53 protein-coding genes and 4 pseudogenes (1 of these 57 running past the window's edge) are annotated in these 56,042 nt (G+C 71.6%); 42 read left to right on the plus strand and 15 right to left on the minus strand.

Features of this window, described 5'->3' with window-relative positions; all coding sequences use genetic code 11:
* Positions 1-115: 115 nt before the first annotated feature.
* The 4 genes from ACFC02_RS11905 to ACFC02_RS11920 all read right to left on the minus strand — a co-directional run bounded on the left by ACFC02_RS11905 (position 116) and on the right by ACFC02_RS11920 (position 5,626).
* Positions 116-2,293 (minus strand): protein kinase, encoded by a 2,178-nt coding sequence (locus ACFC02_RS11905; RefSeq protein ID WP_376355539.1) that lies wholly within the window; start codon positions 2,291-2,293, stop codon positions 116-118.
* A gap of 32 nt (positions 2,294-2,325) precedes the next feature.
* A complete protein-coding gene (locus ACFC02_RS11910) occupies positions 2,326-4,146 on the minus strand; it encodes a phosphatidylglycerol lysyltransferase domain-containing protein (RefSeq protein ID WP_376355540.1) in 1,821 nt (606 codons plus the stop codon).
* 154 nt (positions 4,147-4,300) lie between these two features.
* Positions 4,301-4,774, minus strand: coding sequence for a hypothetical protein (locus ACFC02_RS11915; protein ID WP_376355541.1), 474 nt, complete (start codon positions 4,772-4,774; stop codon positions 4,301-4,303).
* 195 nt (positions 4,775-4,969) lie between these two features.
* Positions 4,970-5,626, minus strand: a complete 657-nt coding sequence (locus tag ACFC02_RS11920) for a hypothetical protein (RefSeq protein WP_376355543.1) — start codon at positions 5,624-5,626, stop codon at positions 4,970-4,972.
* Positions 5,627-5,927: 301 nt separating this feature from the next.
* Between ACFC02_RS11920 and ACFC02_RS11925 the strand changes: the two genes are divergently transcribed.
* Positions 5,928-6,527: a hypothetical protein gene (locus ACFC02_RS11925; protein ID WP_376355667.1), complete on the plus strand. Its 600-nt coding sequence runs from the start codon at positions 5,928-5,930 to the stop codon at positions 6,525-6,527.
* On the opposite strand, the pseudogene ACFC02_RS11930 reads toward ACFC02_RS11925, so the two are convergent.
* Positions 6,466-6,639: pseudogene (locus ACFC02_RS11930) on the minus strand (DNA mismatch repair protein MutT); the annotation flags it as partial. The gene ACFC02_RS11925 and the pseudogene ACFC02_RS11930 overlap by 62 nt on opposite strands.
* 41 nt (positions 6,640-6,680) lie before the next feature.
* Here ACFC02_RS11930 and ACFC02_RS11935 point away from each other — a divergent pair.
* From ACFC02_RS11935 to ACFC02_RS11950, 4 genes and pseudogenes are all read left to right on the plus strand, one after another.
* A pseudogene (locus ACFC02_RS11935) lies at positions 6,681-6,836 on the plus strand (aminoglycoside phosphotransferase family protein); the annotation flags it as partial.
* A gap of 95 nt (positions 6,837-6,931) precedes the next feature.
* A pseudogene (locus ACFC02_RS11940) lies at positions 6,932-7,126 on the plus strand (SAM-dependent methyltransferase); the annotation flags it as partial.
* 25 nt (positions 7,127-7,151) lie between these two features.
* Positions 7,152-7,718, plus strand: coding sequence for a hypothetical protein (locus ACFC02_RS11945; RefSeq protein ID WP_376355545.1), 567 nt, complete (start codon positions 7,152-7,154; stop codon positions 7,716-7,718).
* Between the two features lie 335 nt (positions 7,719-8,053).
* Positions 8,054-8,254, plus strand: a pseudogene (locus ACFC02_RS11950) (site-specific integrase); the annotation flags it as partial.
* Positions 8,255-8,321: 67 nt separating this feature from the next.
* On the opposite strand, the gene ACFC02_RS11955 reads toward ACFC02_RS11950, so the two are convergent.
* Positions 8,322-8,936, minus strand: coding sequence for a hypothetical protein (locus tag ACFC02_RS11955; protein ID WP_360978827.1), 615 nt, complete (start codon positions 8,934-8,936; stop codon positions 8,322-8,324).
* Positions 8,937-9,471: 535 nt separating this feature from the next.
* Between ACFC02_RS11955 and hemL the strand changes: the two genes are divergently transcribed.
* From hemL to ACFC02_RS11995, 8 genes are all read left to right on the plus strand, one after another.
* Positions 9,472-10,788, plus strand: a complete 1,317-nt coding sequence (gene hemL / locus ACFC02_RS11960) for a glutamate-1-semialdehyde 2,1-aminomutase (protein ID WP_376355547.1) — start codon at positions 9,472-9,474, stop codon at positions 10,786-10,788.
* Positions 10,785-11,495, plus strand: a complete 711-nt coding sequence (locus ACFC02_RS11965) for a histidine phosphatase family protein (protein ID WP_376355549.1) — start codon at positions 10,785-10,787, stop codon at positions 11,493-11,495. The genes hemL and ACFC02_RS11965 overlap by 4 nt, the downstream gene beginning before the upstream one ends.
* Positions 11,496-11,671: 176 nt before the next feature.
* The gene (locus ACFC02_RS11970; protein WP_376355551.1) at positions 11,672-12,985 is read left to right on the plus strand and encodes a hypothetical protein; all 1,314 of its coding nucleotides are present in this window, start codon (positions 11,672-11,674) and stop codon (positions 12,983-12,985) included.
* A 66-nt stretch (positions 12,986-13,051) separates the two neighbouring features.
* Positions 13,052-13,717 (plus strand): TlpA family protein disulfide reductase, encoded by a 666-nt coding sequence (locus ACFC02_RS11975; protein WP_376355553.1) that lies wholly within the window; start codon positions 13,052-13,054, stop codon positions 13,715-13,717.
* 6 nt (positions 13,718-13,723) lie between these two features.
* On the plus strand, positions 13,724-14,485 hold the full coding sequence (locus tag ACFC02_RS11980) for a cytochrome c biogenesis CcdA family protein (RefSeq protein WP_376355555.1): 762 nt from the start codon (positions 13,724-13,726) through the stop codon (positions 14,483-14,485).
* Positions 14,486-14,488: 3 nt separating this feature from the next.
* Positions 14,489-16,282 carry a cytochrome c biogenesis protein ResB gene (locus tag ACFC02_RS11985; protein ID WP_376355557.1) on the plus strand — a complete coding sequence of 598 codons (1,794 nt, stop codon included), beginning with the start codon at positions 14,489-14,491 and terminating at the stop codon, positions 16,280-16,282.
* Positions 16,279-17,382, plus strand: a complete 1,104-nt coding sequence (gene ccsB / locus ACFC02_RS11990; protein ID WP_376355559.1) for a c-type cytochrome biogenesis protein CcsB — start codon at positions 16,279-16,281, stop codon at positions 17,380-17,382. The genes ACFC02_RS11985 and ccsB overlap by 4 nt, the downstream gene beginning before the upstream one ends.
* 27 nt (positions 17,383-17,409) lie before the next feature.
* Positions 17,410-17,814 (plus strand): SRPBCC domain-containing protein, encoded by a 405-nt coding sequence (locus ACFC02_RS11995; protein ID WP_376355561.1) that lies wholly within the window; start codon positions 17,410-17,412, stop codon positions 17,812-17,814.
* A gap of 66 nt (positions 17,815-17,880) precedes the next feature.
* Here the strand turns inward: ACFC02_RS11995 and ACFC02_RS12000 are convergent, their stop codons facing one another.
* Both ACFC02_RS12000 and ACFC02_RS12005 read right to left on the minus strand, forming a co-directional pair.
* Positions 17,881-18,330 (minus strand): nucleoside deaminase, encoded by a 450-nt coding sequence (locus ACFC02_RS12000; protein ID WP_376355563.1) that lies wholly within the window; start codon positions 18,328-18,330, stop codon positions 17,881-17,883.
* A 53-nt stretch (positions 18,331-18,383) separates the two neighbouring features.
* A complete protein-coding gene (locus ACFC02_RS12005) occupies positions 18,384-18,977 on the minus strand; it encodes a TetR/AcrR family transcriptional regulator (protein WP_376355565.1) in 594 nt (197 codons plus the stop codon).
* 211 nt (positions 18,978-19,188) lie between these two features.
* On the opposite strand from ACFC02_RS12005, the gene ACFC02_RS12010 reads away from it, so the two are divergent.
* The 9 genes from ACFC02_RS12010 to ACFC02_RS12050 all read left to right on the plus strand — a co-directional run bounded on the left by ACFC02_RS12010 (position 19,189) and on the right by ACFC02_RS12050 (position 26,663).
* Positions 19,189-20,640, plus strand: a complete 1,452-nt coding sequence (locus tag ACFC02_RS12010) for a menaquinone biosynthesis decarboxylase (protein ID WP_376355566.1) — start codon at positions 19,189-19,191, stop codon at positions 20,638-20,640.
* Between the two features lie 79 nt (positions 20,641-20,719).
* Positions 20,720-21,622 carry a menaquinone biosynthesis prenyltransferase MqnP gene (gene mqnP / locus ACFC02_RS12015; protein ID WP_376355568.1) on the plus strand — a complete coding sequence of 301 codons (903 nt, stop codon included), beginning with the start codon at positions 20,720-20,722 and terminating at the stop codon, positions 21,620-21,622.
* An 80-nt stretch (positions 21,623-21,702) separates the two neighbouring features.
* Positions 21,703-22,377, plus strand: coding sequence for a UbiX family flavin prenyltransferase (locus ACFC02_RS12020; protein ID WP_376355570.1), 675 nt, complete (start codon positions 21,703-21,705; stop codon positions 22,375-22,377).
* Between the two features lie 112 nt (positions 22,378-22,489).
* A complete protein-coding gene (locus ACFC02_RS12025; protein WP_376355572.1) occupies positions 22,490-22,945 on the plus strand; it encodes an Lrp/AsnC family transcriptional regulator in 456 nt (151 codons plus the stop codon).
* A gap of 49 nt (positions 22,946-22,994) precedes the next feature.
* Positions 22,995-24,158, plus strand: a complete 1,164-nt coding sequence (mqnE, locus tag ACFC02_RS12030) for an aminofutalosine synthase MqnE (protein WP_376355574.1) — start codon at positions 22,995-22,997, stop codon at positions 24,156-24,158.
* A gap of 46 nt (positions 24,159-24,204) precedes the next feature.
* The gene (locus tag ACFC02_RS12035) at positions 24,205-24,873 is read left to right on the plus strand and encodes a UdgX family uracil-DNA binding protein (protein WP_376355575.1); all 669 of its coding nucleotides are present in this window, start codon (positions 24,205-24,207) and stop codon (positions 24,871-24,873) included.
* 16 nt (positions 24,874-24,889) lie between these two features.
* Positions 24,890-25,414, plus strand: coding sequence for a GNAT family N-acetyltransferase (locus tag ACFC02_RS12040; protein WP_376355577.1), 525 nt, complete (start codon positions 24,890-24,892; stop codon positions 25,412-25,414).
* 101 nt (positions 25,415-25,515) lie between these two features.
* A complete protein-coding gene (locus ACFC02_RS12045) occupies positions 25,516-25,824 on the plus strand; it encodes a DUF4229 domain-containing protein (RefSeq protein WP_376355579.1) in 309 nt (102 codons plus the stop codon).
* A 134-nt stretch (positions 25,825-25,958) separates the two neighbouring features.
* Entirely contained in the window at positions 25,959-26,663 is a 705-nt protein-coding gene (locus ACFC02_RS12050; RefSeq protein ID WP_376355581.1) for a TetR/AcrR family transcriptional regulator, read from the plus strand.
* A gap of 9 nt (positions 26,664-26,672) precedes the next feature.
* Here ACFC02_RS12050 and ACFC02_RS12055 read toward each other — a convergent pair whose 3' ends face one another.
* Positions 26,673-27,608 (minus strand): MaoC/PaaZ C-terminal domain-containing protein, encoded by a 936-nt coding sequence (locus tag ACFC02_RS12055; RefSeq protein ID WP_376355658.1) that lies wholly within the window; start codon positions 27,606-27,608, stop codon positions 26,673-26,675.
* A 2-nt stretch (positions 27,609-27,610) separates the two neighbouring features.
* On the minus strand, positions 27,611-28,930 hold the full coding sequence (locus ACFC02_RS12060; protein WP_376355583.1) for a 3-oxoacyl-ACP reductase: 1,320 nt from the start codon (positions 28,928-28,930) through the stop codon (positions 27,611-27,613).
* 86 nt (positions 28,931-29,016) lie between these two features.
* On the opposite strand from ACFC02_RS12060, the gene ACFC02_RS12065 reads away from it, so the two are divergent.
* Both ACFC02_RS12065 and ACFC02_RS12070 read left to right on the plus strand, forming a co-directional pair.
* Positions 29,017-30,324 carry an acetyl-CoA C-acetyltransferase gene (locus ACFC02_RS12065; RefSeq protein ID WP_376355585.1) on the plus strand — a complete coding sequence of 436 codons (1,308 nt, stop codon included), beginning with the start codon at positions 29,017-29,019 and terminating at the stop codon, positions 30,322-30,324.
* 368 nt (positions 30,325-30,692) lie between these two features.
* Positions 30,693-32,741, plus strand: coding sequence for an AMP-dependent synthetase/ligase (locus tag ACFC02_RS12070; RefSeq protein ID WP_376355587.1), 2,049 nt, complete (start codon positions 30,693-30,695; stop codon positions 32,739-32,741).
* Here ACFC02_RS12070 and ACFC02_RS12075 read toward each other — a convergent pair.
* Together ACFC02_RS12075 and ACFC02_RS12080 are read right to left on the minus strand one after the other, a co-directional pair.
* Complete coding sequence (locus ACFC02_RS12075) at positions 32,695-33,759, minus strand: LysR family transcriptional regulator (protein WP_376355589.1); 1,065 nt, start codon at positions 33,757-33,759, stop codon at positions 32,695-32,697. The two genes, ACFC02_RS12070 and ACFC02_RS12075, sit on opposite strands and share 47 nt — an antisense overlap.
* Before the next feature lie 302 nt (positions 33,760-34,061).
* Complete coding sequence (locus ACFC02_RS12080; protein WP_004984723.1) at positions 34,062-34,265, minus strand: cold-shock protein; 204 nt, start codon at positions 34,263-34,265, stop codon at positions 34,062-34,064.
* A gap of 381 nt (positions 34,266-34,646) precedes the next feature.
* On the opposite strand from ACFC02_RS12080, the gene ACFC02_RS12085 reads away from it, so the two are divergent.
* The 4 genes from ACFC02_RS12085 (at position 34,647) to ACFC02_RS12100 (ending at position 38,368) form a co-directional block, all read left to right on the plus strand.
* Positions 34,647-35,495: a menaquinone biosynthetic enzyme MqnA/MqnD family protein gene (locus ACFC02_RS12085; protein WP_376355591.1), complete on the plus strand. Its 849-nt coding sequence runs from the start codon at positions 34,647-34,649 to the stop codon at positions 35,493-35,495.
* A gap of 231 nt (positions 35,496-35,726) precedes the next feature.
* Positions 35,727-36,926, plus strand: coding sequence for a cyclic dehypoxanthinyl futalosine synthase (gene mqnC, locus ACFC02_RS12090; protein ID WP_376355593.1), 1,200 nt, complete (start codon positions 35,727-35,729; stop codon positions 36,924-36,926).
* A 26-nt stretch (positions 36,927-36,952) separates the two neighbouring features.
* Complete coding sequence (locus ACFC02_RS12095; protein ID WP_376355595.1) at positions 36,953-37,462, plus strand: hypothetical protein; 510 nt, start codon at positions 36,953-36,955, stop codon at positions 37,460-37,462.
* 213 nt (positions 37,463-37,675) lie between these two features.
* A complete protein-coding gene (locus tag ACFC02_RS12100) occupies positions 37,676-38,368 on the plus strand; it encodes a demethylmenaquinone methyltransferase (protein WP_376355597.1) in 693 nt (230 codons plus the stop codon).
* A gap of 11 nt (positions 38,369-38,379) precedes the next feature.
* On the opposite strand, the gene ACFC02_RS12105 is transcribed toward ACFC02_RS12100, so the two are convergent.
* Both ACFC02_RS12105 and ACFC02_RS12110 read right to left on the minus strand, forming a co-directional pair.
* On the minus strand, positions 38,380-38,712 hold the full coding sequence (locus ACFC02_RS12105; protein ID WP_376355599.1) for a PASTA domain-containing protein: 333 nt from the start codon (positions 38,710-38,712) through the stop codon (positions 38,380-38,382).
* A gap of 110 nt (positions 38,713-38,822) precedes the next feature.
* The gene (locus tag ACFC02_RS12110; protein ID WP_376355601.1) at positions 38,823-39,356 is read right to left on the minus strand and encodes a GNAT family N-acetyltransferase; all 534 of its coding nucleotides are present in this window, start codon (positions 39,354-39,356) and stop codon (positions 38,823-38,825) included.
* A gap of 97 nt (positions 39,357-39,453) precedes the next feature.
* On the opposite strand from ACFC02_RS12110, the gene ACFC02_RS12115 reads away from it, so the two are divergent.
* Positions 39,454-40,758, plus strand: a complete 1,305-nt coding sequence (locus tag ACFC02_RS12115) for a geranylgeranyl reductase family protein (protein ID WP_376355603.1) — start codon at positions 39,454-39,456, stop codon at positions 40,756-40,758.
* Positions 40,759-40,927: 169 nt separating this feature from the next.
* Here ACFC02_RS12115 and ACFC02_RS12120 read toward each other — a convergent pair whose 3' ends face one another.
* Positions 40,928-41,779 (minus strand): C40 family peptidase, encoded by an 852-nt coding sequence (locus ACFC02_RS12120; RefSeq protein WP_376355605.1) that lies wholly within the window; start codon positions 41,777-41,779, stop codon positions 40,928-40,930.
* 840 nt (positions 41,780-42,619) lie between these two features.
* Here ACFC02_RS12120 and ACFC02_RS12125 point away from each other — a divergent pair.
* The 13 genes in view from ACFC02_RS12125 to ACFC02_RS12185 are tightly spaced (at most 15 nt apart) and all read left to right on the plus strand, a layout consistent with a single transcriptional unit that may run on beyond the window.
* Positions 42,620-42,979 carry an NADH-quinone oxidoreductase subunit A gene (locus ACFC02_RS12125; protein ID WP_007383963.1) on the plus strand — a complete coding sequence of 120 codons (360 nt, stop codon included), beginning with the start codon at positions 42,620-42,622 and terminating at the stop codon, positions 42,977-42,979.
* Positions 42,980-42,994: 15 nt separating this feature from the next.
* Positions 42,995-43,549 (plus strand): NADH-quinone oxidoreductase subunit B family protein, encoded by a 555-nt coding sequence (locus ACFC02_RS12130; protein ID WP_009190037.1) that lies wholly within the window; start codon positions 42,995-42,997, stop codon positions 43,547-43,549.
* The gene (locus ACFC02_RS12135; RefSeq protein ID WP_376355608.1) at positions 43,546-44,319 is read left to right on the plus strand and encodes an NADH-quinone oxidoreductase subunit C; all 774 of its coding nucleotides are present in this window, start codon (positions 43,546-43,548) and stop codon (positions 44,317-44,319) included. The genes ACFC02_RS12130 and ACFC02_RS12135 overlap by 4 nt, the downstream gene beginning before the upstream one ends.
* Complete coding sequence (locus ACFC02_RS12140) at positions 44,316-45,647, plus strand: NADH-quinone oxidoreductase subunit D (RefSeq protein ID WP_376355610.1); 1,332 nt, start codon at positions 44,316-44,318, stop codon at positions 45,645-45,647. The genes ACFC02_RS12135 and ACFC02_RS12140 overlap by 4 nt, the downstream gene beginning before the upstream one ends.
* The gene (gene nuoE / locus ACFC02_RS12145) at positions 45,644-46,516 is read left to right on the plus strand and encodes an NADH-quinone oxidoreductase subunit NuoE (RefSeq protein WP_376355612.1); all 873 of its coding nucleotides are present in this window, start codon (positions 45,644-45,646) and stop codon (positions 46,514-46,516) included. Before ACFC02_RS12140 ends, nuoE begins: the two co-directional genes overlap by 4 nt.
* Entirely contained in the window at positions 46,513-47,865 is a 1,353-nt protein-coding gene (gene nuoF, locus ACFC02_RS12150; protein ID WP_360978933.1) for an NADH-quinone oxidoreductase subunit NuoF, read from the plus strand. The genes nuoE and nuoF overlap by 4 nt, the downstream gene beginning before the upstream one ends.
* Entirely contained in the window at positions 47,862-50,366 is a 2,505-nt protein-coding gene (locus tag ACFC02_RS12155) for an NADH-quinone oxidoreductase subunit G (protein WP_376355614.1), read from the plus strand. The genes nuoF and ACFC02_RS12155 overlap by 4 nt, the downstream gene beginning before the upstream one ends.
* Complete coding sequence (gene nuoH / locus ACFC02_RS12160) at positions 50,363-51,730, plus strand: NADH-quinone oxidoreductase subunit NuoH (protein WP_376355616.1); 1,368 nt, start codon at positions 50,363-50,365, stop codon at positions 51,728-51,730. The genes ACFC02_RS12155 and nuoH overlap by 4 nt, the downstream gene beginning before the upstream one ends.
* Positions 51,723-52,325, plus strand: a complete 603-nt coding sequence (gene nuoI / locus ACFC02_RS12165; protein WP_376355618.1) for an NADH-quinone oxidoreductase subunit NuoI — start codon at positions 51,723-51,725, stop codon at positions 52,323-52,325. The genes nuoH and nuoI overlap by 8 nt, the downstream gene beginning before the upstream one ends.
* Positions 52,322-53,164 (plus strand): NADH-quinone oxidoreductase subunit J, encoded by an 843-nt coding sequence (locus ACFC02_RS12170; protein WP_376355620.1) that lies wholly within the window; start codon positions 52,322-52,324, stop codon positions 53,162-53,164. Before nuoI ends, ACFC02_RS12170 begins: the two co-directional genes overlap by 4 nt.
* Positions 53,161-53,460 (plus strand): NADH-quinone oxidoreductase subunit NuoK, encoded by a 300-nt coding sequence (gene nuoK / locus ACFC02_RS12175; RefSeq protein ID WP_003974374.1) that lies wholly within the window; start codon positions 53,161-53,163, stop codon positions 53,458-53,460. Before ACFC02_RS12170 ends, nuoK begins: the two co-directional genes overlap by 4 nt.
* A gap of 15 nt (positions 53,461-53,475) precedes the next feature.
* Positions 53,476-55,449: an NADH-quinone oxidoreductase subunit L gene (gene nuoL / locus ACFC02_RS12180; RefSeq protein WP_376355622.1), complete on the plus strand. Its 1,974-nt coding sequence runs from the start codon at positions 53,476-53,478 to the stop codon at positions 55,447-55,449.
* A gap of 5 nt (positions 55,450-55,454) precedes the next feature.
* Positions 55,455-56,042, plus strand: partial view of an NADH-quinone oxidoreductase subunit M gene (locus ACFC02_RS12185; protein WP_376355624.1) — the beginning only. The gene runs 984 nt beyond the window's last position; the window shows 588 of its 1,572 coding nt (coding positions 1-588); the start codon lies at positions 55,455-55,457; its stop codon lies off the right edge, out of view.

Genomic DNA, 56,042 nt, shown 5'->3' on the forward strand with positions numbered 1-56,042 from the left:
CGGCGGGCCCGCGCGGGCGGGCCTGAGGGTCAACGGGGGCTGAGGGCCAGCGGAGGCTGAGGGCCAGCGGGACCTGGGGTCCGACCGGCCAGCGCGGTCGGACCGGTGTCGTCGGCTAGTGCCTCGCCCAGCGCTGGGAGGCCTTCCCGGACGTGCAGGGCGTGGCCGACACGTTGCCGCCGAAGCCGATGTCCAGGCAGCCGCCGTTGAAGACGCTGACCAGGGTGTTCCCGGTCCCCGCGCGCCACAGCCGCGGGCTTTGGCCGTCGCAGGCGCCCACGAACACGCTCTGCCCGCTGAAGTTCGCGCTCAGACACTGACCGCTCTGCCTGCCGACCAACTGGAAGGCGCCGCCGGAGGCGCTGCGGACGGTCCAGGCCGCGGTCGAGTCCGCGCAGTCACCGGTGGACGCCGCCGAGTACTGGCTGGTCAGGCACTTTCCGGTGTCGCCGTTCTGGTAGAGGTGGGCGCCGCCGGACGAGGGCGTGCCGCCGGATCCACCGCCGGCCGAGCCACCCGAGCCGCTGCCGGAACCGGAGCCGCTGCCGGAACCGGAGCCGCTGCCGGAGCCGCTGCCCGAACCCGAACCGGACCCCGAGCCGGATCCTGACCCGTTCCGGCCGCCGTTGCCGTCGTCGTTCCCGCTTCCGGACCCCGACCCGGACCCCGATCCGCCGCCGTGGTCCGCGCCACCGCCACCGCCACCGCCACCGCCTGCGTCGCGGCTGCCCGAGCCCGCCGGGGCGTTGCCGTCCTTCTCGTCCTTGCCGCCTTTCCCGTTCCCTCCGTTCTTGTCGTTCCTGTCGTTCTTGCCGGGTGTGGCGGAACCGGACTTCGCGGGTTCGGCCGTACCCGGGCCCGGCGTGGACGCGGTCGGTACGGCCCCGGCGCTCACGGAGGACCGGCCGGACGGGCTGCCGCCGGCCCGGGGCGCGCCGGACGAGTGCGGGAGGAACTGGACGGCGGTGGTGGCGCCGGCCGCGACGACGACGGGGATCACGGCGAGCAGGATCCGGTTGCGGCGGCGGTGCTCCTTCCGCGGGCCGGACCGCACGGGCTCCCCGGCCCCGGGTTCCACGGCCCCGGGTTCCCCGGCCCCGGGTTCCCCGGCCCCGGGCTCCCCGGCCCCGGGTTCCTTCGCGGCCCCGGGGCCCTCCGGTGTCCCGGGCTTCCCCGGAGCCCCGGGTCCCTGCTGAGCACCGGATTGCGGGGGCGTGTGCGGCGCGGTCCGCAGCGCCTCGGCCGCCGGGACCCGAGCCGAGAACGCCGCCCGCTCGGAGAGCACCGCCGTGACCGCCTCGGGCCACAGCGGCTCCGTGAACGGGCCCTCGGCATCGGCGAGCCGCACCAGTTCGGCGGCGGTGGGACGGCCTTCGGGGTCCTTGTCCAGACAGGAGACGACGACGTCGGCGAGAGCCGGGTCGCGCTCGCGGAGCCGCTGGAGGTCGGGCTCGTCGTGGACGATGCGGTAGAGGAGGTCGAGGCCCGCGCCCTCGCCGAAGGGCGAACTCCCGCTCACCGCGTACGCGATCAGCGCGCCCAGGGCGAACACGTCGGCCGCACCGGTCAGCGTCCGCGCGCCCGAGGCCTGTTCGGGCGACATGTAGGCGGGGGTGCCGACCACCATCCCGGTCTTGGTCAGGCGGCTCTGGTCGGCGGCGCGGGCGACGCCGAAGTCGATGAGGGTGCAGCCGTCGAGGGTCAGCATCACGTTCGACGGCTTGAGGTCCCGGTGCACCATGTCCAGCTCGTGCACCGTGCGCAGCGCCGAGGCGGCCTCGCGCAGCAGCAGCCACGGCGCATCGCCGGGCAGCCCCTCCGGGTGCAGCCCGACGGCCTCGTTCAGGGTGAGGCCGGGGACGTAGGCGGTGGCGAGCCAGGGCGGCTTCGCCTCCCGGTCGCTGGCCAGCAGCGGCGCGGTGGCGTGCTCGGGCAGCCGGGAGAGGTTGTCGAGTTCGTGTCCGAAGTGCCGTAGGAACCCCTGGTCCTCGGCGAGCAGGGGGAGGACCTGTTTGACGGCGGCGTACCGTCCCTCGTGCACCCCGAGGTAGACCCGGCCCATGCCGCCCGCGCCGAGCTTGCCCACCAGCGGGATCCCGCCGATGCGGAGGGGGTCCTCCGCCTGGAGCGGTTCGGCGCCGCTGCCGAGCAGATCGACGCCGCCTCCGCGGGCCTCTCCGCCTCCCCGCGCCGCTCCGCTCCCCGCGCGCTCCTCGTCGTTCGCGGCGCTGTGCGCGGCGTTGTCCGCGTCGCCGTCGGCCGTACTGTTCCCGTGTCCCCCGGACCCCGTCATGGGCCGAAGGCTACCGAAAGTCAAACCATGCGTCAGCGTGAGGACTTGGCCGTGGTGCCGGCGGAAGCGTCCGGGGTGGAGCGCCGGGTGCGGCGGGTGAAGGACGGCAGCTCGGGCGGCGTGAGGAAGCCCTCGGCGCGGGCGCTGGCGATGCCGATGCGCGGGATGTCGGCGCTCTTGGCGAACAGCAGGAACCGCGGCTCCCACACCGGCCGGTACTTGGCGTTGGCGCGGTACAGGGACTCGATCTGCCACCAGCGGGAGAAGAAGGTGAGCACCGAACGCCACAGCCGCAGCACCGGGCCCGCCCCGAGCCGCGCCCCGCGTTCGAAGACCGAGCGGAACATCGCGAAGTTGAGCGAGACCCGCTGTACGCCGATCTCGCCTGCGCGCAGCAGGAGTTCGACGACCATGAACTCCATCAGGCCGTTCTCGCTGTCGCGGTCGCGGCGCATCAGGTCCAGCGACAGGCCCTGCTCGCCCCACGGTACGAAGCTCAGCAGCGCGCGTGGTTCGCCGTCCCCGTCCCGGCACTCCAGCATCACGCAGCGGCCGTCGCCCGGGTCGCCGAGGCGGCCGAGCGCCATGGAGAAGCCGCGCTCGGTGGCGCCGTCGCGCCACTGGTCGGCACGCTCGACGAGCAGCGCCATCTCGTCGTCCGGGATGTCCTCGTGGCGGCGGATGGTGACCGTGTAGCCGGCCCGGCGGACCCGGTTGTGGGCCTGCCGCACGACGCGCATCGCCCGTCCGTCGAGGCTGAAGTCGGCGACGTCGACGATGGCCTCGTCGCCCAGTTCGAGGGCGTCCAGGCCGTGCCGCGCGTAGATGGTTCCGGCCTCCTCGCTCGCGCCCATGACGGCGGGCGTCCAGGCGTGCAGGCGGGCCTCGGACAGCCAGGCGTCGATGGCGCCGGGCCAGGCCTCCGGGTCGCCGATCGGGTCGCCGGAGGCGAGGCTGACCTCGCCGACGACGCGGTAGGTGACGGCGGCCTTGCCGGTGGGGGAGAAGATGGCGGCCTTGTCGCGGCGCAGCGCGAAGTAGCCGAGGGAGTCGCGGTCGCCGTGCCGGTCGAGCAGGTCGCGCAGCCGAGCCTCGTCCTCCTCGCCGAGCAGGGCAAGGCCCCGGGGCGAGCGGAAGCAGACGTACAGGACCAGCAGGAAGGTCGCCGCCATCAGGACGTTGATGATGATGTCCACCCAGCGGGGCGCGTGCACGGCGGGCACGCGGTCGGCGAGCGGGCCGACGCTGACGCTGCGCAGCAGGGCGTAGGTGACCTTGTCGGCGAGGGGAGCGCCGGACACCTTGTTGGTGGCGTCGACGAGCCAGGTGCCGATGCCGCCGCTGAAGACGATGCCGACCGCGCCGACGGCCAGGGCGAGCCGCGGGTTGGAGCGGTCGCCGATGGCGTTGAACTCGGAGCGGCCGAGCAGCAGCGCGGCCACGAACAGCCCGGTGAGGGCGGCGGAGAGCCAGTTGAACAGGTGGTCCTGGTAGCGGTCCTGGGTGAGCGCGAGCACGTACAGCGCGAACAGCGGTCCGGCGAACAGCAGGTTGAGCAGCCAGGCCGCCCGCTTCCGGCGCCGCATCACCATGGCCAGGAACAGCGCGAGCACCGCCGAGACCAGGCCGGCGGTGGCCAGGTACGGGGTGAAGAACTCGCCGCCGTTGTGCTCGTGCACCTCCTCGCGGAACGGCAGCGAGAGCACCGCGACGATGTTGAGGACCGCGAGCGCCCGCAGGTACCAGACGGTGGCCGCGGCGGCCCCCGCCCGTAGCCGGGGGCCGGGGGACAGGCGCGGGGACGGGCGGGAATCGCGCTGCGCGGGGATGAGGACGGACTGCCGTGCGGGCATGGGTGACACGTCACCTCGGGGAAAGCCGCCGCGGGGGCGGAGAGGGAGTGGGAGCGGGCTGAGGGATGACCCTACAACGTGTAGGGTAGCGGAGCCGGGCGTACTGCGGTTCCCCACTGTCGCGGGAAAAGGTAAGGAACCGGTGGGCCCGCGCTTACTCGCCGGTGCCGGGGTGGTGAACCGGGGGTGCGGCGCCGTCCGCGTCGCCGGCGCTGTCGTCGCCGGTGCTCTGCGGCGGAGGATCCTGCGGGTGCCCGGAGCCGTGGCCGGAGGGGTCCTGGCCGCCGGAGCCGGGGCTGGTGGGGCCCCGGTCGGCGCAGCCGTGGCCGTGGCGGCCCCGGTCGGCGGCCAGGGCCGCGTTCCTGCGGGGTGCCGTGAGGATCCACGCCAGATTCCCCGCCGCCGCGCCGGCCGCGACCGTCGCGACGATCACACCCGCCGTGGCGAAACCGTCGTTGAACAGGTGGGGGTGCTGGGCGAGGCTGTGCAGCCCGAACCCGCACAGCTCGTACACGCCGACGGCGGCCACCACGAGGCTCACGACGAGGACCGCGACCGTGGGCGCGAGTCCGCGCTCCGCCTCCTTGCCGAGCGGTGCGCCGGGCGCCGGGCACTGCGCTTGCTGCATGGATCCCCCTCGACGGTTGGTCGGCGAGCCGGACCCTACAGTACGTAGTGCCGTACGCGGAGGGAAACCGGCGGCCGTCGCAAAGGGGGCGGTGCCGGGCGAACCGGGCGGAAGCGTCGCTGATCGCCCGACGGCAGGCAGCCCCGCCGTGGGGGAGCGGGGCGGTGGGGGCCGCGGGGGAGGCGTCCCCGCGCGTCACTTCCGGCCCGCGCGGGCCAGCGCGCGGACGACGGCCTGTTCGTCCTGCCCGAGCAGGGCCTTCTCCAGACTGTGGTCGTCCGAGCGGGAGAAGAGCTCGCCGCGCGCCACGTCGTCCTTGCTCAGCACGCGCCCGCACCACTCCCCCCGGCCCGCGGTGTGCTCGTCGAACGGTACGGAGGCGCCCTCCCCGAGCACGACCCACCCGTCGCCGCTCCAGCGCAGGGCGAGCAGATACGTGTGGCCGGTCTCCAGGCGCGGGGCGTCCCCGGCCGTCCGCTTGATCCGCGTGTCGCTCTGCCGCAGCACGCGCCACCCGGGGGCCACCATGTCGAAGCTCCGGCCCAGCGACTGCCGGGGCCGGCCGGTGGACCACAGGAGCCGGTCCGCACGGAACGTCACCTTGCGGTCGAGGTCGTAGCGGACCGGGCCCTTGGTGTAGTCCCGGCGGCCGGTGTCCTCCTGGTGCACGGGAGAGGCCACCACGACGTGGTCGGCCTGCGTGACCCAGTCACGGGCGGTCTGGTCCGGATAGGTGTGGTCGGGGACGCCGCAGCCGACGACCGTGTCCAGCCCCGCCGAGCCGACGAAGACACCCCCGGCGATGCCGGCCAACGCCAGGCACAAGGCGACGACCGACGTCGTCCGTCTCACTCCGCACTCCCCGATGGGTTCCCCGGGCCGCCGCGGGACGGCCCCTCCCTGTGCCGCTCGCGGGCGGCACCCCTCGCGGCCGTGGTCAGCGGCCGCAGCCGTCATGATCACATGAGGGCCGCAGTCTGTACACCGGCGGGGGGCCGCCCTGGGCTCAGCCACGCAGGGGCTGACCGGGCCGTGGCTTCCCTCGTCCGGCGTCCGGGAATCCGTCGGTCCGGCCGACCGGGACGCGCTGCGTCGAGCGGCCGGAGACGGACTGGACATCGCCTACTCGGCATTCGCCCCCAACGCGGAGGCGGTGACCGAACTGGCCGCACAGCTCAGGGCCGCGCTGGGCGTCGCCGTCACCACCACCGAGCTGACTTACGCGCAGTACGTGCGGGCGTCGGCCGACCGGCACTTCTGCCTCCTGTACGCCCTGACCTCGCCCGTCTTCGACCACCCGGCAGGATCCCTGTCCTTCTGGCGCTCGACCGGCCGTGCCGCCCGGCAGAGTGCCTTCGTCGACGAACGCTTCGACGAACTGCTCGATCTGGCGGAGGCCTGCGAGGACCCCGCCGAGGCCGAGCGGCGCTGGCGGGCGGCCGAGGAGCGGTGGTGGTGGACGGTGCCCAAGATCCCCCTGGTCCAGGTGTACGCGTGGTTCCTCTGCTCACCGGACCTGGTCGGCGACCGGATCGACGCGGACGGCCTCCTCAGGTTCGAGCGGCTGCTCGACCGGTCGCCGTCACCCGGGCGCGGGCCCCTGATCCACGCCCGCCCCGCCTGGTCCAGGTTCCTCAGCCTCATCCCCGTACCGGAGACACAGTGCATCGAGCGACACCCGCCGAAGTGTGTTTGGCCTGGTCGCTGCGCTGGAGGAGGACCACGCGGTTGGTGGCCTTGTCGTGGACGATGACGGCGGCGACCAGCAGGGTCATGGATTCCAGAGCGGGCTTGAGCGCCTTGGGCTGGTCATCGGTTGTCGGCTGAGCCACGGGTGTCCCTTCGTCGGCCGGGTTGGTGGGCATGTCAGGAGAGCGCCTCTCGGGTGCGACGGGCGAGTTCGGCGGCGCCGGAGTGGGCGCTGGGATGGCACCGCATGTGGGCCGTCGAGTGGTTCATGGAGCAGTCCATCCGCTGGATCAACGACCCCGCCACCGACCCCACCTACATCAAGGTCGTACGCCGACACCTCACCGACGCCCTCCAGCTCCTGGAGGTGTAAGTGCTCGCCCAAGCCTCCCCCTGGTACCCCCACGCCCTCCAACGCACGGCCGCGGGTCCGGCCGAGCCGCTCGCCCCACCGCCGCGGATGGAGTTGACAGCCCCCGCCGCGATCACGTCACGCTGCCCGACCGCACCCGCATGCCCGTCGCGCGCTGGGACTTCGACGCTCCCCACTGGGAGAAGCACCTCGGCCGCGCGGGCCTGTGGCTCGCCTCGGCTCAGGAGTTCCACGACCCCCGACAGGGCCGCTGGCCCACCACCCTGCTGATCACCGCGCGCAAGCTCTGACCCTCGGCTCCCCGTGGAGGAATCGATGCGCCCGCCCTACCTGCTCCTCGACATCGACGGCGTCCTCATACCCTTCCCCGACGCGGACGGCGCCACCCCGGCCTCCCCCGTTCGCCACGACGTCGTCCCCACCGGCCGCAGCGCAGACGACCCGGTCACCATCTGGCTCAACCCCGACCACGGCCCCATGCTCATGGACGTGATCCGAACGGGCCTGATCACACCGATCTGGTGCACGAGCTGGAGGCAGGACGCCACCACGCTCATCGGCCCACTCCTCGACCTCCCGCCCCTGCCGCACGTCGACTTGCCACGCCCCGACATCACCACGAGCCATCCCAACGGCTATCTGTGGAAACGCGACCACGTCGACGCCTGGCTGGGCGACGAGCCCGCTGTGTGGATCGACGACGACTTCACCGGCCTCGACCACGAATGGTCAGCGGAGCGTGTCGCCCGCGGCCTGCCAACTCTTCTCATCCAGCCCAATCCCCGAGTAGGTATCGAGGCACAGCACCTGGCCGATCTCGGCATGGGCCACGGAGGTTTCGGCACTCCGCGCAAGTGTGTCCTCGCCTGCGCGTGGGGCTGAAGCCGCATAGGTAGAGGTAGAGGCGGCTGCCGCGAATCCCCCGCCGGCTGGTGTCGCCACGCTTGGCTCGTACGGGTGGCAGCCGTCCCTCATCGCGGTCGTCGTCGCAGCTCGCGACGTGTCGGTCGCGCTGTCGCGCTCGTGCGGGCTTGGGCGGTTCGTGCTCGGGCGCGGGGGACCTGCCGGGCGGCGAGGCGTTGGATGCGCCAGGTGACGGTGCCGGCGGTGGAGCGGGCGCCGTCAGGGCGCGTTGCCGTGCGGTGTGCTGGAGGAGCTGTTCGGGCTCGTGGCCGGCGTTCCCGGCTTCGGTCAGGGCGGCGGCCAGTGCCGGCCAGATCAAGGCGCTCTCCGAGTACCTCGGCCACTCGGATCCGGGTTTCACGCTGCGGACGTACACGCACCTGCTGCCGTCCAGCGAGACGCGGACCCGCAAGGCGATAGACGACGCCTTCACCGAAGCACCGGCAGCAGAGGCTCAGGGCACGTCAGTGCCCCCGGAGAAACCCATGTGCCCTCAATGGGCCCTGGCCGCCTGACGGCCTCCCTCGGGCACCAGCGAGAGCGGGACCCGAAAGCCCCGCCCGAACCGACCAAAACCCCAGCTCAGGGCCAAACCAAGCAATAAGGCTGATGCCCCGCCTCATGCAGCCGGTGGCTGAAGTCCTGCCACTCGTGCAGCAACTGGTACACGTTGAACGCGTCCCGCGGTCCGCCGCGGTCCGGGACCGTGGACCAGATGAAGGCGGCCGCGCCCACCGCCTCCTCGCCGATGTCGCGGAGGGGGTCGACGACGGTCATGGGGAGTTTGACGACGGCGTAGTCGGGGTGGAGGACGACCAGTTCGAGGGGCGGGACCCGGTGGAGGGGGACGCCCTCGATGCCGGTGAGGACCATGGCGGCCATGGTCTCCGGCTTGATCTTGGTGAACATGCCGTTCATGCCGAGTTCGTCGCCGCCGAGTTCCTCGGGGCGCATCGAGATCGGGACCCGGGCCGCGGTCGCACCGTCCGGTGCGCCGAAGTACTTGTAGGTCACCCCCACCCGACCACCATTCCTGCTCCCCGCCCGGAGGCGATCGGCCCGCTCGGGATCACCCGGTGCACCCTGTGCCTGACGTGCTGCGGCGGTTTCCTCCGCGTCGCGCCGGTGCCTTCCCCGCCGGGCACGCCGAGGACCCAGGTCGTCAGTCCCCTCGCCCAGTCCGCCACCGCGATGCATATCTCCACCCGACTGCTTTTCTAGGACGCGTGGCCCCGGCCGCGCAACCCGATCATCGTGTCAGTGACCTCCCCCGAGGCCGCACGCCGAAACGTGCGTCGAAACATCTCCCCGCGGGATCTTCGTGGCCGTCCGCACGACCCTGCCACGGCTTTTCCTCCTGCTCCGTCCGCCCGGCCGAGCGCCTGTGAGGGGCGCCCGGCGCCGCGCGCACGTCCTCGCGCGCCCGTCCCCGCGCACCTGTCCATACGTACGAGGAGCCCAGTTTCTCAGATGGGGCGGGCGGAAGCCGCTTCTTCGGCCACCGGGCCGCGGCGGGCCATGCGGTCCGGCCCGCTCCGCTCCCGGCGTCCCGCGACCCCTGGCCTACCCTGAACAGGGCACGGCCCGCCCCGGGCGCCGCCCAGCACCGCCCAGCACCGCCCACCGGATCCGCCGAAGCCGCCGCCCGGCCCGAGCCCCAGCAAGCCCCAGCCAGCCCCGGAAAACCCCCGAGAGAACCGAGAAGTCGGAGAAGTCGGAGAAGTCGCAGGTCATGAGCGAACTGCCATACCCATACGAAGCCCCCGCCTCGCAGGCGCTGTTCGACCGTGCGGCGGCGGTCACGCCCGGCGGCGTGAACTCGCCGGTGCGTGCCTTCCGTGCCGTGGGCGGTACGCCCCGGTTCATGGTGTCCGGCAGCGGGCCGTACCTGAAGGACGCCGACGGGCGGGAGTACGTCGACCTCGTGTGCTCCTGGGGGCCGATGATCCTCGGGCACGGCCACCCCGAGGTGATCGCCGCCGTGCAGGAGGCGGTCGCGCGCGGTACGTCCTTCGGCACGCCCGGTGAGGGCGAGGTCGCGCTCGCCGAGGAGATGACCGGCCGGGTGGGACCGCTGGAGCAGGTGCGGCTCGTGTCCAGCGGCACCGAGGCCACCATGTCCGCGATCCGGCTCGCCCGCGGGTTCACGCAGCGCACCAAGGTGGTCAAGTTCGCCGGCTGCTACCACGGGCACGTCGACTCGCTGCTGGCCGCCGCCGGCTCGGGCGTCGCCACCTTCGCGCTGCCGGACACCCCGGGCGTCACCGGGGCCCAGGCCGGCGACACGATCGTGCTGCCGTACAACGACCTCGACGCGGTGCGCGCCGCCTTCGCCGCCCACCCGGGCGAGATCGCCTGCGTGATCACCGAGGCCTCGCCGGGCAACATGGGCGTCGTGCCGCCGCTGCCCTCCTTCAACCAGGGGCTGAAGGACCTGTGCCGGGAGAACGGTGCACTGTACATCTCCGACGAGGTCATGACCGGGTTCCGCACCAGCCGCGCCGGGTGGTACGGCGTGGACGGGGTCGAGCCCGACCTGATGACCTTCGGGAAGGTGATGGGCGGCGGCTTCCCGGCCGCGGCCTTCGGCGGACGTGCCGAGGTCATGGCGCACCTCGCGCCGGCCGGGCCCGTCTACCAGGCCGGCACCCTGTCCGGTAACCCGGTCGCCACCGCCGCGGGCCTCGCCCAGCTGCGGCTGCTCGACGACGCCGCCTACGCCAAGGTGAACGCCGTCTCGCAGCAGATCCAGGCCATGGTCTCCGAGTCGCTGACCAAGGAAGGCGTCGCGCACACCGTGCAGAACGCCTCCAACATGTTCTCGGTGTTCTTCACCGGCCGGCCGGTGCGCAACTACGACGACGCCCGCGCGCAGGAGTCGTACCGCTACACCGCCTTCTTCCACGCGATGCTGGCGAACGGCGTCTACCTGCCGCCGTCGTCCTTCGAGTCCTGGTTCGTGTCCACCACCCACGACGAGCAGGCGCTCCAGCGGATCGCCGACGCCCTCCCGGCGGCGGCCCGCGCGGCGGCGGAGGCCACGGCATGAGCGAGCGGCTGAACAAGGAGAACGGCATGGGCGACAAGGACGTCACCGTCGTCCACCTCATGCGGCACGGGGAGGTCGAGAACCCGACCGGAGTGCTGTACGGGCGGCTGCCCGGCTACCACCTGTCCGACCTGGGGCGGCAGATGGCCGAGCGGGTCGCCGAGCACCTCGCGCCCCGCGACGTCACGTACGTCGTCGCCTCGCCGCTGGAGCGGGCGCAGGAGACGGCGACGCCGATCGCCAAGGCGCACGGGCTCGACCTCGCCGCCGACGAGCGGCTGATCGAGGCGGAGAACGTCTTCCAGGGCAAGACGTTCGGCGTCGGCGACGGCGCGCTGCGCCGGCCGGAGAACTGGAAGCACGTGCTCAACCCGTTCAAGCCGTCCTGGGGCGAGCCGTACGTCGACCAGGTGGTGCGCATGATGGGCGCGCTGAACGCGGCGAAGGACCGGGCGCGCGGGCACGAAGCGGTGCTCGTCAGCCACCAGTTGCCGATCTGGATCGTGCGGTCCTACGTGGAGCGGCGGCGGCTGTGGCACGATCCGCGCAAGCGGCAGTGCACGCTGGCCTCGCTGACGACGTTCACCTACCTGGGCGACCGGATCGTCTCCGTCGGCTACAGCGAGCCGGCCCGGGACCTGGTGCCGGCTCATCTCCTGGCGGGTGCCAAGCCGGTGAAGGGGCAGGGGAAGGCGTTCGGGGCGTAGCTTCGGCCCAGCCCCCGTAGAACACACAGCGTAAGGAGACCGTAAGCCTTCGGTCACGTACGCACAGTTTCGTTACGTTTGTTGTGAAATTCATATGGGTTCACGGAACCCTCGCGTTCGTCACGTCCTCTGAATGAGTGACCAGCATTCGCAGGACGTGACGGATCGGGGATCTCATGCGCACCTTCTCCCGGAGGGGAATACTCGGCCTTGGCGCGGGCACCGCTGCTGCCGTCGGACTCGCGGGCTGCGGCGGCTCCAAGTCTTCGGACGGCTCGGGCGGTGCCGGCGGTTCCGGTTCGGGCGCGGGGTCGCAGGGCAAGGGCTCGCAGCAGCCCGCCCGCCCCATCGGTGACGGCTCGACGTCGTTCACCGGCAAGCAGGCGCACCAGCCCGCCAAGCCGACCCCGCTGGAGCCGGGCCAGACCCCGCCGCAGTTCGTCATCTTCTCCTGGGACGGCGCGGGCGAGGTGGGCAACGGCCTCTTCCCGCGCTTCCTCGACCTCGCCAAGCAGCACGAGGCGAGCATGACCTTCTTCCTCTCCGGGCTCTACCTGCTGCCCGAGTCGAAGAAGCGCATGTACGAGCCGCCGAACAACGCGCGCGGCGCCTCCGACATCGGCTACCTCACCGACGAGCACATCAAGGCCACGCTCACCAACGTGCGCCGCGCGTGGCTGGAAGGCCACGAGATCGGCACCCACTTCAACGGCCACTTCTGCTCCGGCCACGGGACCGTGGCGAACTGGACACCGGGGCAGTGGCGCAGCGAGGTCGACCAGGCCAAGGCGTTCGTGAAGCAGTGGCGGACCAATACCGGCTGGACCGACCTGCCCTCCCTGCCCTTCGACTACGACAAGGAGCTGGTGGGCGGCCGCACGCCCTGCCTGCTCGGCCAGAACAACCTGCTGCCCACGGCCAAGAAGCTGGGCTGGCGCTACGACGCCTCCTCGCCGGGCGGCCGCCAGGTGTGGCCGCAGAAGAAGCTGGGGATCTGGGACCTGCCGCTGCAGCAGATCCCCTTCCCGGGCCACTCCTTCGAGGTCCTCTCGATGGACTACAACATGCTCGCCAACCAGTCGGTGAACTCCACCAAGGCGCCGCCCGCCAACTACCCCGGCTGGCGCAAGCAGTCCGCCCAGTCCTACATCCAGGGCTTCCAGCGGGCGTACCAGACCAACCGGGCGCCGTTCTTCATCGGCAACCACTTCGAGCAGTGGAACGGCGGCATCTACATGGACTCCGTCGAGGAGGCCTTCAAGCACATCGCGGCCGAGCGGGACAAGGGCGCCGACGTGCGCCTGGTCTCCTTCCGGCAGTTCGTCGACTGGATGGACGTCCAGAAGCCGGAGGTGCTGGCCAAGCTGCGCACCCTCGAGGTCGGGCGGCAGCCGGCGGGCGGCTGGAAGGAGTTCATGAAGGACACCGGCTCGGGGACCGCCGGCAGCACCGGCACGCAGAGCGGGACGGGCACCTCGAACGCCGCCTGATATGCGGTTTTCCGCCCGGCAGGGGGGCGCGCAAGATCCGCGGAACAGGCATGCGAAACTTTTCACATGAGTGCCGCCAGCCGCGCCCCCCAGTGCTCGAACCGGGCGAACCGTACGTCCCGTCCGCAGCGCACGCGCACGACCCGTGCCCGCAGCCGCGCCGCCCTGCTCGCCGCCGGGACCGCCGCGCTCGCACTCGCCCTGACCGCCTGCGGCTCCGGCGGCACCTCCGGCGGCTCCGGCAAGAGCAACTTCATCACCGGCTCCGACGGCATCGCGACCGTGAAGAAGGGCGACCGCAAACCCGCGCCCGACCTCTCCGGCAAGACCATCGACGGCAAGCAGATCGACGTCGCCTCCTACAAGGGCAAGGTCGTCGTCCTCAACGTCTGGGGCTCCTGGTGCGCGCCGTGCCGCGCCGAGGCCCCCAACCTGGTCAAGGTCGCCAAGGACACCGCCGCCAAGGACGTGCAGTTCGTCGGCATCAACACCCGCGACACCAGCACCCAGCCGGCCCAGGAGTTCGAGAAGAGCTACGGGGTGCCGTACCCGAGCCTGTACGACCCCACCGGCAAGCTGATGCTCCGCTTCAAGAAGGGCACCCTCAACCCGCAGGCCATCCCGAGCACCCTCGTCATCGACCGGGACGGGAGGATCGCTGCGCGCGCCCTGCAGGCGCTCAGCGAGGAGAAGCTGCGCAAGATGCTCGACCCGGTCCTCGCGGAGAAGTGAGCCGCCGTGCTACTGGCCGCAGCCACTGACCCCAACCAGACGGTGTTCGGCGGAGCCCTGCTGCTCGCGCTGCCCGTCGCCGTGCTCGGCGGGCTCGTCTCCTTCTTCTCGCCGTGCGTCCTGCCGCTGGTCCCCGGCTACCTGTCGTACGTGACCGGCGTCACCGGCACCGACCTGGCCGAGGCGCGGCGCGGGCGGATGACCGTGGGCGCCTCGCTCTTCGTGCTCGGCTTCACCGTGGTGTTCGTCTCCGGCGGCGCGCTGTTCGGGTTCTTCGGGCAGACCCTCCAGGACTACAAGGGGACGCTGTCCAAGGTGCTGGGTGTGCTCATGATCCTCATGGGCGTCTTCTTCATGGGCCTGATGCCCTGGCTGACCCAGCGTGAGTTCCGCTTCCACCGGCGGCCGGCCACCGGCCTGGTGGGCGCGCCCGTCCTCGGCGCCCTGTTCGGCGTCGGCTGGACCCCGTGCATCGGCCCGACCCTGGCCTCCGTCGTGGCGCTCTCCTCCAACGAGGCCAGCGCCGGGCGCGGCGCCCTGCTGACCGTCGCCTACTGCGCCGGGCTCGGCATACCGTTCGTGCTCACCGCCATCGCCTTCCGCAAGGCCCTCGGCGCCTTCGGCTGGGTCAAGCGCCACTATGTCTGGGTGATGCGCATCGGCGGCACGATGATGATCGTGACCGGTGTGCTGCTGCTCACCGGCGCCTGGGACCGGCTGGTGCAGGAGATGCAGACCTGGTCCAGCGGCTTCACTGTGGGGATCTGATCCATGAGCAAGACGACACCCGGCACGAGCGCCGACGAGAACCCGGCCGTGCCTCCCCCCGGTGAGGACGACCTGGGCGCGGCCGGCTCTCAGCTGTCCACCGCGCCCACCGAGACGGCCGTCCCCGGCTCCTTCGGCGGCAACCGCGCCCCCGGCCTGGCCGGCCGGCTCGCCTGGACGGGACGGGAGGTGCTCGGCTGGACCCGCTGGTTCTGGCGGCAGCTGACCTCCATGCGGGTCGCGCTGCTCCTGCTGTTCCTGCTCTCCCTCGGCGCCATCCCCGGCTCGCTGATCCCGCAGACCGGCAGCGACGTGCTGAAGGTCGAGACCTTCCGGCAGAACCACACCACGCTCGCACCGGTCTACGACAAGCTCGGCCTCTTCCACGTCTACAGCTCGGTGTGGTTCTCCGCCATCTACATCCTGCTGTTCGTCTCCCTCATCGGCTGCATCGTGCCGCGCACCTGGCAGTTCACCGGCCAGCTGCGCAGCCGCCCGCCGGGCGCGCCCAAGCGGCTGACCCGGCTGCCCGCGTACGCCACCTGGCGCACGGCCGCCGCGCCCGAGGAGGTCCGCGAGGCCGCGCTGAAGACGCTCAGGCAGCGCCGCTTCCGCGCCCACCTGGCCGGGGACGCCGTCGCCGCCGAGAAGGGCTACCTGCGCGAGGCCGGCAACCTGCTCTTCCACATCGCGCTGATCGTGATGCTCACCGCCTTCGGCTGGGGCCAGTTGTTCAAGACCGAGGGCAACAAGCTGATCGTCGAGGGCGACGGTTTCGCCAACACCCTCACCCAGTACGACGACTTCAAGTCCGGGAACCTGTTCAACGACGACAACCTGGTCCCGTTCAGCTTCAACCTGGAGAAGTTCACCGGCACCTACGAGACCAGCGGCCCCAACAAGGGCACGCCGCGCACCTACCAGGCGGCCATCGACTACAGCGTGGGCGCCGACGGCAAGGAACGGCACAAGATCATCAAGGTCAACGAGCCGCTGGAGATCGACGACGCCAAGGTCTACCTGGTCGCCCACGGCTACGCCCCGACCGTCACCGTGCGCGACGGCAAGGGCAACGTGGTCTACCACCAGGCTGTGCCGCTGCTGCCGCTGGACTCCAACGTCACCTCGCAGGGCGCGATCAAGGTGATGGACGGCTACCGCAACCCGCAGGGCAAGAGCGAGCAGCTCGGTTTCGCGGCGGTCCTGGTGCCGACCTTCGCCGGGGCGGGCAAGGGCACGATGTTCTCCCAGTTCCCCGCGCTGAACTTCCCCGTCCTGTCGGTGGGCGCCTACCACGGAGACCTGGGCGTGGACGCGGGCACCCCGCAGAACGTCTACCAGCTGGACACCAAGAACCCGAACCTGAAGCCGTTCAAGGACGCCCAGGGCAACATCCTGAAGAAGATGCTGCTGCCCGGCGAGAGCCTGGCCCTGCCGAACGGGGCCGGCTCCATCACCTTCGACAAGGACATCAAGGAGTGGGCCGGCTTCCAGATCGTCCAGCAGCCCGGCACCGGCTGGGCACTCACCGGCGCCGTCGCCGCGATCTTCGGACTGGCCGGATCGCTGTTCATCCAGCGCCGCCGGGTCTGGGTGCGCGCGGTGCGGGGCGCCGACGGGGTGACGGTCGTCGAGGTGGCCGGTCTGGGCCGCAGCGAGTCGGCGAAGCTCCCCGAGGAGGTCGGCGCGCTGGCCGCCCTGGTCCACGACAAGGCACCCACACGACCCGACGCCGACTCCGACCCGGAGCCGGACGCCGTCACCCCCGTACCCGCCGAAGGGGCTGAGAAGAAGTGACTCTCGCCGCCGCAACCGAGCTGGCCACCGCCACCAACGAACACCTCGCACACATCAGCAACGCGCTGATCTACTCCTCGATGGCCGTCTACACGCTGGCCTTCCTCGCGTACATCGCGGAGTGGCTCTTCGGCAGCCGCAGCAAGGTGGCCCGCACGGCCGCCGCGCTGACCGCGCAGAAGGAGGCGGCGGGCGCCGCCGCACCGGCCGTGGCGGTGAAGTCCGCCGGGGGCACCGCCGTCCTGGAACGCCCCAAGGTCGTCGTCCGGTCCGCCGCCGGGTCCCGCGACGTGCCCGACGGTCCGGGTGCGCACGGCGGTGACCAGCAGGGCGACCTGTACGGCCGGATCGCGATCTCCCTCACCGTGCTCGCCTTCCTGGTGGAGCTGGGCGGCGTCGTCGCCCGCGCGGCCTCCGTTCAGCGGGCGCCGTGGGGCAACATGTACGAGTTCAACATCACCTTCTCCACGGTCGCGGTCGGCGTGTACCTCGCGCTGCTCGCCCTGAAGAAGAACGTGCGCTGGATCGGCCTGTTCCTGACCACCACGGTCCTGCTCGACCTGGGCCTCGCGGTCACCGTCCTGTACACGGCGAGCGACCAGCTGGTCCCTGCCCTGCACTCGTACTGGCTGTACATCCACGTCTCCACCGCGATCTTCTGCGGCGCGGCCCTGTACGTCGGCGCGGTCGGCACGCTCGCCTACCTCTTCAAGGACTCCTACGAGAACAAGCTGGCCGGTGGCGGCGAGCCCGGCTCCTTCGCGAAGTCGGTGCTGGAGCGGCTGCCGGCCGCCGCCTCGCTGGACAAGTTCGCCTACCGGATCAACGCGGCCGTCTTCCCGCTGTGGACGTTCACGATCATCGCGGGCTCCATCTGGGCCGAGTCGGCCTGGGGCCGCTACTGGGGCTGGGACCCCAAGGAGACCTGGGCCTTCATCACCTGGGTCGCCTACGCCTGCTACCTGCACGCCCGCTCCACCGCGGGCTGGAAGGGCCGCAAGGCGGCGTACATCGCGCTGATCGCCTTCGCCTGCTACCTGTTCAACTACTACGGCGTGAACATCTTCGTGGGCGGCAAGCACTCCTACGCGGGCGTCTGAGGGACCGCTCGGGGGAACACGGGTGGTATGACCGGTTCCATCGAACAGGGCACCAGCCAGACCCACGGCAACACGCACATCCTCGGCTTCCTGGTCCGGCTTCCCCGGCCCATGGGGGCGGTCTGGCCGGCGCTGTCCACCCCGCAGGGGCTCGCGCTCTGGTTCACCCGCGCCGACGAGCTGGAACCCCGGCTCGGCGGCGCGGTCAGCCTGCACGGCCTCGGCAGCGGGCACATCACCGCCTGGGACGTCGACCGGGTCGCCGAGTACACCGTGGACGGCGGCGGCCGGATCCGCTTCCACCTGGAGCCGGACGGCGAGGCCGGCTCGCTGCTCCGCTTCACCCACGAGTTCCAGGGCGAGGGGGAGTCGGAGCAGGCCTGGCGGACCCGTTTCGAACACCTCATCGAGAACCTGGGGGCGGGGGAGTAGGGGCCCGTGTGCCCCGGACGCCCGAGGCACCGCCATGTGCCCCAGCGCTGTCGCTCCCGGGGCCGGCTACTCCCCGATGTCCTCCCGCCACAGCCGCGGACGGTCCCGTACGAAGCCGCTCATCAGGCGCACGCACTCCGGGTCCTGAAGGAGCACGATCTCCACGCCGTGCTCCGCCAGCCAGTCGTGGCCGCCGTGGAAGGTGGACGCCTCCCCGACGACGACCCGGGAGATCCCGAACTGGCGGACGAGACCGCTGCAGTACCAGCAGGGCGAGAGCGTCGTCACCATCGTCGTCCCCCGGTAGGACCGCTGCCGTCCCGCCGCACGGAACGCGGCCGTCTCCGCGTGCAGGGACGGGTCCCCGTCCTGCACCCGCCGGTTGCGGCCCCGCCCCAGCAGCGTTCCGTCGGCCGCGTAGAGCGCCGCGCCGATCGGGATGCCGCCCTCCGCGAGCCCGGTGCGGGCCTCGGCGAGGGCGGTGGCGAGCCATGCGCGTGCCTGTGCCGGATCCATACGCCCAACTGTGCGGGCGCCGGCGCCGCAGGGCAACGGCCCCGGCAGGGTCGTCAGGGGGCCAGCGAGCGGCAGATACGGTCCGGCAGCAGACGGGCCGCCTCCGCCAGGTCGACGTCCTCGACGCCGGACAGCCAGCGCCGGGCCGTGGCCACGACCGGGCCCATCACCAGGGCCTCGATCAGCGGGGCGGGCAGCGGCGCGATGTCCCCGGCCGCGATGCGGGGCGCCAGCCAGCCGGCGAACCCCGACAGCCTCGCCTCCTGCGTCTCGTGCACCTGCCGCCCCTGGCGCATCGCCGCCCGCGAGGTGCCGGAGGAGTGCAGGAAGAGGGCGGCGTCCCGGTGCTCCTGGATGAACGTCAGGTACGCCCGTACGAGCGCCCGGACGCCGGTGTGCAGGGTGCGCGTGGGCTCCAGCGCCGTCAGCAGGGCCTCCAGCAGGCGGGTGTTCCAGCGGGTGTGGAGCGCGCTCGCCAGCCCCTCGACGCTGCCGAAGTGGTGGTACAGGCTGCCCATGCTCACCCCGCTGAGCGCGGTGACCGCGGTGACGGTCAGGCCGTGCTCTCCCGCGACGGCGTGCACGCGCAGCGCGGCGTCCAGGAGCAGGTCGGCCGTGGCCTCCCCGCGTTGCTGCTTGGGGCTCATGCGACCCAGTGTAACTTTCTAGAAAAACCTGCTAGTTCACCGCTCCCTCCCTCTTCCGCGGGGAGCGCCTTCCCGCACCGGTTCGGACAGGAGCGATTCCTCCGCGCGGCGCCCGCCGAAGGCCCGGAGCCGACGTCCCGCCCCCGCCACGCCGCCGCTGGGGCATGGGGCGGTCGCGGGGGCCGCGCCCGTCTCGGCGATACTGGACCCCATGGCTTACGACGATCTTCGCTCCCTGCTCAGGGCGCTGGAGCGCGAGGGCGACCTCAAGCGCATCAAGGCCGAGGTCGACCCGCACCTGGAGGTCGGTGAGATCGTCGACCGGGTGCAGAAGTCCGGCGGCCCCGCGCTGCTCTTCGAGAACGTGAAGGGCTCGGCGATGCCGCTGGCCATGAACGTCTTCGGTACCGACCGGCGCCTCCTGAAGGCGCTCGGCCTCACGTCGTACGCGCAGATCAGCGAGCGGATCGGCGGACTGCTGCGGCCCGAGCTGCCGCACGGGTTCGTGGGCGTGCGCGAGGCGTTCGGCAAGCTCGGCGCGATGGCCCACGTACCGCCGCGCAAGGTGAAGGAGGCCCCGGTCCAGGAGGTCGTCCTGCGCGGTGACGACGTCGACCTCGACGCGCTGCCCGCGCTGTTCACCTGGCCGCAGGACGGCGGCTCCTTCTTCAACCTGGGGCTCACCCACACCAAGGACCCGGAGACGGGCGTCCGCAACCTCGGCCTGTACCGCCTCCAGCGCCACGACCGGCGCACCATCGGCATGCACTGGCAGATCCACAAGGACAGCCGCAACCACTACCAGGTGGCGGCCAGGAAGGGCGAGCGGCTGCCGGTCGCGATCGCCTTCGGCTGCCCGCCCGCCGTGACGTACGCCTCCACCGCCCCGCTGCCCGGCGACATCGACGAGTACCTGTTCGCCGGGTTCCTCGCGGGCAAGCGGATCGAGATGGTGGACTGCAAGACCGTCCCGCTCCAGGTCCCGGCGCAGGCCGAGGTGGTCCTGGAGGGCTGGCTGGAGCCGGGGAGGACGCTGCCCGAGGGCCCCTTCGGCGACCACACCGGTTTCTACACCCCGCAGGAGCCCTTCCCGGCGCTCACCATCGACTGCGTGACGATGCGCAGGCGCCCGCTGCTCCAGTCGATCGTCGTCGGCCGCCCGCCGACGGAGGACGGCCCGCTGGGCCGCGCCACGGAACGCTTCTTCCTGCCCCTGCTGAAGATCATCGTGCCGGACATCGTGGACTACCACCTGCCCGAGGCGGGCGGCTTCCACAACTGCGCGATCGTCTCCATCGACAAGAAGTACCCCAAGCACGCCCAGAAGGTGATGCACGCCGTCTGGGGGGCGCACATGATGTCGCTGACCAAGCTGATCGTGGTCGTCGACGCGGACTGCGACGTGCACGATCTGCACGAGGTCGCCTGGCGGGCCCTGGGCAACACGGACTACGCCCGTGACCTCACGGTCGTCGAAGGCCCTGTCGACCACCTCGACCACGCCTCCTACCAGCAGTTCTGGGGCGGCAAGGCGGGCATCGACGCCACGCGGAAGCTGCCGGAGGAGGGTTACACCCGCGACGGCGGCTGGCCGGAGATGGTGGTCTCCGACCCGGAGACCGCCGAGCGGGTGACGCGACGTTGGAAGGAATACGGACTGTGAAAGACACCGGCATGATGGTGTGCGGCAGCGCGGAGACGGGGTTTCCCCGCCGCCGCGGGGGTGATCCGGAGTACGGACTGTGAGCAGCGCCTCCGCAGCCATCCCGCAGCCCGGACGCACCAAGGCGTTCCTCAGGCTGGTCATGATCGAGCACTCGGTCTTCGCGCTGCCCTTCGCCTACATCGCCTCGCTGACCGCGATGTACGAGTGGGACCGGAACATCCACTGGGCGCGGCTGCTCCTGGTGACCGTCTGCATGGTGGGGCTGCGCACCTTCGCCATGGCGGTGAACCGGATCATCGACCGGGAGATCGACGCCCGCAACCCGCGCACCGCGCACCGCGAGCTGGTCACCGGCGCGATGTCCGTGCGGCACGCCTGGACCGGCGCCCTGATCGCCCTCGTCGTCTTCCTCGGCGCCGCCGCCCTGCTCAACCCGCTCTGCCTGGCCCTCGCCCCCATCGCGGTGATCCCGATGGTGGTCTACCCCTACGGCAAGCGGTTCACGAACTTCCCGCAGGCCATCCTGGGCCTGGCCCAGGCGATGGGCCCGATCGGCGGCTGGCTCGCCATCAGCGGCGAGTGGTCCTGGAAGGCCGTGATCCTGGGCCTGGCCGTGGGCGTGTGGATCGGCGGCTTCGACCTGATCTACGCCTGCCAGGACGTCGAGACCGACCGGCAGGTCGGCGTCCGGTCGGTCCCGGCCCGCTTCGGCATCCCGGCCGCGATCCGGGGCGCCCGCGCCTGCCACACGGTCACCACGGCCCTGTTCGTCTGGTTCGCCCTCGCCACCGGCGCCGGAGCCTTCTTCTGGCTGGGCCTGGTCGTGGTCGCCGGGGCGTTCGTCTACGAGCACACCATCGTCCGCCCGCACGACCTGTCCCGCCTGAACCGGGCGTTCTTCAGCGTCAACGGGTTCATCGGCATCGCGCTCTTCGTGTGCGCGCTGCTGGACCTGCTGGTGCGGGGCCTGAGCGTCTGAGGAGGCGTCCCCGGCTCCCGTCGGCCCCGAGGAACCCGGCCGGTCCTGAGCACCGTTCACCGCGCCGGTAGGCTCGACATGTGAACGCAGGAGAAACGCAGCGCAGGCCTTGGATCGTGGGGGTGTCCGGGGCGTCCGGAACGCCGTACGCGGCCGCTGTGCTGCGCGGGCTGATCGACGCGGGGCAGAGCGTCGACCTGGTGGTGAGCCGGGCCGCGCGCCTGACCCTGCTCGACGAGACCGGGATCTCCTTCCGGGACGCCCACTGGCGTGCCGACCTGCGGGAATGGCTGTCCCTCGGCGCCGACGGCAAGCCGGGCACGTTCGAGGCGGACGTCACGGACGTACGGCACTGGAGCGCCGGCGACCTCGCGGCCGGACCGTCCTCGGGGTCGTACCCGGCCCGGGGCATGCTGATCGTGCCCGCCTCGACGGCGTGCGTGGCGGGCGTCGCGCTCGGGCTGTCGAAGGACCTGCTGCAACGGTCGGCGAGCGTGACGCTCAAGGAGCGCAGGCCGCTGGTCGTGGCCGTTCGGGAGACCCCGCTGAACGGACCGACGCTGCGGCAGCTGGTCGCACTGGACGAGGCGGGCGCCACCGTCCTGCCCGCCTCGCCCGCCTTCTACGCCGGCGCGACGCACATCCAGCACCTGGTGGACTTCGTCGCCGGCCGTGCCCTCGACGCGGTGGGCGTACCCCACCGGCTCTACCGCCGCTGGGAGGGCGAACTGGGCGGCGCGACCCGTCCCGAGTGAGCGGGAGCGGCGCGAACGACACGGTCCGGCAGGCAGGCGGAGCAGTACCGGCACCACCACACTCGGCACTTCAGGACTTCAGGAACTTCTTTCAGCGGAAGGCTTCGATCGCATGGACGCGGTGGACAGGCAGCTCATCCAGGCACTGAGGGAGAACGGACGGGCCTCCTACGCGGAACTGGGGCGCCTCGTCGGCCTGTCGGGGCCGAGCGTCACCGACCGCATCAACCGGCTGGAGGCGGCCGGGGTCATCACCGGCTACCGGGCCACCGTGGACTCCGCCTCGCTCGGCCTCGGTGTCATCGCCCTCATCGGCATCTCGCTCTCCGACGCCGCCGACCACGAGGACGTCGCGCAGCGGCTGAAGGACCTGCCCGAGATCGAGGACTGCTGGTTCATCGCGGGCGACGACTCCTTCATGCTCAAGGTGCGTGCCACGGACGTCGACGGACTGGAGAGGAGCATCCGGCGGCTGTCCGGCACCAAGGGCGTCTCCCGGACCCGTACCACCATCGTGCTCTCCACGAAGTGGGAGAACCGGGTGGGCGAGCTGCCGGAAGAGGTCTGAGGGTCCAGGCGTACGGTTGACGGAGTCTTTCGGAGAAAGAGGTAGGGGTATGGACGCCGGGCTCAAGCGCGAGCTGGAGGAGAAGGTGAGGGCGGGTGTCCGCCTGACCCGCGAGGACGGCATCGCGCTGTACGAGTCGGACGACCTGGCCTGGCTGGGCGGTCTCGCGCACGAGGTGCGGACGCGGAAGAACGGCGACGTCGTCCACTTCAACGTCAACCGGCACCTCAACATGACGAACGTGTGCACCGCGTCGTGCGCCTACTGCTCCTTCCAGCGCAAGCCGGGGGAGAAGGACGCCTACACGATGCGCATCGAGGAGGCCGTCAAGCTCGCCAAGGCGATGGAGGCGGACAACCTCACCGAGCTGCACATCGTCAACGGCCTGCACCCGAACCTGCCCTGGCGCTACTACCCGCGCTCGCTCAGGGAACTGAAGGCCGCGCTGCCCGGCGTGTCGCTGAAGGCGTTCACGGCCACCGAGATCCACCACTTCGAGACGATCTCCGGGCTGAGCGCGAGCGAGATCCTGGACGAGCTGATCGACGCCGGCCTGGAGTCGCTGACCGGCGGCGGCGCCGAGATCTTCGACTGGGAGGTCCGGCAGCACATCGTCGACCACCGCACCCACTGGGAGGACTGGTCGCGCATCCACCGGCTGGCGCACGAGAAGGGCCTGAAGACCCCGTGCACCATGCTGTACGGGCACATCGAGGAGCCCCGCCACCGCGTGGACCACGTGCTCAGGCTGCGCGAGCTGCAGGACGAGACCGGCGGCTTCCAGGTCTTCATCCCGCTGCGCTACCAGCACGACTTCGTCGACATGAAGGACGGCAAGGTCCGCAACCGCCTCCAGGCGCGGACCACGATGGCGACCGGCGCCGAGGCGCTGAAGACCTTCGCCGTCTCCCGGCTGCTGTTCGACAACGTCCCGCACGTCAAGGTGTTCTGGGTGATGCACGGCGTGCGGACCGCGCAGCTCGCGCTCCAGCACGGCGCGGACGACATGGACGGCTCGGTCGTCGAGTACAAGATCACCCACGACGCGGACGACTTCGGCACGCCGAACAAGCTGACCCGCGACGACCTGCTGGAGCTGATCCAGGACGCGGGCTTCCGCCCGGTCGAGCGCAACACGCGCTACGAGATCATCCGGGAGTACGACGGCCCGGACGCCGGCCGCCGCGAGTCGCCGCAGCCCATGCGGGTCTGACCCCGCCCCGCCGTGAGGCCGGGTGCCGCACGGGTACCCGGCCCGCATGGCCACCACCAAGGCGAAGGCGTCCGCGGCGGCGCCCGAGGACGCCTACACCGCCGCGCCGTTCGTCCCGGACGGCGCGGACCTCGCCGCGCTGCGCCGCGCCGCCGCGCAGTGCCGCGGCTGCCCCCTGCACCGGGACGCCACGCAGACCGTGTTCGGCGAGGGTGCCGCGCACGCCCGGGTGATGCTCGTCGGCGAGCAGCCCGGCGACCAGGAGGACCGGCAGGGCAGGCCGTTCGTCGGACCGGCCGGCAAGCTCCTGGACCGGGCCCTGGCCGACGCCGGCATCGACCCGGGCGAGGCCTACGTCACCAACGCGGTCAAGCACTTCAAGTTCACCCGCTCCGAGCCGCGCAAGCGGCGTATCCACAAGGCGCCGAACCTGCACGAGACGGCCGCGTGCGGCCCCTGGCTCGCGGCCGAGCTGGCGCTCGTCGAACCCGAACTGGTCGTGGTCCTCGGCGCGACCGCGGGCAAGGCGCTGCTCGGTTCGTCGTTCCGGGTGACCGAGGTGCGCGGGACGGTGCTGGAGCGGGAGATCCACGGCCGTCCACAGCGGCTGGTGCCGACCGTGCACCCCTCCTCCGTGCTGCGCGCCGACGAGCGCGAGGGCGCCTACCGGGGACTGGTCTCGGACCTGAAAGTGGCTGCCAGAGCGATGAGGTAATAGGTACGATGCCCGCATGCCTCTTACTTTCACCCTGGACCCGTCCGTCGACCGAGCCCTGCGCGACGGCATCCTCGACCTGTGGACCGACGTGACGGACGCGGGTGGAGCGGTGGGTTTCGTGGCGCCCGCCTCGCGGGAGGCGATCCGCCCGGAGCTGGTGAAGCAGTTCGTGGCGATGGCCGAGGGCCGCTCCCGGCTGCTCGTCGGCCACGACGAGGAGGGCAGGATCGCCGCGACGGCCTTCCTGACCTTCAACCGGGACGACCTGTCGGCCCACTGGCTGTGGCTCTACACGGTGATGGTGCACCCCCGTCACCAGGGCAAGGGGTACGGGCGCGACCTGCTCGCGGCGGCGGCCGACGCGGCCCGCGGCTGCGCCGGCATCGAGGCGATCCGGCTCGGCTGCCGCGGCGGACAGGGCCTGGAGCGGTTCTACGCCTCCTGCGGTTACAAGGAGGTCGGCCGGATCCCCGGCGCCACCCGGGTGGGTCCCGGCGACGACCGGGACGAAGTGATCATGTTCATGCCGTTGACCTGAGCCTTCCCGTGCCCGCGCGACCCGCGTGCGGGCACGGGCCCCGCCCGTGCTTCACTGGACGGAGCCCTTTGGCCTTGTTCGGAACGGAAGAGTGATTTGAGATGCTCCGCTACACGCTGATGCGCCTCGGGATCTTCGTGGGCTGCCTGGTGGTCGTCTGGGGTCTCGTCTACGCCGGAATCGTGCCGAGCGGCCGCAACGGCTCCAACAGCCTGTGGATCCCGCTTCTCGCGCTCGTGATCTCGGCCCCGATCAGCTTCGTCGTCCTGCGCAAGGAGCGCGACCGGGCGTCCGTCCAGGTCGCCGAGCGCGTGGACCGCATGAAGGCGAACATGCAGGCCGCCGGGCTCGCTGAGGAGCTGGCCGGGGAAGAGGCGCGGAGCCGTTCCAAGGCGTCGACCTCCTCCTGACGGCGTGACGGCGTGACGGCGTGACGGCGTGACGGCGTGACGCGTGAGGCCTGACGGCGTGATCCGGTCGCGGTGCCCGGCGCCGAGCGGCCGGTCGCCCGGCGGCCGGCGGTGCGAACCGTAGGCTTGCGCCCATGGGTGCCGTGAAGACCAAGCGGATGCCGCGGGCGGTTCGCGAACAGCAGATGCTCGACGCCGCCGTGCGGATCTTCGGCCGGCGCGGCTACCGGGCCGCCTCCATGGACGAGATCGCCGAACTGGCGGGCGTATCCAAGCCGTTGGTCTACCTGTACCTGAACTCCAAGGACGACCTCTTCACCGCCTGCATCCGCCGCGAGGGCGCCGCGCTGATGCAGGCCGTCCGGGCCGGGGCCCGCCCGGACCTGCCCGCCGACCGGCAGCTCGGGGAGGGGCTGCGGGCGTTCTTCACGCACACCGCGCGCTACCCGGACGGCTGGTCGGTGCTGCACCTCCAGGCCCGTACCCACGGCGAGCCGTTCGCGGCCGAGACCGCCGCGATGCGCACGGAGATCGTCTCCTTCGTGCGGCTGCTGATCACCGAGGCGGCGCGCGACGCCCACTGCACGGGGGACGCCCGCTGCACGGGGGACGCCCGCCACGAAGGGGACGCCCGCCGCGCTCACGACCTGCCCGAGCACGAGGCGGCCGGGCTCGCCGAGGCCCTGGTGGGCGCCGCGGAGTCCCTCGCCGCCTGGGCCAACGCCATCCCGGGCGTCACGGCCCGGCAGGCGGCGCTCACCCTGATGAACTTCGCCTGGGCGGGCCTGGGCAACCTCATGGAGGGCCGCCCCTGGAGCCCGCCCGCGCCCCGGGACTGACGGACGCGCTCACCCGCGCGGCGCCCGCACCTCGCCCACGAGGTGGACCCGCGCCGCCGGGTCCGCCGAGCGCACCTCGAAGCGGCCGTCGCCGTCGGCGGCGTACGCGAGCGTGCCCGGCAGCAGCACGGGCGCCCGGAAGGCGGCCCGCACCCGGGCGGCTTCGGGGGTGCCGTGGGCGGCGAGGCAGCGGGCCACGGTCCACATGCCGTGGGCGATCGCCCGGGGGAAGCCGAACAGCCGGGCGGAGAGCGGATGCAGGTGGATCGGGTTGCGGTCGCCGGAGGCGGCGCCGTAGCGCCGGCCCAGGTCGCCGGGCAGCCGCCACTGCCCGACGGCGGGCAGCGGCGCACGCTCGTCCCGCGCGGGGTCCGCACGCTGATCCCGGGCAGGGCCCGCGGCCTCGTCCCGCGCGGAGTTCGCACCGCCGGGCGCGGGGTCGTGCGTGCGGTGACGGGCCAGGTAGGTGCTCGCCGACTCCCACACCAGGTCCGTGCCCGCGCGCACCTCGGTGACGACGGTGGCCTGGGTGCCGCGCCGGTGGGCCGCCAGGCCGTCGACGCGCACGGCGAGGGCGTACGTCCCCGCCGCGGGCAGGGCGGTGTGCCGGGTGAGGGTGATCGACGTGTGGACCAGGCCGAGCAGCGGCAGCGGGAAGCCGCCGCCGCTCATCAGGCGCATGGCGAGCGGGAAGCCGAGCACGTGCGGATAGGTGATCGGCAGCGTGTCCTCGCCGGTCGGGAAGCCGCACACCCGCTCGTAGGCGGCCAGCCGCGCCAGGTCGACGCGGACGGACGGCAGGACGAGCCGGTGGCGGGGGAAGGGCGCGTCCGGGCGGGGGCGCTTGAAGGGGGAGCACAGGGCGCCGCGCGCGAGCAGCGGGGCGAGGGCGGGCGTGCGGGTGAGGACGGCGGCGGGGCGGTCGTCCGGGTCGGCGCCGGTCACGGTCACGCCCCCAGCAGGCTCTGCCCGCACACGCGGACGACCTGGCCGTTGACCGCGCCGGAGTCCGGATGCGCGAGCCAGGCCGTCGTCTCGGCGACGTCGACGGGCAGCCCGCCCTGCGCGAGGGAGTTCATCCGGCGGCCCGCCTCCCGGATGAACAGCGGTACGGCGGCCGTCATCCTGGTCTCGATGAACCCGGGCGCGACGGCGTTCACCGTGACCCCGTGCTCGCGCAGCGCGCGGGGCGCGAGGGCGCGGACGAGTCCGGCGACGCCCGCCTTGCTCGCGCCGTAGTTGGTCTGGCCCGCGTTCCCGGCCAGGCCCGCGATGGAGGCGGTGGCCACGATCCGGCCGCCCGGGCGCAGGGTGCCGGCCGCGAGCAGCGCGTCGGTGGTGCGCAGCACGCTCGCCAGATTGACCTCCAGGACCGGACTCCAGCGCTCCGCGGGCATGTTGACCAGCCGCCGGTCCCGGGTGATGCCCGCGTTGTGGATCAGGACGTCCAGGCCGCCGGGCAGCGCGGCGGCGATCCGCTCGCCCGCGTCGGCGGCGGTGATGTCGAGAGCGAGGGCGGTGCCGCCGAGGCGCGCGGCGACCGCGCGGGCGTCCGCCTCGGCCGCGGGGACGTCCAGGACGACGACGTGGGCGCCGTCCCGGGCGAGCGTCTCGGCGACCGCCTCGCCGATGCCGCGAGCGCCGCCGGTGACGAGGGCGGTGCGCCCGGCCAGGGGCCGCTCCGGGTTTGCCGGGGCGCCCTGGGGCGCGGGGGTGTCCGGCGCCGGGGCGCCGACGTGGATCACCTGGCCGCTGACGTAGGCCGACTTCGGGGAGAGCAGGAAGCGGAGAGTGGATCCGGCGGCGTCCGCGTCGGTGAGCCGGACGAGGTTCACCGTCCTGCCCCGGCCGATCTCCTTGCCGAGGGAACGGGTGAAGCCCTCCAGGGCCTGCTGGGCGGCGGCCTGGTGGTGGTCGTCCGCATCGAGCGGGGCGCCCAGCAGGACCACGCGCCCGCTCGCGGCGACCGACCGCAGGACGGGGTGCAGCGCGGCGTGCACGGCGGCGAGCCCGTCGACGTCCCGGACCCCGGTGGCGTCGAGGACCACGGCAGCGGGGTCCCGGTCACCCGGCGGCAGTCCGGCGCGGGCGAGCACCGGGGCGGCGTCGAGACCGCTCCCGCCGGCCGTCAGGTGCAGCAGGGGGCCGTCGAGCACGGGCTGCCGCGGTGACCAGCGCCGCAGGGCCGCGGGCTGGGGGAGCCCGAGGCGGCGGGTCAGGAAACGGCCCGGCGCGGTGCCGGTGAAGCTCAGGTAGCGGTCGGCCATGTGCCGCCTCCCACGGGTCGCCAATGCTTACTGTGGAGTAAGGTTACCGGGGGTAAGCCTACGTCACGGGTGAGGAGCAGGTCGAGATGAGTCCCCTTCAGGCCGAACCGCGACAGCCCGAACCGCACGAGATCCGCCGGGTGGCGGTCCTCGGCGGCGCGCGCATCCCCTTCGCCCGCTCCGACGGCCCCTACGCCACCGCATCCGACCAGGAGATGCTCACCGCCGCCCTGGACGCCCTCGTCGAGCGGTACGGCCTTCAGGAACCCGGCGCGGTGGGCGAGTTCGTCGCCGGCGCCGTCCTCAAGCACAGCCGCGACTTCAACCTCGCCCGCGAGACCGTCCTCGGCTCCCGGCTGGATCCGCGCACCCCCGCCTACGACATCCAGCAGGCCTGCGGCACCGGCCTCCAGGCGGTGATCGCGGCCGCCAACAAGATCGCCCTCGGGCAGAGCGGGTCCGCGATCGCGGGCGGTGCCGACACCGCGAGCGACGCCCCGCTGGGCGTCAACGACGACCTGCGCCGCATCCTGCTCGCCGCCCGGCGCGCGAAGTCCACCGGCGCCCGGCTGAGGGCTCTCGCCCGGGTGCGCCCCCGCCACCTCGTCCCCGACATCCCGCGCAACGCCGAACCCCGCACCGGCCTGTCCATGGGCGAGCACGCCGCCGTCACCGCCCGCGCCTTCGGCATCACCCGTAAGGCGCAGGACGAACTGGCGGCCGCCAGCCACCAGCGGCTCGCCGCCGCCTACGACCGCGGCTTCTTCCAGGACCTCGTGGTCCCCTTCCGCGGCCTGGAGCGCGACCAGAACCTCCGGCCCGGCTCCACGGTGGAGAAACTCGCCTCGCTCAAGCCGGTGTTCGGCCTGGACCGGCCCGGCCCGACCATGACGGCGGGCAACTCCACGCCCCTGACGGACGGCGCGGCGACCGTGCTCCTGGCGTCCGAGGACTGGGCGCGCGCCCGCGGCCTGGAACCGCTCGCGTACCTGACGGCGTACGAGACGGCGGCCGTCGACTTCGTGGGCGGCGACGTGGCGGACGGCGAGGACGGCCTGCTGATGGCGCCCGCCCACGCCGTACCGCGGATGCTGGAGCGGGCCGGGCTCGGTATCGAGGACTTCGACCTGGTCGAGATCCACGAGGCGTTCGCCTCCCAGGTGCTGGCGACCCTGGCGGCCTGGGAGAAACGCGGCCTGGCACCGGTCGACCGCGCCCGCCTCAACGTGGTCGGCTCCTCCCTCGCCACCGGCCACCCCTTCGCCGCGACCGGCGCCCGCATCGTGGCGACCCTGGCCCGGCTGCTCGCCGAGCGCGAGGGTCCGGCGCGCGGACTGATCTCCGTCTGCGCGGCCGGCGGACAGGGCGTGACGGCGATCCTGGAGCGCGCCTGAGCCGTGCGCGCGGACGGACCCGCGACCGCGCACGCGCAGGAAGCACCGGGAGGAAGCAACCGCGGAGACCGCCGGAGGGAAGCACCCGCGCAAACACCGGGGCAAGCACCGGGAGTACCCACGGAAACCGGGGGAAGCACCCGCGGAAAAGGTGCGCAACCCGCACAACCCCGTCCCCGGACCATCGCCACGCCCGCCCCGATTCCGCACGGACTCCCCATGAACACGCCGTACGATCCCGAGTGCAACCGGCGGTAACCCCGAAGGCCCCGCACAGCCGCGCACGCACCACCGGTGAACGACTCGGTCCGCACCGTGCGTACCCCATGCGGCGAAGCAGGACACAGCCGCAGGCCCCAGGAGCTGCCATGCCCATCTCGTACTCGTCGTCCCCGTGGCCGTCCGGCTCTTCCGCGCCCCCGCCCTCCGTCCCCGGCCACGCAAGCCCCGGCGCTCACGGCCCCGACCCCTACGACTACGACTACGACCAGGGCCCCGGCGGCGGCCTGGGAGCCCCCGTGCCGCGGCTCACGCGGCTGGACGGCGAGGTGCGCGAGGCGTACGTGCCCCCGCTGGTGGCCCGGGTGACCCACGGCTCACTGGCCGACCTGCCGTTCGAGAACGCCGCCGCCGACCCCGAGCGCCGCGTCCTCAGCCGCCGCGGCGAGGACGGCACCTGGACCCACGTGACCGCGCGGCACTTCGCCGCCCAGGTGCGCGCCCTGGCGAAGGGCCTGATCGCGGAGGGCCTGGCACCGGGCGACCGGATCGCCGTGATGGCGCGCACGCGCTACGAGTGGACGCTGCTCGACTTCGCGGCCTGGGCCGCCGGGCTCGTCACCGTCCCGGTCTACCCGACCTCCTCCCTCTTCCAGATCCGCTGGATCCTGCACGACGCGGGTGCCGTGGCCCTGGTGACCGAGACGGCCCGCCAGGCGGCGGCGCTCGGCCCGGAGCGCGACCGCCTGCCCGGCCTGCGCCACCTGTGGGTCATGGACCACGGCCACCTGGACCGGCTGGCGGAGCTGGGCGAGAACACCGTGGCGGACCAGGAGACCGACGTACGCCGGGGCGTCCTCGGCCCCGACACCCCGGCCACCCTCGTCTACACCTCGGGCACGACGGGCCGCCCGAAGGGCTGCGCCCTGACGCACGGCAACTTCCTCGCCGAGGTCGACAACGCGATCGAACTGCTCTACCCGGTCTTCAAGGCCAAGGACGTCAAGAACGCCAAGGACGCGAAGGACGCCAAGGAGCCGGAGGAGCCCGCGACCCTGCTCTTCCTGCCCCTCTCGCACGTCTTCGGCCGCATGGTCGCGGTCGCCTGCGTCCGCGCCGGGGTACGGCTGGGACACGCGCCGAGCCTTGCGGCGAAGGACCTGCTGGACGCCCTCGCGAGCTTCAGGCCCACGTTCCTGCTGGCCATCCCGTACATGCTGGAGAAGATCTACAACAACGCGCGGGCCACGGCCGAACGCGGCGGCCGGGCGTCCTCCTTCGACCGCGCGGCCGGGGTGGCCCGCCGCTACGCCGAGGCGGTCGAGGCCCGCCGGCACGGCTCGGACCCCGGCCCCGGCCGCCCCCTCAAGGCGGCCCGCGCCTTCTACGACCCGCTCGTCTACCGGCGCATCCGAGGCGCCCTCGGCGGCCGTCTGCGGCACGTCATCTGCGGCGGCTCCCCGCTGGGCCGCCGACTGGCCGCCTTCTACGCGGGCGCGGGCATCAAGATCTACGAGGGCTACGGCCTCACGGAGTCGACGGGCGCGGCGACGGTCACGCCACCGCACCGGCCCCGCCTGGGCACGGTGGGCTGGCCGCTGCCGGGCACCCGGGTCCGTATCGCCGCGGACGGCGAGGTGCTGCTGAGCGGCGGCCAGGTGTTCCGGGGGTACTGGGAGCCCCACGCGGGCGGGGTGGTCCCGGCGACCCACGACGGCTGGTTCGCCACGGGCGACATCGGCCGCCTGGACGACGAGGGCCACCTGACGATCACCGGCCGCAAGAAGGAGATCCTGATCACCGCGGGCGGCAAGAACGTGGCCCCGGCGCCCCTGGAGAACTGGCTGCGCTCGCATCCCCTGATCTCCCAGTGCATGGTCCTGGGTGACGGCCGCCCCTACATCGGGGCGCTGATCACCCTGGACCCCGAGGGCATCACCCACTGGCGCCGGATGAACGGCAAGCACCCCGTGCCCGCCGAACTCCTCACCGACGACCCGGACCTGGCGGCCGTCCTGCAACGGGCGGTGGACGAGGCGAACAAGCTCGTCTCCCGCCCCGAGTCGATCCGCCGCTTCGCCGTCCTCCCGGTGGACTTCACGGAACAGGCGGGTCACCTGACACCTTCGATGAAGCTGCGCAGGCAGGCGATCATGCGTGACTTCGCCCGGGAGGTGGAGGGGCTGTACGGGGGCTGAGGTACGCGGGCGCGGGTTCGCGCCGCGGCCGCGGCTCCGGCTGCGGATTCCATGCCTCCGTGGTGTGCGTCGCCGTCGCCGCCGGCTCGGTCTCCGGCCCCGGGCCCAGGCCCGGAGCCGGGGAGTCGGCGCCGAGGTCGCGGCAGCAGGCCACCACCGTCTCGGCGAACGCGCGGGCCAGCGGGCTGAGCGCGTCCCAGCGGCGGACCGCCCAGCCGACGGACAGCGGGCGCAGGGCCGGTACGGGCACCAGGCGCAGCGGGCCGTCCGGCGTCGTGTGCCCGGGCAGGGCGGGCAGCACCGCACGGCCCACCCCCAGCTCGGCCAGCAGGAACGCCGTGTCCCAGTCGGCGACGCTCGTGTCCGAGCCGAACCGGACGCCCAGCTCGGCGCAGGCGGCATCCAGGTGCGCGGCCGAGGTGGAGTTCGGCGGCAGCCGGATCAGGCGCAGGTCGCGCAGCTGGGCCGCGTCGACGCAGGCGCGGTCCGCCAGCGGGTCCTCGGCCCGCACCGCCAGCACCCACGGCAGGTCCAGCACCCCGCGCTGCTCGATGCCCCGCACCGGGGCGCCCAGCGTGACCCAGGCCAGGTCCAGCTCGCCGCCGGCCAGCGCGTCGAAGCAGCCCCGGCTCGAACTCTCCGTGAAGAACTCCAGGCTGACCTTGGGGTAGCGCTGCCGGAAGGCGACGACCGCGTCCGCCATGAAGTGCCGTACGGTCGTCGCGCCGGTCGCGATCCGCACCTCGCCGCTCTCGCCGTCGGCCAGGTCGCGCAGCCGCCGCAGCGCACCGTCCAGGCCGGCGAGGCCGTCTGCGGCGGCTGCTCGCAGGACCGCGCCCGCCGGGGTGGGGACGACCCCGCGCGGCCGGCGTTCCAGCAGGCTGACGCCGGTCTCCCGCTCCAGCCGCTTCACGTGCTGGCTCACCGCCGACTGGGTGCAGCCCAGGTCCCGGGCCACCGCGCTGAGGTTGCCCGCCCGGCACACGGCCACGAACACCCGTAGATCATCGAGAGTCACCGGCCCAGGCTAGCCGCAGACGGCCACCCAGACCCAAGCTTTCCCTTGGGCATGCGCACAAATCCCCAGGATTGACTGGACCTTGCTCCTGTACGACGATCTTTGCAGGGCCCGGGCGGCAACCCGCTCCGCCTCCCGCCGGGGTCCGGACCAGGGCGGGGGAGGGAGCGGGTGCCGACCCAACCGGAACGGATGCCGCCCGAGCGGACCGGAAGCGGCGGCGGAAAAGGCAGGAGCCCCGTCGCCGGAAGGCGCGGGGCTCCTTGGGTACTTCAATCAGAACGGTTACTGCGCGCGGACGCTCAGACCGGGGTGACGTTCTCCGCCTGCGGGCCCTTCGGGCCCTGGGTGACGTCGAAGGACACCTGCTGGTTCTCTTCGAGAGAGCGGAAACCGGTCGCGTTGATCGCGGAGTAGTGGACGAAGACGTCGGGGCCTCCGCCTTCCTGGGCAATGAAGCCAAAGCCCTTTTCGGCGTTGAACCACTTCACGGTTCCGGTAGCCATAAGCCCTCCTTGGGCTCAAAGGGTCGCCCTGCTCCAGAACCTGCAAATGTGAAAACGAGATCGCCGCACAACTGCATACGTCTGAAAACGACCAGAGCCCGCGGTTACATGCTCCGCAGGCTCTGTACTGCAAGGGAAACCAAAACTGCAACTTGCTGGTGAGCCTAGCATGCAGGCACCGGAACGCAATAGGGGCCAAGATCACGTCACCCGGATGTTTGAAGGCTCTGGTGAGAGGTTGACGCAACAGGTCGGGAGAAGCCGGACATCCAGGCGGCCGAACGGGTGAGCGGGAGGTCCGGACCCCGGCGTTCCGGCGGCCGGCAGGGCGTCGGCGGGGGCGGCGGCGGAAACCGGCGGGCCGGGGTCTAGTCTCGCGATGTGGACAATTCTCGCATCCGGCCGCGCGTCGGCCACATCCAGTTCCTCAACTGCCTGCCCCTCTACTGGGGGCTCGCGAGAACCGGCACGCTCCTCGACTTCGAGCTGACCAAGGACACCCCGGAAAAGCTCAGCGAGCAGCTCGTGCGGGGAGATCTCGACATCGGCCCCGTGACCCTCGTCGAGTTCCTCAAGAACGCGGACGACCTGGTCGCCTTCCCCGACATCGCCGTCGGCTGCGACGGCCCGGTGATGTCGTGCGTGATCGTCTCGCAGGTCCCGCTGGACCGGCTCGACGGCGCCCGGGTCGCCCTCGGGTCGACCTCCCGCACCTCCGTCCGCCTCGCCCAGCTGCTGCTCGCCGAGCGGTACGGGGTGACGCCGGACTACTACACCTGCCCGCCCGACCTCAGCCTGATGATGCAGGAGGCGGACGCGGCGGTGCTCATCGGCGACGCGGCCCTGCGCGCCAACCTGCACGACGGCCCGCGCTACGGCCTCGACGTGCACGACCTCGGGCAGCTGTGGAAGGAGTGGACGGGCCTGCCGTTCGTCTTCGCCGTCTGGGCGGCGCGCCGCGACTACCTGGAGCGGGAGCCCGTCATCACCCGCAAGGTGCACGAGGCCTTCCTGTCCTCGCGCAACCTCTCCCTGGAGGAGGTCGGCAAGGTCGCCGAGCAGGCGGCCCGCTGGGAGGCCTTCGACGAGAAGGTGCTGGAGAAGTACTTCACCACCCTCGACTTCAGCTTCGGCGCCCCGCAGCTGGAGGCGGTCACGGAGTTCGCCCGTCGCGTCGGCCCGACCACGGGCTTTGCGGCGGACGTGAAAGTGGACCTCCTGCGGTCCTGAGGCCCGCGTACGGGGGCGGGGCGGACACCGGCACCCGCCCCGCCCCTGTGTCCCGGCGGTGCCGCCGCGCTCCGGCCCACCTCGGACGGACCGAAGGCGGGCAACCGCAGGGCCCGCTCGGAGCGCGTGTCCCGGCCGGGGCCGACGGCCTGGCGTCGGCCCGCGATCAGCACTGGCGTAGGCTGTTTCGGTCCGTCCAATCCCTACGAACCCTCTGCGAAAGGGACGCCGGTGACCGAGAAGGCCGACCTTCAGTCCGTCCTCGACCGTGCCGCCGCGGGCGGACGGATCTCCTACGAGGAAGCGCTCGACCTGTACCGGCACGCGCCGCTGCACGCGCTGGGCGCCGCCGCCGACGCCGTACGCCGCCGCAAGTACGCCGGCACCGAGCACATCGCGACGTACATCATCGAGCGCAACATCAACTACACGAACGTGTGCGTCACGGCGTGCAAGTTCTGCGCCTTCTACGCGGCCCCCAAGGACACCGCCAAGGGCTGGACCCGCGACCTGGACGACATCCTGCGCCGCTGCGCGGAGACCGTCGAGCTCGGCGGCACCCAGATCATGTTCCAGGGCGGCCACCACCCGGACTACGGCGTGGAGTACTACGAGAAGCACTTCTCGGCCATCAAGAAGGCGTTCCCGCAGCTCGTCATCCACAGCCTGGGGGCCTCCGAGGTCGAGCACATGGCCCGGATCTCCAAGGTCTCCGTCGAGGAGGCCATCACCCGCATCCACGCGGCCGGTCTCGACTCCTTCGCCGGCGCCGGCGCCGAACTCCTGCCCGAGCGGCCCCGCAAGGCCATCGCACCGCTGAAGGAGTCCGGCGAGCGCTGGCTGGAGATCATGGAGACCGCGCACCGGCTGGGCGTGGAGTCCACCTCCACCATGCTGATGGGCACCGGCGAGACCAACGCCGAGCGCATCGAGCACCTGCGGATGATCCGCGACGTCCAGGACCGCACCGGCGGCTTCCGCGCCTTCATCCCGTACACCTACCAGCCGGAGAACAACCACCTGAAGGGCCGCACGCAGGCCACGCTCTTCGAGTACCTGCGGATGATCGCGATCGCCCGTCTCTTCCTGGACAACGTCATGCACATCCAGGGCTCCTGGCTGACCACCGGCAAGGAGGTCGGCCAGCTCACCCTGCACTACGGCGCCGACGACCTCGGCTCGATCATGCTGGAGGAGAACGTCGTCTCCTCCGCCGGTGCCAAGCACCGCTCCAACCGCATGGAGATCATCGAGCTGATCCGCAGGGCGGGCCGCGTCCCGGCACAGCGCTCCACGACGTACGAGCACATCGTCGTGCACGACGACCCGGCGAACGACCCCGTCGACGACCGCGTGATGTCCCACATCTCCTCCACGGCGCTCGACGGCGGCACCGCGCACCCGGAACTGAAGCTGCTCGCCTCCAACTGAGCCGCCCGGACGAACCGCCGAGTCCCATGCTGACGATCCACCGCCCGCTGGCGGACCCGGACCGCTCGGTCGCGGTCGAGGGCGACCGGATCGTGGGCCTCGGCCCGTACGAGGAGCTGCGCGCCGCGCTCGGCGCGGGCGCCCGCCTCCGCGAGTGGGCCGGGACCCTCGTCCCCGGCCGGTACGAACCGGACGCCGTACGCCTGCTGGAGACCCTGTACTGGCCCGACCCGCGCGAGGCCGGCGAGCTGGGCACGCAGCCGCTGCCCGTCGGCCCGGACGGCATGTCCGACACCCGCTGGGGCGCGAGTGCCCGGCGCGGGCTCCAGCGGATGCTGGCACGCGGGGTGACGTCGGTGGCCGGACCGTTCGACCGCCCGCCGGTGCGGACCGCCGTGCAGCGCTCCGGCGTCCTGGTCGGCCCCGGCGCCCCGGCCCTCGCCCCGGGCGCCCGCGCGGACTTCGCCGTCCTCGCGGCGGACGGGAGCTGCCTGGCGACCGTGGTGGGCGGACGGCTCGTCCACCGGCGGGCATGAACACGATTGCGGCGGTTGACCGTACTTGTCTGCGCGGCGACACCGGAGCCGAGTGCGTCGAGCACGCGGACCTCACCGCCCACATCGCCCTGCGACAGCGAGAACCCGGCCGGAGGCCGCTTCGCCGTCGCGCACGAGGCCTTCGCCCGGTTCGTGGGGCGGCGGCGCGGGGCGAGCTGCGGGTCCCGGGCGGGCGGCTGCAACAATGACGGGGTGACCCGCGCATCCCTGGAGAAGCAGCCGCACGAAGTCGCCTCGATGTTCGACGACGTGGCGGAACGGTACGACCTGACCAACGACGTCCTGTCCCTCGGACAGGACCGGCGCTGGCGCAAGGAGGTCGCCAGAGCGGTCGACGCGCGCCCGGCGCAGAAGGTCCTCGACCTCGCCGCCGGCACGGCCACCTCCTCGCTGCCGTTCACCCGCGCCGGGGCCTACGTCGTGCCCTGCGACTTCTCGATCGGCATGCTCCAGGTGGGCAAGCAGCGGCACGGCTGGCTGCCGTTCACCGCGGGCGACGCGACCCGGCTGCCGTTCAAGGACGACACCTTCGACGCGGTCACCATCTCCTTCGGGCTGCGCAACGTGCAGGACTTCGACGCGGCGCTGCGCGAGATGCACCGGGTGACGCGGCCCGGCGGACGCGTGGTGATCTGCGAGTTCTCGCACCCGACGTGGGCGCCCTTCCGTACCGTCTACACGGAGTACCTGATGCGGGCGCTGCCGCCCGTGGCCCGCGCGGTCTCCTCCAGCCCGGACGCGTACGTCTACCTCGCGGAGTCCATCCGGGCCTGGCCCGACCAGCCGGCGCTGGCCGGACGGCTGCGCGAGGCCGGCTGGTCGAAGGTGGCCTGGCGCAACCTCACCGGTGGGATCGTCACCCTGCACCGGGGCTTCAAGGCCTGAGGGCCGGCCGGTCAGCGGGGGCCGACGACGGCGCAGGGCTCGCCGGGCTCACCGCCCGGCCGGCCCGGCTCGTCGAGTTCGCGGCGCAGGCCGCCCGGGGGCGGCCCCGGCACACGCGGCTCACGGACGCCCCCGCCGCCCTCGCCCGGCCCGAAGTCGAACCACACGTACACCAGGGAGTCGCGCGGCACCTCGGCGCCGGGCCGCGGGTACTGGCGTACGACGTGGTCGACGACGGTGAGGTGGAAGTCGGGCCGGTCGGGCGCGTCGAGCAGCAGGCCCCGCGCCCGGGCGGTCTCGCGCGCGTCCACGGCCATCAGGCCGACCAGGCGCGGAACGCGCACTTCCGGTGTCTTGGGCCTCGGGTACACGGACGTCACCCCCCAGCGGTACCGGCAGGGTAGCCGCCCGGAACACCACCCGGAAGCTCTCTGTGTCTTTCCGTGGCATTTGATTACACGGGGTGACTGTCACTCTCCGGGCCGAGCGAGAGCCGGTAGCAGTGGCCGATCCGCTCCTGGTCCGGTGTCACGAAGGTCTCCGCGTGGTGCATGCCCAGACGCCGGGTCACCGCTATGGAGCGCGTGTTGCGCCGGTCGACCATCGCGACCACGCCCGGCAGACCGGCCGCACGCAGCCGCTCCAGGGTCATCCGGGCCGCCGCCGTCACGTAACCCCGCCCCCAGTACTCCCGGCCGAGGCGCCAGCCGATCTCGATCTCGCCCACCGGGCCCCACTCGCCGGGCCACGGCTGGGCGCCGGTGAAGCCGATGGCCCGGCCGGACTCGTCGAGCATCGTCCAGAAGCAGAAGCCGCGTTCGGCGTCGTGCCGGCGCTGGCGGGCGGTCAGCTCCTCGTAGACGGACAGCTCCGCGGAACGGCCGCCGTGGTACTCCATGACGTCCGGGTCGTCGAAGAGGCGGTGCCAGGCGACGGCGTCCTCGTCGGTGGGGACGCGCAGCCGTACGACGGGCGGAACTCGGTTCACAGGGCAGCCCTTCAGCCGGGTGATCAGTGCCGCTGAATAGACTGCCCATGTCCAGTGCCGGTCGGCACGCAGATTTCGAACTTGGGGAGATCCCGCCGTGACCGTCGAGACTGAGCCCCTCTCCGACCCCCTCTCCGGGAGCAGCGCCGATGTGATCGTCGTGGGTGCGGGACCGGCCGGTTCCACCACCGCGTACCACCTCGCCCGGGCCGGTCTCGACGTCCTCCTGCTGGAGAAGACCGAGTTCCCGCGCGAGAAGGTGTGCGGCGACGGTCTGACCCCGCGCGCCGTCAAGCAGCTCGTCGCCATGGGCATCGACATCTCGGAGGAAGCGGGCTGGCTGCGCAACAAGGGCCTGCGGATCATCGGCGGCGGCGTCCGGCTCCAGCTCGACTGGCCCGACCTGGCCTCCTTCCCCGACTACGGACTCGTCCGCAAGCGCGACGACTTCGACGAGCAGCTCGCCCGGCAGGCCCAGAAGGCGGGCGCGCGGCTGTACGAGCGCTGCAACGTCTCCGGTCCCGTCGTGGACGACCGCACCGGCCGCATCACCGGCGTGAAGGCCAAGCTCGGCGAGGAGAAGCGGGAGGTCACCTTCCACGCGCCGCTCGTCGTCGCCGCCGACGGCAACTCCACCCGGCTCTCCCTGGCGATGGGCCTGCACCGCCGTGAGGACCGCCCGATGGGCGTCGCCGTGCGCACGTACTTCACCTCGCCGCGCCACGACGACGACTACCTGGAGTCGTGGCTGGAGCTGTGGGACCGGCGCGGCCCGCAGGACCGCCTGCTGCCCGGCTACGGCTGGGTCTTCGGCATGGGCGACGGCACGTCCAACGTGGGCCTCGGCGTGCTGAACACCTCGGCCGCCTTCAAGGAGCTGGACTGGCGGGAGATCCTGAAGGCCTGGTGCGCCTCGATGCCCGAGGACTGGGGCTACACCCCGGAGAACATGACGGGACCCATCCGCGGCGCCGCGCTGCCGATGGCCTTCAACCGTCAGCCCCACTACACGCGCGGCCTGCTGCTCGTCGGCGACGCCGGCGGCCTGGTGAACCCCTTCAACGGTGAAGGCATCGCCTACGCCATGGAGTCCGGCGCGCTCGCCGCCGACGTCATCGTCCAGGCGCACTCCCGCGCCACGCCCGCCCAGCGCGAACTGGCCCTCCAGCGCTATCCGCGCGTCCTGAAGGACACCTACGGCGGCTACTACACGCTGGGCCGTGCCTTCGTGAAGCTCATCGGCAACCCGAAGGTCATGCAGATCGCCGCCCAGCGCGGCCTCACGCACCCGCTGCTGATGAAGTTCACCCTCAAGCTCCTCGCCAACCTCACCGACCCCACCGGCGGGGACGCGATGGACCGCATCATCAACGGCCTGAGCAAGGTGGCGCCGAAGGCGTGAGACAGCCGCGGGGATGACCGTGAGGCCGGCTCTTCCTGAGCCGGCCTCAGTCATGTCCCGGGGGCGCCGGTGGGCACATCGGGGGCGAATCGGGCGAACGGGAAACGACGGAAGGGCCGCTGCCCCCGAGCGGCTGCGGCCCTTCCCCCTCTACGGCGCTGTACGGGGCTCAGAGCACCCGGACGGCCCCGGTGGGCGGGTCGTACGACAGAGGCCTCTCCACGACGCCCGTGGAGGAGTTCTGCGCGCCGACGAACATACCGCCACCGACGTACACGGCCACGTGGTACGCGCTGCCGCTGCCGCCCCAGTAGAGGATGTCGCCCGGCTGCAGGTTGGACAGGGACACCTGGGTGCCGACGGTCGACTGGTCCTGGGAGACGCGCGGCAGGCTGACGCCCACCTGCTTGAAGGCGGTCTGCACGAGGCCCGAGCAGTCGTAGGCGGACGGGCCGGTGGCGCCGGGGATGTACGCCTTGCCGACCTGCGCCTTGACGAACGAGATGACGGAGGCGACCGAACCGGTCCCCGTGGACGTGCTGACGGACACGTCGGCGCTGCTGCTGCCGGAACCGCTGCCGGATCCCGTGCTCGCCTGGGTGGCGAGCGTGGTGCGGGCGGCGCTGCGCGAGGCCTGCTCGGCGGCGGCCTTGCGGGCGGCGGCCTCCTCGGCGGCCTTCTTCTTCGCGGCCTCGGCCTTCTTCTTGGCCTCGGCGAGGTCCGACTTGGCCTGCTTCGCGGCGGTCGCGGAGGCCGCGTCACGCTCGGCCTGGAGCTGGTAGTTCGCGGCGGTCTGCTGCGTGGCGTCCGCGGACTGGGCGACCTGGTTGGCCAGGTCGGCGGTGAGCGTGGGCAGTTCGAGGGTCTGGGTGACCGGCTCGGCGGCGCTCGCCGTGGAGGCGGACGCACCGGCCACTGCCAGGGTGCCGAGGACGCCACCGGCAACTCCGGCCCGCATCGCGATGGTCGACGCGCTACGGCGGGGCTTCCGGTGGCTGCGTATGTGAGCGGTGTGGGACATGGGAACAACCGGTATCAGGGGCTCCTCCATATCTTCAAGAAACGTGGTCTGCGCCACATTCGCTCAGCCGGGGGTGCGAACGCCGGGCGTGTCGTCCCTTATTGACGCCGTAACGGACATTGCGGGCACAGATGATCATGCCTGTGATCATGGTCTTTCGCTGTTACGCCCGAATTGCCCCGCACCTACCATCGGTTGGGACCGTTGGCCAAGCCCGGTTCTCATGAGCCTCTCATCGATGTGGCGGAGGTCACGGAACGGTCACCGTGCCCTCCCGCGTCCGCGCGCCCGCCTCAGGGGAGGGGGAGCGTCGACTTGTCCGATCGGTGCACGGAAGTCCCGAACGCCCCAGAGGCCACAGCAGCCACAGCGATCCCGGGAGCCACACGCGTCGCTTGTGAACGGGTGAACGCGCGGAAGCGCGTCCACTTTCCGTTCCGCGGTCCCTCTGATGTGTGAAAAGCAGCCCTATATCAAGGTCTTGACGCTGGCCGCCACTTTGCGCGGGACGCCGGTCATCTGATAGTGCAGACCCCCTCCGACCTGCAAATACGAGGTAAAATGTAACCAGTGGTGATCACTCAGGTGCTTCGCGTGCGAAGATCACCGCTCATCCGGCTTGATGATCCTTCGTCAGGTGGTGGAGATCACAAAGCTGGTGCAATACCCCGTGTCGCAGATCACAGAGTGTCGGGCATAGGATGCCCTGCAGTTGGGCTTGTGACCTGCTTCACATGTTCCCGATCTTCGCCGGGACGAGCGGGGCTCGTGGGACAGACGAGGCAGTTGTGAACCCAACGACCGCCAGCAGTCAGTGCCGACTGAGAGGAGCGAGGAGCGGTGAACGCGTATGCGCCCATCCTCGTACTGGGAGCCCTCGGGGCAGGCTTTGCGATCTTCTCCGTGGTCATGGCCACGCTGATCGGGCCGAAGCGGTACAACCGCGCCAAGCTCGAGGCGTACGAGTGCGGCATCGAGCCCACTCCCACGCCGGCCGGCGGCGGGCGCTTCCCCATCAAGTACTACCTGACGGCGATGCTCTTCATCGTCTTCGACATCGAGATCGTCTTCCTCTACCCCTGGGCCGTCACCTTCGACGCCCTGGGTGTTTTCGGGCTCGTGGAGATGCTGCTCTTCGTGCTCACCGTCTTCGTCGCGTACGCGTACGTATGGCGGCGCGGCGGCCTGGAATGGGACTGAGGGGCCTTATAAGACATGGGACTCGAAGAAAAGCTGCCGAGCGGCTTCCTGCTGACCACCGTGGAGCAGGCCGCGGGCTGGGTGCGCAAGGCGTCCGTCTTCCCGGCCACCTTCGGCCTCGCCTGCTGCGCGATCGAGATGATGACCACCGGCGCGGGCCGATACGACCTGGCCCGCTTCGGCATGGAAGTGTTCCGCGGTTCGCCCCGGCAGGCGGATCTGATGATCGTGGCCGGCCGGGTCAGCCAGAAGATGGCGCCGGTCCTGAGGCAGGTCTACGACCAGATGCCCAACCCCAAGTGGGTGATCTCCATGGGCGTCTGCGCCTCCTCGGGCGGCATGTTCAACAACTACGCGATCGTCCAGGGCGTCGACCACATCGTCCCCGTGGACATCTACCTGCCCGGCTGCCCGCCCCGCCCCGAGATGCTGATGGACGCGATCCTCAAGCTCCACCAGAAGATCCAGTCCACCAAGCTCGGCGTCAACGCCGAGGAAGCGGCCCGCGAGGCGGAGGAGGCGGCGCTCAAGGCCCTGCCCACGATCGAGATGAAGGGGCTGCTGCGGTGAGCGACGCGAACGGCACCCACGGCGCGGGCGGCGCGAACGGCTCCGCGAACGGCGTCAACCCCGAGAAGGACCTCGCCGCCCAGAACCTCCCGGGCCGGCGCGGCCAGGGCGGTGAGGAGATCCGCGTCCAGCGCGGCATGTTCGGCGCGAACAACGGCGGCGACACCTCCGGCTACGGCGGTCTGGTCCGCTCGGTGCGGCTCCCCGGCCCGGCGAGCCGGCCCTACGGCGGCTGGTTCGACGAGGTCGCCGACGAACTGGAGGGCGCCCTGGAGGAACAGGGCCTGCTCCCCGGCAACGCCATCGAGAAGACGGTCGTCGACCGCGGCGAGCTGACCTTCCACATCGAGCGCGAGCACCTGCTCCGGGTCGCCCGCACCCTGCGCGACGACCCCGCCCTGCGCTTCGAACTGTGCACGGGCGTCAGCGGGGTCCACTACCCGCACGACAAGGGCCGCGAGCTGCACGCCGTCTACCACCTGCGCTCGATCACCCACAACCGGCTGATCCGCCTGGAGGTCAGCGCCCCCGACAGCGACCGGCACATCCCGTCGCTGGTCCCCGTCTACCCGACGAACGACTGGCACGAGCGCGAGACCTACGACTTCTTCGGCATCGTCTTCGACGGTCACCCCGCTCTGACGCGGATCATGATGCCGGACGACTGGCAGGGCCACCCGCAGCGCAAGGACTACCCCCTCGGCGGCATTCCCGTCGAGTACAAGGGCGCCCAGATCCCGGCTCCGGACCAGCGGAGGTCGTACTCATGAGCACGCACACCCCGTCCTCGGCGACCCCCCGCGAGACCACCGAGGGCACCGTCTACACGGTCACCGGCGGCGACTGGGACGAGGTCGTCCAGTCCGCGGCCCGCGCCGACGACGAGCGCATCGTCGTCAACATGGGCCCCCAGCACCCCTCCACCCACGGAGTGCTGCGCCTCATCCTGGAGATCGAGGGCGAGACGGTCACCGAGGCCCGCTGCGGCATCGGCTACCTGCACACCGGCATCGAGAAGAACCTCGAGTTCCGCACGTGGACGCAGGGCACCACCTTCGTCACGCGCATGGACTACCTGACGTCCTTCTTCAACGAGACCGCCTACTGCCTCGCCGTCGAGAAACTCCTCGGCATCGAGGACCAGATCACCGACCGCGCCAAGATCATCCGCGTGCTCCTGATGGAGCTGAACCGGCTCTCCTCCCACCTGGTGTGCATCGCCACCGGCGGCATGGAGCTGGGCGCCACCACGATCATGATCTACGGCTTCCGCGACCGGGAACTGATCCTCGACATCTACGAGCTGGTCACGGGCCTCAGGATGAACCACGCCTACATCCGGCCCGGCGGACTCGCCCAGGACCTGCCACCCGGCGCGGTCGACCAGATCCGCGAGTTCGTCAAGAAGATGAAGAGGAACCTCCCGGAGTACGACAAGCTCGCCACCGGGAACCCCATCTTCAAGGCCCGCATGCAGGACGTCGGCTACCTCGACCTGGCCGGCTGCATGGCCCTGGGCGCCACCGGCCCGATCCTGCGCGCCACCGGCCTGCCGCACGACCTGCGCAAGACCCAGCCGTACTGCGACTACGAGACGTACGACTTCGAGATCCCGACCGCCGACACCTGCGACGCCTACGGCCGCTTCCTGATCCGCCTGGAGGAGATGCGCCAGTCGCTCAGGATCGTCGAGCAGTGCCTGGACCGGCTGCAGCCCGGTCCGGTGATGGTCGGCGACAAGAAGATCGCCTGGCCCGCCCAGCTCGCCCTGGGACCGGACGGCCTCGGCAACTCCCTCGACCACATCAAGAAGATCATGGGCACCTCCATGGAAGCCCTGATCCACCACTTCAAGCTGGTCACCGAGGGCTTCCGGGTGCCGCCGGGGCAGGCGTACGCGGCGGTCGAGTCCCCCAAGGGCGAACTCGGGGTGCACGCCGTGTCCGACGGCGGCACCCGCCCCTACCGGGTCCACTTCCGCGACCCGTCCTTCACCAACCTGCAGGCCATGGCGGCGATGTGCGAGGGCGGCCAGGTCGCCGACGTGATCGTCGCCGTCGCGTCCATCGACCCCGTGATGGGAGGCGTCGACCGGTGACCACCTCTTCTTCGGAGCGGGGCGTCAGCCTGGGCATGCCCGAACTGCCCGCTCCCGGCTACCCGGACGACGTCCGCGCCCGGCTGGAGGCCGACGCGCGCGAGGTCATCGCCCGCTACCCCGACTCGCGCTCCGCGCTGCTGCCGCTGCTGCACCTCGTGCAGTCGCAGGAGGGGCACGTCACGCGCACCGGGATGCAGTTCTGCGCGGACGTCCTCGGCCTGACCACGGCCGAGGTCACCGCGGTCGCCACCTTCTACACCATGTACCGGCGCAAGCCGTCCGGCGACTACCAGGTGGGGGTCTGCACCAACACCCTGTGCGCGGTGATGGGCGGCGACGCGATCTTCGAGGCGCTCCAGGAGCACCTGGGCGTCGGCAACGGCGAGACCACCGACGACGGCAAGGTCACCCTGGAGCACATCGAGTGCAACGCGGCCTGCGACTTCGCCCCGGTCGTGATGGTCAACTGGGAGTTCTTCGACAACCAGAGCCCCGCGAGCGTGCGCCGCCTGGTCGACGACCTGCGCGCGGGACGGCCGGTGACGCCCACGCGCGGTGCGCCGATGTGCACCTTCAAGGAGACCGCCCGCATCCTGGCGGGCTTCCCCGACGAGCGGGAGGGTGCCGCCGACGCCGGCGGCAGTGCAGGACCCGCTTCGCTGGTGGGCCTCCGCCTGGCCAGAGGAGAGGCCGCACCCGCGCGCGTGGTCCATCCCCGCGAGGGCGGCCCGCAGGACACCGTGCGGGACACCGCCGTCCACCAGCCGTCGCCGACGGAGCACCTCAGCTCCCACGACGCGCCGCAGGAGACATCGGCCTCGGATCCGTCGCACCCCGCGGGGCCCGCCGCGAAGGAGGGGGAGTGATGAGCGTGGCAACCGAACTCAACGAGTCCAGTCCCGAGAAGCTGCTCGCACCCGTGCTGTCGGCCTTCTGGGACGAGGACCGGTCCTGGACCCTGGACGTCTACCGAAGGCACGAGGGGTACGAGGGACTCCGCAAAGCACTCGCCATGTCGCCGGACGACGTGATCGCGTACGTCAAGGACTCCGGTCTGCGCGGTCGCGGCGGCGCGGGGTTCCCGACGGGGATGAAGTGGCAGTTCATTCCCCAGGGTGATGGGAAACCACACTATCTAGTTGTCAACGCCGACGAATCGGAGCCGGGAACCTGCAAGGACATCCCGCTCCTCTTCGCGAACCCGCACAGCCTCGTCGAGGGCATCGTGATCGCGTGCTATGCCATCAGGTCGTCGCATGCCTTCATCTACCTGCGTGGTGAAGTCGTACCGGTGCTGCGGCGGTTGCACTCGGCCGTGCGCGAGGCCTACGCGGCGGGCTACCTGGGTACGAACATCCTGGGCAGCGGGCTCGATCTCGACATCACCGTGCACGCGGGCGCCGGCGCGTACATCTGCGGTGAGGAGACCGCGCTGCTGGACTCGCTCGAAGGCCGCCGCGGCCAACCGCGGCTCCGTCCCCCCTTCCCTGCCGTCGCGGGCCTCTACGCGTGCCCGACTGTGGTGAACAACGTCGAATCGATCGCGTCGGTTCCCGCCATCCTGCAGAACGGCAAGGAATGGTTCAGGTCGATGGGCAGCGAGAAGTCCCCCGGCTTCACGCTCTACTCGCTCAGCGGCCACGTCGCGAGCCCCGGCCAGTACGAGGCCCCGCTCGGCATCACACTGCGTCAGCTCCTCGACATGAGCGGCGGCATGCGCCCCGGGCACCGGCTGAAGTTCTGGACCCCGGGCGGCTCCTCCACCCCGATGTTCACCGACGAACACCTCGACGTCCCCCTCGACTACGAGGGCGTGGGCGCCGCCGGTTCCATGCTCGGCACCAAGGCCCTGCAGTGCTTCGACGAGACGACGTGCGTGGTGCGGGCCGTGACCCGGTGGACCGAGTTCTACGCCCACGAGTCCTGCGGCAAGTGCACACCCTGCCGCGAGGGGACGTACTGGCTCGTGCAGCTGCTGCGGGACATCGAGGCCGGCAAGGGCGCCATGGCCGACCTGGACAAGCTGAACGACATCGCCGACAACATCAACGGCAAGTCCTTCTGCGCCCTCGGCGACGGCGCGGCCTCGCCGATCTTCTCCTCCCTGAAGTACTTCCGCGAGGAGTACGAGGAGCACATCACGGGCCGCGGCTGCCCCTTCGACCCGGCCAGGTCGACGGCCTGGGCGGACCAGCACACGGAGGTGCACGCATGACCGTGACCACCAACGCCCCTTCCTCGGGCGGCGCGGCGGCACCCCCGCCGGACGACCTCGTGACGCTGACGATCGACGGCATCGAGATCAGCGTGCCCAAGGGCACCCTGGTCATCCGGGCCGCCGAGCAGCTCGGCATCGAGATCCCCCGGTTCTGCGACCACCCGCTGCTCGCCCCGGCCGGCGCCTGTCGCCAGTGCATCGTCGAGGTCGAGGGCCAGCGCAAGCCCATGGCGTCCTGCACGATCACCTGCACCGACGGCATGGTGGTGAAGACCCAGCTGACCTCGCCGGTCGCGGAGAAGGCCCAGCACGGCGTGATGGAGCTGCTGCTCATCAACCACCCGCTGGACTGCCCGGTCTGCGACAAGGGCGGCGAGTGCCCGCTGCAGAACCAGGCCATGTCGCACGGCAATGCCGAGTCCCGCTTCGAGGGGAAGAAGCGGACGTACGAGAAGCCGGTCGCGATCTCCTCACAGGTGCTGCTGGACCGCGAGCGGTGCGTGCTGTGCGCCCGCTGCACCCGCTTCTCCAACCAGATCGCCGGCGACCCGATGATCGAGCTGATCGAGCGGGGCGCGCTCCAGCAGGTCGGCACCGGCGAGGGCGACCCCTTCGAGTCGTACTTCTCCGGCAACACCATCCAGATCTGCCCGGTCGGCGCGCTCACCTCGGCGGCCTACCGGTTCCGCTCCCGCCCCTTCGACCTCGTCTCCTCGCCGACGGTCTGCGAGCACTGCGCGGGCGGCTGCGCGACCCGCACCGACCACCGGCGCGGCAAGGTCATGAGGCGGCTGGCCGCCAACGACCCCGAGGTCAACGAGGAGTGGATCTGCGACAAGGGCCGCTTCGCGTTCCGCTACGCGCAGCTGAAGGACCGGCTGACGACGCCGCTGGTGCGCAACCCCGAGGGCGAACTGGTCCCGGCGTCCTGGCCCGAGGCACTGGAGATCGCCGCCCAGGGCCTGCTCGCCTCGCGCGGCCGCACCGGCGTCCTCACCGGCGGCCGGCTCACCGTCGAGGACGCCTACGCGTACAGCAAGTTCGCGCGCGTCGCCCTCGACACCAACGACATCGACTTCCGCGCGCGCGTGCACAGCGGTGAGGAGGCCGACTTCCTGGCCGCCCGCGTCGCCGGACGCGGCCGGGACGTCGACGGCACGGGCGTCACGTACACCGACCTGGAGAAGGCGCCCGCCGTCCTGCTCGCCGGGTTCGAGTCCGAGGAGGAGGCGCCCGGCGTCTTCCTGAGGCTGCGCAAGGCCTGGCGGGGGCACGGGCAGCAGGTGTTCGCGCTGGCCACCCACGCCACCCGCGGCCTCGACAAGGCGGGCGGCACCCTGCTTCCGGCCGCGCCCGGCACCGAGACCGAGTGGCTGGACGCGCTGGCGAGCGGGGTCGGACTGGAGGACAACGGCAGCCGCGCCGCCGAGGCGCTGCGCGCCGAGGGCGCGGTGATCGCCGTCGGTGAGCGGCTCGCCTCCGTCGCGGGCGGCCTCACCGCCGCCGTACGGGCCGCGACCGCGACCGGTGCCCGCCTGGTGTGGATCCCGCGCCGGGCAGGGGAGCGCGGCGCGATCGAGGCGGGAGCACTGCCGTCGCTGCTGCCGGGCGGCCGCCCGGCCACCGACCCGCGCGCGCGGGAGGAGGTCGCCGCCGTGTGGGGCGTCGCCGGCCTCCCGCACCGCTACGGCCGCGACACCGACCAGATCGTCGAGGCCGCCGCGGGCGGAGAACTCCAGGCGCTGCTGGTCGCCGGGGTGGAGGTCGCCGACCTGCCCGACCCGGCACGCGCGCGTGCGGCCCTGGCGGAGGTCGGCTTCCTGGTGTCGCTGGAGCTGCGGCCCGGCGAGGTCACCGAGCACGCCGACGTGGTCCTGCCCGTCGCCGCCGTCGCCGAGAAGGCCGGCAGCTTCCTGAACTGGGAGGGCAGGGTGCGCTTCTTCGAGGCCGCGCTCAAGCCCGAGCAGATGACCCGCCGCCTGGCCCCGACCGACCTGCGGGTGCTGCAGATGCTGGCCGACGCCATGGACGTCCACCTGGGCCTGCCGGACCTGCGGTCCGCGCACGCGGAGCTGGACCGGCTCGGCGCCTGGACCGGCCCGCGCGCCGCCGAACCGCTGGAGAGCGGGGGCGTGCTGCCCCGGCCCGCCGCCGGAGAGGCCGTGCTCGCCGGACACCGGCTGCTGCTCGACCACGGTGTGCTCCAGGAGGGCGACGAGGCGCTCGCCGGGACCCGGCACGCCGCACGCGCGCGCGTGTCGGCCGCCACGGCCGCCGAGGCGGGCGTCGCCGACGGCGACGTGCTCGCCGTGACCGGCTCGGCCGGAGCCGTCGAACTCCCTCTGGAGGTCACCGAGATGCCCGACCGGGTGGTGTGGCTGCCGCTGAACTCCGTCGGCGCCGGCGTCACGTCCGACACCGGGGCGCGGCCCGGCTCCCTCGTCCGTATCGGCCCGGCGACCCGTGCGGCCGAGGCCCTTGAGGAGGTGGAGGCATGAGCCCGTCCCTCGCCGCAGAGAACCTCTCGATGTTCGGCACCGACCCGTGGTGGCTCGTCGTCGTCAAGGCGGTGTTCTGCTTCGCCTTCCTGATGGTGACCGTGCTGTTCTCCATCGTCTGGGAGCGCAAGGTCGTCGCCTGGATGCAGCTGCGCATCGGCCCCAACCGGCACGGCCCCTGGGGCATGCTCCAGTCGCTCGCCGACGGCGTGAAGCTGATGCTCAAGGAAGACCTCGTCGTCAAGCGCGCGGACAAGGTGGTCTACGTCCTGGCGCCGATCGTCGCGGCCATCCCGGCGTTCATGGCGATCGCCGTGATCCCCTTCGGGCCGGCCGGCAACGAGATCTCGATCTTCGGTCACCGCACCGCGATGCAGCTGACCGACCTGCCGATCGCCATGCTGTACATCCTGGCGGTCGCCTCGGTCGGCATCTACGGCATCGTCCTGGCGGGCTGGAGCTCCGGTTCGACGTACCCGCTGCTCGGCGGCCTGCGCTCGTGCGCACAGATGATCTCCTACGAGATCGCGATGGGTGCCGCGTTCGCCTCGGTGTTCCTGTACTCCGGCTCGATGTCGACGTCGACCATCGTCGAGCAGCAGCACGACCGCTGGTACATCCTGCTGCTGCCGGTCTCCTTCGTGCTCTACATCGTCACCATGGTCGGCGAGACCAACCGCGCCCCCTTCGACATGCCGGAGTCCGAGGGCGACCTGGTCGGCGGCTTCAACACCGAGTACTCGTCGATCAAGTTCGCGATGTTCATGCTCGCCGAGTACGTGAACATGGTGACGGTCTCGGCCGTCTCCACCACCCTGTTCCTGGGCGGCTGGCGGGCCCCGTGGCCGATCAGCACCTTCTGGGAGGGTGCCAACCACGGCTGGTGGCCGCTGCTCTGGTTCGTGATCAAGGTGCAGCTGCTGCTGTTCTTCTTCATCTGGCTGCGCGGCACGCTCCCACGAGTGCGCTACGACCAGCTGATGAAGCTCGGCTGGAAGGTCCTCATCCCGGTCTCCGTGGTCTGGCTGATGCTCGTCGCGACCGTGCGGACCCTCAGGAACGAGCACTACGACTTCGCCGACATCGCGCTCTACGTCGGCGGCGGCGTCCTGGCCCTGCTGGTCCTGTCCTTCGTCGCCGACATGTTCCGCGAGAAGGCCAAGGAGGCCGAGCAGCCGCCCGCCGCCGGGGCGGCCGGGTTCGACCCGATGGCCGGCGGATTCCCCGTGCCCCCGCTGCCGGGACAGGAGCTGCCCCCGGTGCCGCGGCGCCGTCCGCACCGCGAGCGCGAGCTGATTGTCAGTGGTGGGGCGGACACTGTCAGTGACGGATCTCTGGATGGAAAGGAGGCGTCCGATGGCTGAGGAACCCAAGGAGACCAAGCCCGGTTTCCAGAACCCCGTGGCCGGCTTCGGCGTGACCTTCAAGGCCATGTTCAAGAAGCGGCTGACCGAGCAGTACCCGGAGCAGAAGAAGACCACCGCTCCGCGTTTCCACGGACGGCACCAGCTCAACCGCCATCCGGACGGCCTGGAGAAGTGCGTCGGCTGCGAGCTGTGCGCATGGGCCTGCCCCGCGGACGCCATCTACGTGGAAGGCGCCGACAACACCGACGAGGAGCGCTACTCCCCGGGCGAGCGCTACGGCCGCGTCTACCAGATCAACTACGCCCGCTGCATCCTGTGCGGGCTGTGCATCGAGGCGTGCCCCACGCGCGCGCTGACGATGACCAACGAGTTCGAACTGGCCGACTCCAGCCGCGCGAACCTCATCTACACCAAGGAGCAGCTGCTCGCCGGCCTCGAAGAGGGCATGGTCGACACACCGCACGCCATCTACCCCGGCACCGACGAACAGGACTACTACAGGGGCCTGGTGACCGAGGCCGCGCCGGGCACGGTGCGCCAGGCGGCCGTCTCCAAGGGGGAGAAGGCGGCGGACGAGGAGGTGGAGGCATGAGCCAGCAGCTCGCCGCCTACACCACCTCCACCGGGGAGGCCTTCCAGTTCTGGGTGCTGGGCACCTTCGCGGTGGTCGGCGCGCTGGGCACCGTCTTCATGAAGAAGGCCGTGCACAGCGCCCTGTGCCTGGCAGGCACCATGATCGTCCTGGCGGTGTTCTACCTCGCCAACGGCGCCTACTTCCTGGGGATCGTGCAGATCGTCGTCTACACCGGCGCGATCATGATGCTGTTCCTGTTCGTGGTGATGCTGGTCGGCGTGACCGCAGCGGACTCCCTGAAGGAGACCATCAAGGGCCAGCGCTGGCTGGCCCTTCTGTGTGGCCTCGGCTTCGGCGTCCTGCTCTTCGCGGGGATCGCCAACGCCTCCCTGAAGGACTTCGCCGGCGCCGGCAAGGCCAACGCGGGCGGCAACGTGGAGGGCCTGGCGGCCCTCATCTTCACCCGGTACGTGTACGCGTTCGAACTCACCGGCGCCCTGCTCATCACGGCCACGGTCGGCGCCATGGTGCTCACCCACCGCGAGCGCACCGAACGGGCGAAGACCCAGCGCGAGCTGTCCGAACAGCGCGTGCGCGAAGGAAAGCACGTACCGCCGCTGCCCGCCCCCGGCGTCTACGCCCGGCACAACGCCGTGGACGTCGCGGGCCTGCTGCCCGACGGCACGCCCTCCGAGCTGACGGTCAGCAGGACACTGCGTGAGCGCGGCCAGGTCCGCGACGTGTCGGCCGAGGCGCTGAACGACCTCAAGGCCCTGGAGCGGCGCGCCGAGGAGCGTCTGGAGCGCACCGGGATCGACCCGGCGAGCCGCAAGCGGCCCGAGGAGGCGTCGAAGTGAACCCCGTCAACTACCTGTACCTCGCCGCCCTGTTGTTCACGATCGGCGCCACCGGCGTCCTCATCCGGCGCAACGCCATCGTGGTCTTCATGTGCATCGAGCTGATGCTGAACGCGTGCAACCTCGCGTTCGTCGCCTTCTCCCGGATGCACGGCAACCTCGACGGCCAGATCATCGCCTTCTTCACGATGGTCGTCGCCGCGGCGGAGGTCGTGGTGGGGCTCGCGATCATCGTGTCGCTGTTCCGTTCCCGCCACTCGGCCTCGGTCGACGACGCCAGCCTGATGAAGCTGTAAGGGGTCGGAAGAATCGTGGAGAACCTGATCGCGCTGCTCATCGCGGCGCCCCTGCTCGGAGCGGCCGTCCTCCTGGTCGGCGGCCGGCGCCTGGACGCCGTCGGCCACTGGATCGGCACCCTGCTCGCTGCCGCCTCCTTCGTGATCGGCCTGGCCCTCTTCGCCGACCTCCTCGGCAAGGGCGCCGACCACCGCACGGTGACCCAGCACCTGTTCAGCTGGGTTCCGGTGGCCGGCTTCCAGGCGGACGTCACCTTCCGGCTCGACCAGCTGTCGATGACGTTCGTCCTGCTGATCACCGGGGTCGGCTCGCTCATCCACCTGTACTCGATCGGGTACATGGAGCACGACGAGCGGCGCCGCCGCTTCTTCGGCTACCTCAACCTGTTCCTCGCGGCGATGCTGCTGCTCGTCCTCGCCGACAACTACCTGCTGCTGTACGTCGGCTGGGAGGGCGTCGGTCTCGCCTCCTACCTGCTGATCGGCTTCTGGCAGCACAAGCCCAGCGCGGCGACCGCCGCCAAGAAGGCCTTCCTGGTCAACCGGGTCGGCGACATGGGTCTGTCGATCGCGATCATGCTGATGTTCACGACGTTCGGCACCTTCGCCTTCGGCCCGGTCTTCGGCCACGTGGGGGACACCTCACAGGGCAAGCTCACCGCGATCGGCCTGATGCTGCTGCTCGCCGCCTGCGGCAAGTCCGCCCAGGTGCCGCTGCAGTCCTGGCTCGGTGACGCGATGGAGGGCCCGACCCCGGTCTCCGCCCTCATCCACGCCGCCACGATGGTGACCGCGGGTGTCTACCTCATCGTCCGCTCGGGCGCGATCTTCAACGCGGCGCCCGACGCGCAGCTCGCCGTCACCGTCGTCGGCGCGGTCACGCTGCTGTTCGGTGCGATCGTCGGTTGCGCGAAGGACGACATCAAGAAGGCGCTGGCCGGCTCGACCATGTCGCAGATCGGCTACATGGTGCTGGCCGCGGGGCTCGGCCCCATCGGCTACGTCTTCGCGATCATGCACCTGGTGACGCACGGCTTCTTCAAGGCCGGACTGTTCCTCGGCGCCGGCTCCGTCATGCACGGCATGAACGACGAGGTCGACATGCGCAAGTACGGCGGCCTCAGGAAGTACATGCCGGTCACCTTCATCACCTTCGGGCTCGGCTACCTGGCGATCATCGGCTTCCCGGGCCTGTCCGGCTTCTTCTCCAAGGACAAGATCATCGAGGCGGCCTTCGCCAAGGGCGGCACCGAGGGCTGGATCCTCGGCGGCGCGGCCCTGCTGGGCGCGGCCATCACGGCGTACTACATGACCCGCGTGATGCTGATGACGTTCTTCGGCGAGGAGCGCTGGCGCGACCGGCCCACGGCCTCGCCCGCCGAGCCCAGCGCGGAACCGGCGGCCGAGGAGCGCGGCGCTGCCGCGTCTGGTCATGTCGCTGCCGCGAGGGGGGAAGCGCACCCGCACGAGTCGCCCGGGACCATGACCATCCCCATGATCGTGCTGGCCGTCGGGTCGGTCTTCGGCGGTGCGTTCTTCAGCATCGGCGACCGCTTCCTGCACTGGCTGGAGCCGGTCACCGGGCACAGCGAGGGCGACTCGCCGGTCAGCGCCGCGGTCGTCACCGGCGCCACCATGGTCTGCCTGGTGATCGGTGTCGCCATCGCCTGGGCGCAGTACGGCCGCAAGCCGGTCCCGGCCGTCGCCCCGCGCGGGTCGCTGCTCACCCGGGCCGCCCGGCGCGACCTGCTTCAGGACGACTTCAACCACGTCGTCCTCGTCCGTGGCGGCGAGCACCTCACCCGGTCCCTGGTGTACGTCGACCACAGCCTGGTCGACGGTGTCGTCAACGGCACGGCGGCCTCGGTCGGCGGCCTGTCCGGGCGGATGCGCCGGCTGCAGAACGGCTTCGCGCGTTCCTACGCGGTCTCGATGTTCGGCGGCGCGGCACTCCTGGTCGCCGCGACCCTGCTGATGAGGGCGGTCTGATACCGATGTCCTTTCCTCTGCTGACAGCGACGGCGGTGCTCCCGGCCGTCGGGGCCGTCGCCACGGCCGCCGTACCGGCCTCCCGGCGCGCGGCCGCCAAGTGGCTCGCGCTCGCCGTCTCCCTCGGCACGCTCGCGCTCGCGATCACCACCCTGGTCCGTTTCGACCCGGACGGTGCCCGCTACCAGCTCACCGAGTCCCACTCCTGGATCGCGGCCTTCGGGGTCCGCTACGAACTGGGCGTGGACGGCATCGGTGTGGCGCTCGTCGCGCTGACCGCGCTGCTGATCCCGTTCGTGGTCCTCGCGGGCTGGCACGACGCCGACCCCCTGGAGACCGGCAGCCGCCGCTGGCGGCCCACCCAGGGATTCTTCGCCCTGATCCTGGCCGTCGAGGCGATGGTGATCATCTCCTTCGAGGCCACGGACGTCTTCCTCTTCTACATCTTCTTCGAAGCGATGCTGATCCCGATGTACTTCCTCATCGGCGGCTTCGGGGACCGTGCCCACGAGCACGGAGAGGAAGCGGCCTCCACGCAGCGGTCGTACGCGGCGGTGAAGTTCCTCCTCTACAACCTGGTCGGCGGCCTGATC

Source organism: Streptomyces sp. NPDC056160 (assembly GCF_042268205.1).
Taxonomy (GTDB): domain Bacteria; phylum Actinomycetota; class Actinomycetes; order Streptomycetales; family Streptomycetaceae; genus Streptomyces.

Excerpts from the sequence above, each read along its gene's own strand:
- ACFC02_RS11905 (WP_376355539.1), bottom strand. The coding sequence starts at position 2,293 with ATGACGGGGTCCGGGGGACACGGGAACAGTACGGCCGACGGCGACGCG.
- ACFC02_RS11910 (WP_376355540.1), bottom strand. The coding sequence starts at position 4,146 with ATGCCCGCACGGCAGTCCGTCCTCATCCCCGCGCAGCGCGATTCCCGC.
- ACFC02_RS11915 (WP_376355541.1), bottom strand. The coding sequence starts at position 4,774 with ATGCAGCAAGCGCAGTGCCCGGCGCCCGGCGCACCGCTCGGCAAGGAG.
- ACFC02_RS11945 (WP_376355545.1), top strand. The coding sequence starts at position 7,152 with ATGCGCCCGCCCTACCTGCTCCTCGACATCGACGGCGTCCTCATACCC.
- ACFC02_RS11955 (WP_360978827.1), bottom strand. The coding sequence starts at position 8,936 with ATGCATCGCGGTGGCGGACTGGGCGAGGGGACTGACGACCTGGGTCCT.
- hemL (WP_376355547.1), top strand. The coding sequence starts at position 9,472 with ATGAGCGAACTGCCATACCCATACGAAGCCCCCGCCTCGCAGGCGCTG.
- ACFC02_RS11965 (WP_376355549.1), top strand. The coding sequence starts at position 10,785 with ATGAGCGAGCGGCTGAACAAGGAGAACGGCATGGGCGACAAGGACGTC.
- ACFC02_RS11970 (WP_376355551.1), top strand. The coding sequence starts at position 11,672 with ATGCGCACCTTCTCCCGGAGGGGAATACTCGGCCTTGGCGCGGGCACC.
- ACFC02_RS11975 (WP_376355553.1), top strand. The coding sequence starts at position 13,052 with ATGAGTGCCGCCAGCCGCGCCCCCCAGTGCTCGAACCGGGCGAACCGT.
- ACFC02_RS11985 (WP_376355557.1), top strand. The coding sequence starts at position 14,489 with ATGAGCAAGACGACACCCGGCACGAGCGCCGACGAGAACCCGGCCGTG.
- ACFC02_RS11995 (WP_376355561.1), top strand. The coding sequence starts at position 17,410 with ATGACCGGTTCCATCGAACAGGGCACCAGCCAGACCCACGGCAACACG.
- ACFC02_RS12000 (WP_376355563.1), bottom strand. The coding sequence starts at position 18,330 with ATGGATCCGGCACAGGCACGCGCATGGCTCGCCACCGCCCTCGCCGAG.
- ACFC02_RS12005 (WP_376355565.1), bottom strand. The coding sequence starts at position 18,977 with ATGAGCCCCAAGCAGCAACGCGGGGAGGCCACGGCCGACCTGCTCCTG.
- ACFC02_RS12010 (WP_376355566.1), top strand. The coding sequence starts at position 19,189 with ATGGCTTACGACGATCTTCGCTCCCTGCTCAGGGCGCTGGAGCGCGAG.
- ACFC02_RS12025 (WP_376355572.1), top strand. The coding sequence starts at position 22,490 with ATGGACGCGGTGGACAGGCAGCTCATCCAGGCACTGAGGGAGAACGGA.
- mqnE (WP_376355574.1), top strand. The coding sequence starts at position 22,995 with ATGGACGCCGGGCTCAAGCGCGAGCTGGAGGAGAAGGTGAGGGCGGGT.
- ACFC02_RS12035 (WP_376355575.1), top strand. The coding sequence starts at position 24,205 with ATGGCCACCACCAAGGCGAAGGCGTCCGCGGCGGCGCCCGAGGACGCC.
- ACFC02_RS12040 (WP_376355577.1), top strand. The coding sequence starts at position 24,890 with ATGCCTCTTACTTTCACCCTGGACCCGTCCGTCGACCGAGCCCTGCGC.
- ACFC02_RS12045 (WP_376355579.1), top strand. The coding sequence starts at position 25,516 with ATGCTCCGCTACACGCTGATGCGCCTCGGGATCTTCGTGGGCTGCCTG.
- ACFC02_RS12050 (WP_376355581.1), top strand. The coding sequence starts at position 25,959 with ATGGGTGCCGTGAAGACCAAGCGGATGCCGCGGGCGGTTCGCGAACAG.
- ACFC02_RS12060 (WP_376355583.1), bottom strand. The coding sequence starts at position 28,930 with ATGGCCGACCGCTACCTGAGCTTCACCGGCACCGCGCCGGGCCGTTTC.
- ACFC02_RS12065 (WP_376355585.1), top strand. The coding sequence starts at position 29,017 with ATGAGTCCCCTTCAGGCCGAACCGCGACAGCCCGAACCGCACGAGATC.
- ACFC02_RS12070 (WP_376355587.1), top strand. The coding sequence starts at position 30,693 with ATGCCCATCTCGTACTCGTCGTCCCCGTGGCCGTCCGGCTCTTCCGCG.
- ACFC02_RS12080 (WP_004984723.1), bottom strand. The coding sequence starts at position 34,265 with ATGGCTACCGGAACCGTGAAGTGGTTCAACGCCGAAAAGGGCTTTGGC.
- ACFC02_RS12095 (WP_376355595.1), top strand. The coding sequence starts at position 36,953 with ATGCTGACGATCCACCGCCCGCTGGCGGACCCGGACCGCTCGGTCGCG.
- ACFC02_RS12120 (WP_376355605.1), bottom strand. The coding sequence starts at position 41,779 with ATGTCCCACACCGCTCACATACGCAGCCACCGGAAGCCCCGCCGTAGC.
- ACFC02_RS12130 (WP_009190037.1), top strand. The coding sequence starts at position 42,995 with ATGGGACTCGAAGAAAAGCTGCCGAGCGGCTTCCTGCTGACCACCGTG.
- ACFC02_RS12140 (WP_376355610.1), top strand. The coding sequence starts at position 44,316 with ATGAGCACGCACACCCCGTCCTCGGCGACCCCCCGCGAGACCACCGAG.
- ACFC02_RS12155 (WP_376355614.1), top strand. The coding sequence starts at position 47,862 with ATGACCGTGACCACCAACGCCCCTTCCTCGGGCGGCGCGGCGGCACCC.
- nuoH (WP_376355616.1), top strand. The coding sequence starts at position 50,363 with ATGAGCCCGTCCCTCGCCGCAGAGAACCTCTCGATGTTCGGCACCGAC.
- nuoI (WP_376355618.1), top strand. The coding sequence starts at position 51,723 with ATGGCTGAGGAACCCAAGGAGACCAAGCCCGGTTTCCAGAACCCCGTG.
- ACFC02_RS12170 (WP_376355620.1), top strand. The coding sequence starts at position 52,322 with ATGAGCCAGCAGCTCGCCGCCTACACCACCTCCACCGGGGAGGCCTTC.